General features: G+C 43.9%; 48 protein-coding genes, 1 pseudogene and 1 riboswitch (1 of these 50 only partly in view). Of the genes and pseudogenes, 32 read left to right on the forward strand and 17 right to left on the reverse strand.

Annotation, left to right across the window (positions count from 1 at the left end):
* Nucleotides 1-185 (forward strand): ATP-dependent Clp protease adaptor ClpS (locus IQO02_RS22165; RefSeq protein ID WP_228006041.1); only part of this gene is annotated, 185 nt, incomplete at its 5' end.
* 39 nt (nucleotides 186-224) lie between these two features.
* Nucleotides 225-2,498, forward strand: coding sequence for an ATP-dependent Clp protease ATP-binding subunit ClpA (gene clpA / locus IQO02_RS11135; protein WP_016768421.1), 2,274 nt, complete (start codon nucleotides 225-227; stop codon nucleotides 2,496-2,498).
* A gap of 209 nt (nucleotides 2,499-2,707) precedes the next feature.
* Here the strand turns inward: clpA and infA are convergent, their stop codons facing one another.
* The 3 genes from infA to aat all read right to left on the reverse strand — a co-directional run bounded on the left by infA (nucleotide 2,708) and on the right by aat (nucleotide 4,416).
* On the reverse strand, nucleotides 2,708-2,926 hold the full coding sequence (gene infA, locus IQO02_RS11140) for a translation initiation factor IF-1 (RefSeq protein WP_001040192.1): 219 nt from the start codon (nucleotides 2,924-2,926) through the stop codon (nucleotides 2,708-2,710).
* Between the two features lie 81 nt (nucleotides 2,927-3,007).
* Nucleotides 3,008-3,706, reverse strand: a complete 699-nt coding sequence (locus tag IQO02_RS11145) for an arginyltransferase (protein ID WP_010437756.1) — start codon at nucleotides 3,704-3,706, stop codon at nucleotides 3,008-3,010.
* A complete protein-coding gene (aat, locus tag IQO02_RS11150; RefSeq protein ID WP_016788839.1) occupies nucleotides 3,706-4,416 on the reverse strand; it encodes a leucyl/phenylalanyl-tRNA--protein transferase in 711 nt (236 codons plus the stop codon). Before aat ends, IQO02_RS11145 begins: the two co-directional genes overlap by 1 nt.
* A gap of 53 nt (nucleotides 4,417-4,469) precedes the next feature.
* Between aat and IQO02_RS11155 the strand changes: the two genes are divergently transcribed.
* Together IQO02_RS11155 and aroA are read left to right on the forward strand one after the other, a co-directional pair.
* On the forward strand, nucleotides 4,470-4,925 hold the full coding sequence (locus IQO02_RS11155; protein WP_016768419.1) for a glycine zipper 2TM domain-containing protein: 456 nt from the start codon (nucleotides 4,470-4,472) through the stop codon (nucleotides 4,923-4,925).
* A gap of 162 nt (nucleotides 4,926-5,087) precedes the next feature.
* The gene (gene aroA, locus IQO02_RS11160; RefSeq protein ID WP_016768418.1) at nucleotides 5,088-6,368 is read left to right on the forward strand and encodes a 3-phosphoshikimate 1-carboxyvinyltransferase; all 1,281 of its coding nucleotides are present in this window, start codon (nucleotides 5,088-5,090) and stop codon (nucleotides 6,366-6,368) included.
* A 43-nt stretch (nucleotides 6,369-6,411) separates the two neighbouring features.
* On the opposite strand, the gene IQO02_RS11165 is transcribed toward aroA, so the two are convergent.
* A complete protein-coding gene (locus IQO02_RS11165; protein ID WP_010437770.1) occupies nucleotides 6,412-6,657 on the reverse strand; it encodes a YciN family protein in 246 nt (81 codons plus the stop codon).
* A 440-nt stretch (nucleotides 6,658-7,097) separates the two neighbouring features.
* Between IQO02_RS11165 and topA the strand changes: the two genes are divergently transcribed.
* The 4 genes from topA (at nucleotide 7,098) to IQO02_RS11185 (ending at nucleotide 14,007) form a co-directional block, all read left to right on the forward strand.
* Nucleotides 7,098-9,728, forward strand: a complete 2,631-nt coding sequence (gene topA / locus IQO02_RS11170) for a type I DNA topoisomerase (RefSeq protein WP_010437771.1) — start codon at nucleotides 7,098-7,100, stop codon at nucleotides 9,726-9,728.
* Between the two features lie 523 nt (nucleotides 9,729-10,251).
* On the forward strand, nucleotides 10,252-11,481 hold the full coding sequence (glgC, locus tag IQO02_RS11175) for a glucose-1-phosphate adenylyltransferase (RefSeq protein WP_080572727.1): 1,230 nt from the start codon (nucleotides 10,252-10,254) through the stop codon (nucleotides 11,479-11,481).
* Nucleotides 11,471-12,925, forward strand: coding sequence for a glycogen synthase GlgA (gene glgA / locus IQO02_RS11180; RefSeq protein WP_016783839.1), 1,455 nt, complete (start codon nucleotides 11,471-11,473; stop codon nucleotides 12,923-12,925). Before glgC ends, glgA begins: the two co-directional genes overlap by 11 nt.
* A 284-nt stretch (nucleotides 12,926-13,209) precedes the next feature.
* Nucleotides 13,210-14,007, forward strand: a complete 798-nt coding sequence (locus tag IQO02_RS11185) for an alpha/beta fold hydrolase (protein ID WP_010437777.1) — start codon at nucleotides 13,210-13,212, stop codon at nucleotides 14,005-14,007.
* Between the two features lie 148 nt (nucleotides 14,008-14,155).
* Here the strand turns inward: IQO02_RS11185 and IQO02_RS11190 are convergent, their stop codons facing one another.
* The 5 genes from IQO02_RS11190 to torD all read right to left on the reverse strand — a co-directional run bounded on the left by IQO02_RS11190 (nucleotide 14,156) and on the right by torD (nucleotide 18,276).
* Nucleotides 14,156-14,473 (reverse strand): DUF2007 domain-containing protein, encoded by a 318-nt coding sequence (locus IQO02_RS11190; protein ID WP_193838540.1) that lies wholly within the window; start codon nucleotides 14,471-14,473, stop codon nucleotides 14,156-14,158.
* A 47-nt stretch (nucleotides 14,474-14,520) separates the two neighbouring features.
* Complete coding sequence (locus tag IQO02_RS11195; RefSeq protein ID WP_010437782.1) at nucleotides 14,521-15,201, reverse strand: TVP38/TMEM64 family protein; 681 nt, start codon at nucleotides 15,199-15,201, stop codon at nucleotides 14,521-14,523.
* Nucleotides 15,202-15,333: 132 nt separating this feature from the next.
* The gene (locus IQO02_RS11200; protein ID WP_010437783.1) at nucleotides 15,334-15,924 is read right to left on the reverse strand and encodes a TfoX/Sxy family DNA transformation protein; all 591 of its coding nucleotides are present in this window, start codon (nucleotides 15,922-15,924) and stop codon (nucleotides 15,334-15,336) included.
* A 127-nt stretch (nucleotides 15,925-16,051) separates the two neighbouring features.
* Nucleotides 16,052-16,137: riboswitch (cyclic di-GMP riboswitch) on the reverse strand.
* A 170-nt stretch (nucleotides 16,138-16,307) separates the two neighbouring features.
* The gene (gene purR, locus IQO02_RS11205; RefSeq protein ID WP_010437785.1) at nucleotides 16,308-17,312 is read right to left on the reverse strand and encodes an HTH-type transcriptional repressor PurR; all 1,005 of its coding nucleotides are present in this window, start codon (nucleotides 17,310-17,312) and stop codon (nucleotides 16,308-16,310) included.
* Between the two features lie 316 nt (nucleotides 17,313-17,628).
* A complete protein-coding gene (gene torD / locus IQO02_RS11210) occupies nucleotides 17,629-18,276 on the reverse strand; it encodes a molecular chaperone TorD (RefSeq protein WP_010437787.1) in 648 nt (215 codons plus the stop codon).
* Between the two features lie 287 nt (nucleotides 18,277-18,563).
* On the opposite strand from torD, the gene torR reads away from it, so the two are divergent.
* The gene (gene torR, locus IQO02_RS11215; protein ID WP_010437789.1) at nucleotides 18,564-19,277 is read left to right on the forward strand and encodes a two-component system response regulator TorR; all 714 of its coding nucleotides are present in this window, start codon (nucleotides 18,564-18,566) and stop codon (nucleotides 19,275-19,277) included.
* A gap of 140 nt (nucleotides 19,278-19,417) precedes the next feature.
* Here the strand turns inward: torR and elyC are convergent, their stop codons facing one another.
* Nucleotides 19,418-20,263: an envelope biogenesis factor ElyC gene (elyC, locus tag IQO02_RS11220; RefSeq protein WP_010437790.1), complete on the reverse strand. Its 846-nt coding sequence runs from the start codon at nucleotides 20,261-20,263 to the stop codon at nucleotides 19,418-19,420.
* 115 nt (nucleotides 20,264-20,378) lie between these two features.
* On the opposite strand from elyC, the gene cmoM reads away from it, so the two are divergent.
* From cmoM to fdhF, 5 genes are all read left to right on the forward strand, one after another.
* Nucleotides 20,379-21,164: a tRNA uridine 5-oxyacetic acid(34) methyltransferase CmoM gene (cmoM, locus tag IQO02_RS11225; RefSeq protein WP_016768412.1), complete on the forward strand. Its 786-nt coding sequence runs from the start codon at nucleotides 20,379-20,381 to the stop codon at nucleotides 21,162-21,164.
* Between the two features lie 125 nt (nucleotides 21,165-21,289).
* Entirely contained in the window at nucleotides 21,290-22,627 is a 1,338-nt protein-coding gene (gene mukF, locus IQO02_RS11230; RefSeq protein WP_016783842.1) for a chromosome partition protein MukF, read from the forward strand.
* Nucleotides 22,608-23,414, forward strand: a complete 807-nt coding sequence (gene mukE, locus IQO02_RS11235; RefSeq protein ID WP_016768409.1) for a chromosome partition protein MukE — start codon at nucleotides 22,608-22,610, stop codon at nucleotides 23,412-23,414. The genes mukF and mukE overlap by 20 nt, the downstream gene beginning before the upstream one ends.
* On the forward strand, nucleotides 23,411-27,871 hold the full coding sequence (gene mukB, locus IQO02_RS11240) for a chromosome partition protein MukB (protein ID WP_193838541.1): 4,461 nt from the start codon (nucleotides 23,411-23,413) through the stop codon (nucleotides 27,869-27,871). Before mukE ends, mukB begins: the two co-directional genes overlap by 4 nt.
* Before the next feature lie 374 nt (nucleotides 27,872-28,245).
* Nucleotides 28,246-32,493, forward strand: coding sequence for a formate dehydrogenase subunit alpha (fdhF, locus tag IQO02_RS11245; protein WP_193838542.1), 4,248 nt, complete (start codon nucleotides 28,246-28,248; stop codon nucleotides 32,491-32,493).
* Between the two features lie 108 nt (nucleotides 32,494-32,601).
* Here fdhF and IQO02_RS11250 read toward each other — a convergent pair whose 3' ends face one another.
* The 6 genes from IQO02_RS11250 to IQO02_RS11275 form a co-directional block, all read right to left on the reverse strand.
* Nucleotides 32,602-33,582 carry an alpha-L-glutamate ligase-like protein gene (locus tag IQO02_RS11250; protein ID WP_010437811.1) on the reverse strand — a complete coding sequence of 327 codons (981 nt, stop codon included), beginning with the start codon at nucleotides 33,580-33,582 and terminating at the stop codon, nucleotides 32,602-32,604.
* 3 nt (nucleotides 33,583-33,585) lie between these two features.
* Nucleotides 33,586-35,091: an inactive transglutaminase family protein gene (locus IQO02_RS11255; RefSeq protein ID WP_016786660.1), complete on the reverse strand. Its 1,506-nt coding sequence runs from the start codon at nucleotides 35,089-35,091 to the stop codon at nucleotides 33,586-33,588.
* Between the two features lie 17 nt (nucleotides 35,092-35,108).
* Entirely contained in the window at nucleotides 35,109-35,849 is a 741-nt protein-coding gene (locus tag IQO02_RS11260) for an ATP-dependent zinc protease (RefSeq protein WP_010437828.1), read from the reverse strand.
* A gap of 309 nt (nucleotides 35,850-36,158) precedes the next feature.
* The gene (gene cmoB, locus IQO02_RS11265) at nucleotides 36,159-37,130 is read right to left on the reverse strand and encodes a tRNA 5-methoxyuridine(34)/uridine 5-oxyacetic acid(34) synthase CmoB (RefSeq protein WP_010437830.1); all 972 of its coding nucleotides are present in this window, start codon (nucleotides 37,128-37,130) and stop codon (nucleotides 36,159-36,161) included.
* A 114-nt stretch (nucleotides 37,131-37,244) separates the two neighbouring features.
* Complete coding sequence (gene cmoA / locus IQO02_RS11270) at nucleotides 37,245-37,973, reverse strand: carboxy-S-adenosyl-L-methionine synthase CmoA (protein WP_010437832.1); 729 nt, start codon at nucleotides 37,971-37,973, stop codon at nucleotides 37,245-37,247.
* A 139-nt stretch (nucleotides 37,974-38,112) separates the two neighbouring features.
* The gene (locus tag IQO02_RS11275) at nucleotides 38,113-39,018 is read right to left on the reverse strand and encodes a DUF72 domain-containing protein (protein ID WP_193838543.1); all 906 of its coding nucleotides are present in this window, start codon (nucleotides 39,016-39,018) and stop codon (nucleotides 38,113-38,115) included.
* A 282-nt stretch (nucleotides 39,019-39,300) separates the two neighbouring features.
* Here IQO02_RS11275 and aspS point away from each other — a divergent pair, with 282 nt between their 5' ends.
* From aspS to IQO02_RS11360, 17 genes are all read left to right on the forward strand, one after another.
* Nucleotides 39,301-41,073: an aspartate--tRNA ligase gene (gene aspS / locus IQO02_RS11280; protein ID WP_016788832.1), complete on the forward strand. Its 1,773-nt coding sequence runs from the start codon at nucleotides 39,301-39,303 to the stop codon at nucleotides 41,071-41,073.
* 212 nt (nucleotides 41,074-41,285) lie between these two features.
* The gene (gene ruvC / locus IQO02_RS11285; protein ID WP_008219936.1) at nucleotides 41,286-41,807 is read left to right on the forward strand and encodes a crossover junction endodeoxyribonuclease RuvC; all 522 of its coding nucleotides are present in this window, start codon (nucleotides 41,286-41,288) and stop codon (nucleotides 41,805-41,807) included.
* 152 nt (nucleotides 41,808-41,959) lie between these two features.
* Nucleotides 41,960-42,571 carry a Holliday junction branch migration protein RuvA gene (gene ruvA, locus IQO02_RS11290; protein ID WP_010437841.1) on the forward strand — a complete coding sequence of 204 codons (612 nt, stop codon included), beginning with the start codon at nucleotides 41,960-41,962 and terminating at the stop codon, nucleotides 42,569-42,571.
* 103 nt (nucleotides 42,572-42,674) lie between these two features.
* Entirely contained in the window at nucleotides 42,675-43,691 is a 1,017-nt protein-coding gene (ruvB, locus tag IQO02_RS11295) for a Holliday junction branch migration DNA helicase RuvB (RefSeq protein ID WP_010437843.1), read from the forward strand.
* Between the two features lie 552 nt (nucleotides 43,692-44,243).
* The gene (gene cydA / locus IQO02_RS11300; protein WP_010437845.1) at nucleotides 44,244-45,830 is read left to right on the forward strand and encodes a cytochrome ubiquinol oxidase subunit I; all 1,587 of its coding nucleotides are present in this window, start codon (nucleotides 44,244-44,246) and stop codon (nucleotides 45,828-45,830) included.
* A 13-nt stretch (nucleotides 45,831-45,843) separates the two neighbouring features.
* Entirely contained in the window at nucleotides 45,844-46,980 is a 1,137-nt protein-coding gene (gene cydB / locus IQO02_RS11305) for a cytochrome d ubiquinol oxidase subunit II (RefSeq protein ID WP_010437847.1), read from the forward strand.
* A gap of 31 nt (nucleotides 46,981-47,011) precedes the next feature.
* Nucleotides 47,012-47,119 (forward strand): cytochrome bd-I oxidase subunit CydX, encoded by a 108-nt coding sequence (cydX, locus tag IQO02_RS11310; protein ID WP_000270284.1) that lies wholly within the window; start codon nucleotides 47,012-47,014, stop codon nucleotides 47,117-47,119.
* Complete coding sequence (gene ybgE / locus IQO02_RS11315) at nucleotides 47,112-47,414, forward strand: cyd operon protein YbgE (RefSeq protein WP_010437891.1); 303 nt, start codon at nucleotides 47,112-47,114, stop codon at nucleotides 47,412-47,414. Before cydX ends, ybgE begins: the two co-directional genes overlap by 8 nt.
* A 174-nt stretch (nucleotides 47,415-47,588) precedes the next feature.
* Complete coding sequence (ybgC, locus tag IQO02_RS11320) at nucleotides 47,589-48,026, forward strand: tol-pal system-associated acyl-CoA thioesterase (RefSeq protein WP_016788831.1); 438 nt, start codon at nucleotides 47,589-47,591, stop codon at nucleotides 48,024-48,026.
* Nucleotides 48,016-48,699, forward strand: coding sequence for a protein TolQ (tolQ, locus tag IQO02_RS11325; RefSeq protein WP_010437896.1), 684 nt, complete (start codon nucleotides 48,016-48,018; stop codon nucleotides 48,697-48,699). The genes ybgC and tolQ overlap by 11 nt, the downstream gene beginning before the upstream one ends.
* A 3-nt stretch (nucleotides 48,700-48,702) precedes the next feature.
* The gene (locus tag IQO02_RS11330; protein WP_010437899.1) at nucleotides 48,703-49,146 is read left to right on the forward strand and encodes an ExbD/TolR family protein; all 444 of its coding nucleotides are present in this window, start codon (nucleotides 48,703-48,705) and stop codon (nucleotides 49,144-49,146) included.
* Between the two features lie 13 nt (nucleotides 49,147-49,159).
* Nucleotides 49,160-50,227 (forward strand): cell envelope integrity protein TolA, encoded by a 1,068-nt coding sequence (gene tolA, locus IQO02_RS11335; RefSeq protein ID WP_016768401.1) that lies wholly within the window; start codon nucleotides 49,160-49,162, stop codon nucleotides 50,225-50,227.
* A 12-nt stretch (nucleotides 50,228-50,239) separates the two neighbouring features.
* The gene (tolB, locus tag IQO02_RS11340) at nucleotides 50,240-51,592 is read left to right on the forward strand and encodes a Tol-Pal system beta propeller repeat protein TolB (RefSeq protein WP_010437914.1); all 1,353 of its coding nucleotides are present in this window, start codon (nucleotides 50,240-50,242) and stop codon (nucleotides 51,590-51,592) included.
* A 112-nt stretch (nucleotides 51,593-51,704) separates the two neighbouring features.
* The gene (gene pal, locus IQO02_RS11345; protein WP_010437916.1) at nucleotides 51,705-52,247 is read left to right on the forward strand and encodes a peptidoglycan-associated lipoprotein Pal; all 543 of its coding nucleotides are present in this window, start codon (nucleotides 51,705-51,707) and stop codon (nucleotides 52,245-52,247) included.
* Between the two features lie 33 nt (nucleotides 52,248-52,280).
* The gene (ybgF, locus tag IQO02_RS11350; RefSeq protein ID WP_010437918.1) at nucleotides 52,281-53,063 is read left to right on the forward strand and encodes a tol-pal system protein YbgF; all 783 of its coding nucleotides are present in this window, start codon (nucleotides 52,281-52,283) and stop codon (nucleotides 53,061-53,063) included.
* Between the two features lie 232 nt (nucleotides 53,064-53,295).
* The gene (gene nadA, locus IQO02_RS11355; protein WP_010437921.1) at nucleotides 53,296-54,357 is read left to right on the forward strand and encodes a quinolinate synthase NadA; all 1,062 of its coding nucleotides are present in this window, start codon (nucleotides 53,296-53,298) and stop codon (nucleotides 54,355-54,357) included.
* A gap of 174 nt (nucleotides 54,358-54,531) precedes the next feature.
* Complete coding sequence (locus IQO02_RS11360; protein ID WP_010437923.1) at nucleotides 54,532-55,563, forward strand: potassium channel protein; 1,032 nt, start codon at nucleotides 54,532-54,534, stop codon at nucleotides 55,561-55,563.
* Between the two features lie 74 nt (nucleotides 55,564-55,637).
* On the opposite strand, the gene IQO02_RS11365 is transcribed toward IQO02_RS11360, so the two are convergent.
* Nucleotides 55,638-56,207 carry a UPF0149 family protein gene (locus tag IQO02_RS11365; protein ID WP_010437925.1) on the reverse strand — a complete coding sequence of 190 codons (570 nt, stop codon included), beginning with the start codon at nucleotides 56,205-56,207 and terminating at the stop codon, nucleotides 55,638-55,640.
* 170 nt (nucleotides 56,208-56,377) lie between these two features.
* On the opposite strand from IQO02_RS11365, the pseudogene IQO02_RS11370 reads away from it, so the two are divergent.
* Nucleotides 56,378-57,671, forward strand: a pseudogene (locus tag IQO02_RS11370) (ATP-binding protein) (its annotated part continues 846 nt past the right edge of the window); the annotation flags it as partial.

Raw genomic sequence — 57,671 nt, forward strand, 5'->3', positions numbered from 1 at the left:
TCCTAGAGCGGTTTTTCTCACTAGATATCGAAAAAGCAACGGAAGTGATGCTCAAGGTTCATTATGAAGGTAAAGCTATATGCGGCACATACAGTGCTGAAATAGCCGAAACAAAGGTAGCGCAGGTAACGATGTACTCAAAGGAAAATGAGCATCCGCTACTATGTACAATGGAGCAAGTATAAATTGCTCGAACAACACTGTTGTTCCCTTAGGAGGTACTTATGCTAAATAAAGAATTAGAGACGAGTTTAAATGGCGCATTTGCTCGCGCGCGAGACAAGCGACATGAATTCATGACTGTCGAACACCTCCTACTAGCATTATTAGAAAATGATGCGGCCAAGGAAGCGCTCCAAGCTTGTCAGGCTGATCTCGATGCTCTTCGCAATGAGCTCGATATTTTTATCGATCAAACAACCCCACTTATCCCAGAAAGCGACGAAACTCGTGAAACACAGCCTACGCTGAGCTTCCAACGAGTGCTTCAGCGCGCTGTTTTCCATGTTCAATCTTCAGGTCGCAGTGAAGTGACAGGTGCAAATGTACTTGTGGCTATTTTCAGCGAGCAAGAATCTCACGCGGCATATCTACTTAAGAAGAACGACATTAGCCGTTTAGATATCGTTAACTTCATTTCTCATGGTATTACCAAGGCCAGTAACGAAGGCGATAGTTCATCACCTTCGGATTCATTTGGTGGTGCAGAGAGTGCTGAAGAAGCCAACTCTGAAGATCGCCTAGAAAATTTTGCGACTAATCTGAATGAAGTTGCGAAACAGGGCAACATTGATCCGCTTATCGGGCGAGATAAAGAGCTAGAACGTACTGTTCAAGTTCTGTGCCGTCGTCGTAAAAATAACCCTCTGTTAGTGGGAGAGGCTGGTGTGGGTAAGACCGCAATTGCTGAAGGCCTTGCATGGCGTATTGTTGAAGGACAAGTACCTGAAATCATCCAGAGTAGTGTGATCTATTCTTTAGATATAGGTTCGCTGCTAGCGGGTACTAAATATCGAGGTGACTTTGAGAAACGTTTCAAAGCGATTCTTAAGCAACTAGAGAAAGAAGAAGACGCGATTCTGTTCATCGATGAGATCCATACTATTATTGGTGCGGGTGCAGCATCGGGCGGTCAGGTTGATGCTGCAAACCTAATCAAGCCACTATTAAGTAGCGGTAAGTTACGTTGCATCGGCTCGACGACATACCAAGAGTACAGCAGTATTTTTGAGAAGGAGCGTGCTCTATCTCGTCGTTTCCAGAAAATTGATATTGTTGAACCATCACTAGATGACACAACTAAGATTCTGATTGGCTTGAAGCCAAAATATGAAGCTCACCACGAAGTACGTTATACCAATAAAGCGTTGCGTGCTGCTGTGGAATTGTCGGCCAAGTACATTAACGAACGTCACCTTCCAGATAAGGCGATTGACGTGATTGATGAAGCGGGCGCTCGTAGTCGTTTAGCTCCAGCCAGTCGTCGTAAGAAGACGGTAAGCGTTGCTGATATTGAGTCGATGGTAGCGAAAATGGCACGTATCCCTGAAAAATCAGTTTCATCTTCAGACAAAGATACGTTGCAGAAACTGGACGACCGCATGAAAATGTTGGTATTCGGACAAGATCCAGCTATCGATGTATTGAGTGAAGCGATTAAGCTAACTCGTGCTGGGCTTGGTGCAGACAATAAGCCGGTTGGTTCATTCTTGTTTGCTGGTCCTACTGGTGTGGGTAAAACCGAGGTCACGGTTCAGCTTTCTAAACTAATGGGTATTGAGCTGCTACGTTTTGATATGTCTGAATACGGTGAACGTCACTCAGTCAGCCGTTTGATCGGTGCTCCTCCAGGTTATGTAGGATACGACCAAGGTGGTTTACTCACTGATGCAGTAATTAAGAATCCACACTCTGTTGTGTTACTGGATGAGATCGAAAAAGCTCACCCAGATATCTTTAACTTGTTATTGCAAGTGATGGATAACGGTACGTTAACCGACAACAACGGTCGTAAGGCCGATTTCCGTAACGTGATCTTAGTGATGACGACCAACGCTGGTGTTGCTGAAACTGAGAAGAAATCGATAGGCCTGATCCAACAAGATCACGCACCTGATGCGATGGGCGAAATTAAGAAGGTGTTTACACCTGAGTTCCGTAACCGTCTTGATAATATTATTTGGTTCAACAGTCTAGATCCAAGTGTGATTAGCCAAGTTGTCGATAAGTTCATTGTTGAGCTTCAGGTTCAACTAGACGCTCGTGGCGTATCGTTAGAGGTTTCTGAGGACGCTCGCCATTGGTTAGCTGACAAAGGCTATGACAAGACCATGGGTGCTCGTCCCATGGGGCGCGTTATTCAAGACAAACTTAAGAAGCCACTAGCAAACGAATTATTGTTTGGTAGTTTAGTTGATGGCGGTACTGTGAAGGTATCTTTGAAGAAAGACGACCTAGACTTTGTTTATGTGGGTGCGAAAGAAGAGGTTATGCACTAACGAAGTGACGGATAACTCAAGGACTTAAATATATAGCGCATGACTTCGGTTGTGCGTTTTTTTATGCTTGCGAGATGCGAGATGCGAGATGCGAGATGCGAGATGCGAGATGCGAGATGCGAGATTGACGTTGCTGAATAATAAGAATGTCTAGGCGATAAAAAACGGAGCATTAAGCTCCGCTTCTTATCGTATTCGATAATTAAAAATTAACGAGCACGGAAGACGATGCGGCCTTTAGAAAGGTCGTATGGAGTCATCTCAACAGTTACTTTATCACCAGTAAGAATACGGATGTAGTTTTTACGCATTTTACCAGAGATGTGTGCTGTCACTACGTGACCGTTTTCAAGCTCAACACGGAACATTGTGTTTGGTAGAGTATCAAGGACAGTGCCTTGCATCTCGATTACGTCTTCTTTAGCCATCTAATCCTCTTTCGAAATTTGGCGGTTTTCAACGGCTTGATTGTGCCGTTAAAATCAAAATATGTAAAGTTGTCGCGTATTCTACCCTTGCCATCGCTGATTTACTAGCCTTTGATGACGTTGAAATCGTACTTTATAGTTCATCGCAGGGCATTCATCGATCTGATAACCCAAATATAACCACTGTTTTTGTTCTTTCTGGGCATGCTGAATCTGAAACAGAACACCAAGTGTTCCCATAGAGATGTCGATATCAGGATCGAAGAAGGTATAAAATGCGCTGGTGCAGTTTGACATAACATCAGTGACGGCGATGCCGACCAATTGGCTGTCATCATAGATGTGCATGAACTTTGTAGCAAGCCATTCATTTTTTGAGAATTGTAGGAATTCATCTTTTTTGGGTGGGTACATGGTTCCCGAACGATGACGAGCAGTGATGTAACGGCTATATAAATCAAACCAGTTGTCGTCCATCGCATCTTTTAATTCCCAGCGAAAGGTTTTAGCCTTGTTGATGATTCGACGCTGGCTTTTGGAAAACTTAACCTCGGGGATCGAAAGGCGAATCGCTTGGCACGCAGAGCAACTGTCGCAATGCGGCTTATAAATGGTAGCTCCACTGCGACGAAACCCGTTTGCTAACAGAACTTCATAATTGTCGGAAGTATGCATGTGTTCGTCAAGAGTGACGGCCACTCTTTCTTCAAGGTGTGGTAAATAGCTGCAAGCGTGATTATCTGTTAATCCAATTCTGATTTGTTGTAAATCTGGATTCATTAAGGCGTTTCCTCTAGCCATTGTGTTTTAAAGCAAGCATCGTCAACCTGGTTTGTTTTTAACGATTGTAGAGAACTCAGAAAAGCCTCTCTGTCGACTTCAATAGCGCCCAGAGATTCCAGGTGAGGGTTCATGACTTGGCAATCGATAAGCTTACCTCCGAATCGGGTAAAGTGTTCGCAGAAGTACCACAGGGCGATTTTAGAGGCGTTGGTTTTTAAGCTAAACATGGATTCACCACAAAAGACTTGGCCTCTTTGTAGGCCGTAAAGCCCGCCAATCAATTCATCATTTTGCCAAACCTCTACTGAGTGGCAGAAACCTAGCGAAGCGAGTTCACAGTATGCTGACCGCATGTCGCTGTTTAGCCAAGTTTCTTCTTCGGGCCTCAACGATGAGCAGTATCCAATCACTTTGTTGGTTGCTCTGTTGATACTGATGCGATAGTTGTGTTTTCTTTGAAATTTTTTAAGACTTTTTGATGGTTCGAATGTCTTAGGATTAAATACCGCTCTCGGTGCCGGGCTCCACCAAAGTATAGGTTCACCTGGGCCATACCATGGAAATATACCTTGGCTGTAAGCGTTTAAAATTCGCATTGGTTGCAAATCACCACCAAAGGCGAGTAGGCCGTTTGGCTCATCAAGCGCGTCGAAGGGCGAAGGAAACTCTATACTAGTAGTATCAAGTTCGGTTAGGTATATAGTCATAAGTACCGCGTTACAGATTAATCACTGACCAAGAGGTCTTTAGGAGTTTTACCATGAAGAAGTTGCTTTGGATTTTACTTGTTTTGCCTATGTTGGCAAATGCCGCTTACAACCGCAACCAAGCACGACCTGTTAATGAGGTCGTTTATGGTGAGATTGATACGGTTAGATACATAACGCAACAAGAAATTGTGGAGTCAAAAGCGAATGGTTGGGAAACTTTATTAGGTGCGGCAATCGGTGGTTTAATTGGTAATCAATTTGGCGGAGGGACCGGTAAAGAAGTGGCTACCGCTGTTGGAGCCGTAGCGGGTGCTGGAATCGCACGTAATCGAGGAAATACGCAGTATCGAGTGGAATATAAGTTAGTTGAACTGCTAGTCAAAACGAAAGACAACAAGTTAGTGAACATCATCCAAGACGTAGACAACTCCATGTTGTTTAACCGAGGTGATGATGTACGAATTCTGTATTTTTCTGATGGTGTTCGGGTTGATCTCGCGTACTAGTATATAAATACACTTACTTGGCTAATTAATCACCTTTTTCATGGGTATTAGCTCTGGAGTTCGTTGGAAAAGTTCGTTAGTCTGCAAGTACGAAGAATTATTCATCACCCGAAAATAAATACGCTCCAGTGACTTCGGGTGGTACAAGGACTATAAGATTTAATGGAAAGCCTTACGTTACAACCAATTCAAAAAGTGAGTGGGGAAGTTAACTTACCTGGCTCAAAAAGTGTTTCTAACCGTGCCCTTCTTTTGGCAGCACTTTCAACTGGAACCACTCGTTTAACAAATTTACTCGACAGTGACGACATTCGTCATATGCTGAACGCACTGACTCAGTTAGGCGTTAATTATCAGTTGTCCGCAGATAAGACAGTTTGTGAAGTAACTGGTGTTGGTGGTGCGTTTTCAAGCGATAAAGCCCTAGAACTTTTCTTAGGTAACGCCGGTACGGCTATGCGTCCGCTTGCTGCTGCACTTTGTTTAGGCCGCGGTGAGTATGTATTGACTGGCGAACCCCGCATGAAGGAGCGCCCAATTGGGCACTTGGTGACAGCGTTGCGAGAAGCTGGCGCAGACGTTGAATACTTAGAAAACGAAAACTATCCACCGTTGAAGATCACAGGGACTGGCCTTAAGAGTGGTACAGTTTCAATCGATGGTTCTATTTCTAGTCAATTTTTGACGGCATTTTTGATGTCTGCACCTTTGGCTGAAGGCGAAGTGACAATTAAAATTGATGGCGATTTAGTATCTAAACCTTACATCGACATTACGCTACACATTATGAAACAATTTGGTGTGGATGTGATTAATAACGATTACCAAGAGTTCGTGATTCCTACAGGGCAATCGTACTCAGCGCCAGGTGACTTTTTGGTCGAGGGCGACGCATCATCTGCATCTTACTTCCTTGCTGCTGCTGCAATTAGAGGCGGCGAGATTAAAGTGACGGGTATTGGTAAAAACAGTATCCAAGGTGATATCCAATTCGCTGATGCGCTTGAAAAAATGGGTGCCGAGATCGAATGGGGTGATGACTATGTTATCTCGCGCTGTGGTGAACTTAAAGGCATTGATATGGATTACAATCATATCCCTGACGCAGCAATGACTATCGCGACAACCGCGTTGTTTGCTAAAGGAACAACCGCTATCCGTAATGTCTACAACTGGCGTGTAAAAGAGACTGATCGCCTTGCTGCTATGGCAACAGAACTGCGCAAAGTTGGCGCTGAGGTTGAAGAGGGTGAAGACTATATCATTGTTAACCCTGTTGCTGAACTAACACACGCGGCTATTGATACTTATGATGACCATCGCATGGCGATGTGCTTCTCGCTGGTTGCTTTGAGTGATACCCCGGTAACTATCAATGACCCAGGTTGTACATCAAAGACTTTCCCTGATTACTTTGACAAGCTGAAAATGCTGAGTCAATAGAGTTCAGAAAGTAAAAAGCTTGCCTAAATGGCAAGCTTTTTCGTTATAGCTCAAGCGTAAATTCTTTTGAAAGATGGTGCGCTAAGTATTTAAACATGTTAAATACAGCGGTTGTGTTCTCTGTTGGTAATCCATTGCTGTCTAAGAAGTATTCACCTTTGAAGACGAGTACATCATCTTTTTCTACTACGCTGTTTGCGCGCATGCCTTCAATGTAGTCATCATGTGATTGGATAATTTGGTTTGCGATAAGCAGTAAATCAAATTCTGCTATTACTTTCTTTGTCATGAGTCGATCTCTGATAACTGAATATAACGTTGAGTTTATGGTGTCACACTAGAAATTCAATGATTTCACAACCGATTAAGAGTGTCTTTTCGAATATCTACCGTTTATTTTGTGATTTATGACAAAAATAATTGAATGGGGCTCGCGTTAGATTCGTGGACAAGCTTAGTATGACCGCGTTTATACGTAATGCCTGATGAATAGGCTCTTGCAAGTATTTTTAATGAGTACTTTATAGCTTCTTTATATTGTGACCCTTTTCTCTTCTGAGCCGCTGAATTGTCGAGCAATCAGATCCAATTTTGAAAAAAGCGGTTGATCTTCTAGTAATCTCGCACAATAGTAAAAAAAGAAGCAATGAATTTAGAATATCATGCGTAAAAGCCCACAAGCTAAATTGTTGGTGCTGAAGCATCGTGATTAAGGACGTTAGAGTCAATATGGGTAAATCGCTCGTTATAGTGGAGTCGCCAGCCAAGGCTAAAACTATCAATAAATATCTTGGCAAAGACTTTGTCGTTAAGTCGAGTGTAGGTCACGTACGTGATTTACCAACGGCGGGTCAAAGTACTGGTCAAAAGGCTGCTGCAGTTTCAACCAAGGGTATGAGCCCAGAAGATAAAGCTCGTATCAAGAAAGAAAAAGATCGCAAAGCTCTTATCAAAAAGATGGGTATCAACCCATATAAAGAGTGGGAAGCGAATTATCAAATTCTACCGGGTAAAGAAAAAGTTGTTGCTGAATTGCAAAAACTGGCTGAAAACGCAGACCATGTTTATCTCGCAACCGATTTGGACCGCGAAGGAGAAGCTATCGCATGGCACCTTCGTGAGATCATCGGCGGCGATGAAACGCGATACAAGCGAGTGGTTTTTAACGAAATCACTAAGAATGCTATTCAACAAGCCTTCGAAACTCCGGGTGAGCTAAACATTGACGGTGTAAACGCACAACAAGCACGACGTTTTATGGACCGTGTTGTTGGCTTTATGGTGTCACCTTTGCTTTGGAAAAAAGTAGCACGAGGCCTATCCGCTGGCCGTGTTCAATCAGTCGCTGTAAAACTACTGGTTGAGCGCGAGCGCGAGATCAACGCTTTTATCCCTGAAGAGTTTTGGGATGTGCATGCTGATACCAAAACAGCAGAGAAAACAGATTTCAGACTGCAAGTCGCTCAGAAAGACGGCGTTGCGTTTAAACCTGATAATGAAGCGCAAACACAAGCTGCAGTTAGCGTTTTAGAAAAAGCGCAATACGAAGTCTGTAAACGTGAAGACCGCCCAACTAAGAGTAAGCCGTCTGCACCTTACATCACGTCTACGCTGCAACAAGCGGCGAGCACGCGTCTTGGTTATGGCGTGAAGAAAACCATGATGCTGGCTCAGCGCCTGTATGAAGCGGGTTACATCACTTATATGCGTACTGACTCAACGAACTTGAGTTCAGAAGCTGTAGAAGCCGCTCGTGAATACATTGGTTCTGAGTACGGCGCGCAATATCTTCCGCCTAAAGCACTGGTATACGGTAGCAAAGAGGGCGCTCAAGAGGCCCACGAAGCGATTCGTCCTTCAAGTGTAGATGTTAAGTCGGAAGACCTAAACGGCGTAGATGCAGACGCACACAAGCTGTATTCATTGATTTGGAATCAATTCGTTGCGTGTCAAATGACTCCCGCTCAATACGATTCAACGACGGTAAGTGTTAAAGCTGACGAGTACACGTTAAAAGCGAAAGGTCGTATTCTTAAATTTGATGGTTGGACTCGTGTTCAGCGTCCAATGGGTAAGAACGAAGATACAATTCTTCCTGCAGTTCAGATTGGCGATAAGCTTGATCTCATTGCGTTAGACCCGAAACAGCACTTCACTAAGCCACCAGCTCGTTTCACTGAAGCGGCACTAGTTAAAGAGCTTGAGAAGCGTGGTATTGGTCGTCCTTCAACATACGCATCAATCATCTCGACGATTCAAGACCGTGGTTATGTAAAAGTTGAACAGCGTCGTTTCTACGCTGAGAAGATGGGCGAAATTGTTACTGACCGACTAGATGGCAGCTTCAATGACCTAATGAACTATGACTTCACTGCTCGTATGGAGCAGAAGTTGGATCAAATCGCTGAAGGTGAAGCAAGCTGGAAAGGCGTGTTAGATAACTTCTTTGAAGACTTTACTGGCGATTTGGAAAAAGCAGATTTAGACGAAGACGCGGGTGGCATGAAGCCAAACCATATCGTGGAAACCGATATTGAGTGTCCGACTTGTGGCCGTAAAATGGGTATTCGAACTGCCTCGACAGGCGTATTCCTAGGTTGTTCTGGTTACGCACTCCCACCAAAAGAGCGTTGTAAGACAACAATCAACCTTGGTGATGAAGAAGGCATTATCAACGTGCTTGAAGAAGACGTTGAAACCGCAGCTCTTCGAGCTAAAAAGCGCTGTCCTATTTGTGAAACGGCAATGGATGCTTATCTAATCGATGATAAGCGTAAGATGCACGTATGTGGTAATAACCCGAACTGTGAAGGTTATGTGGTTGAGCACGGCGAATTTAAAGTGAAAGGCTACGATGGTCCACTTGTTGAGTGTGACAAATGTGGTTCTGACATGGTTCTAAAGAACGGTCGTTTTGGTAAATACATGGACTGTACGAGTGAAGACTGTAAGAACACTCGTAAGATCCTGAAAAATGGCGAAGTAGCGCCACCGAAAGAAGACCCTGTACATTTCCCTGAACTTCCGTGTGAAAATTCAGACGCGTACTTTGTTCTTCGTGATGGTGCCTCTGGCCTATTTATGGCTGCGAGCAACTTCCCTAAATCACGTGAAACGCGTGCACCATTGGTGGAAGAGTTGGTTCGTTTTAAAGATCGTATCTCACCTAAGTTCCAGTACCTAACGTCAGCGCCGGTTGCTGACCCTGATGGTAAGCCGACAGTGATTCGTTTTAGTCGTAAGACAAAAGAGAACTACGTTCGTACCGAAGTAGACGGAAAACCTTCTGGTTGGACTGCTTTGTATATCGACGGAAAGTGGGAAGTTACAGATAAACGTAAAAAGCCGAAAGAGAAGTAACAGAACACATTGATTGAGAAGCAGCCATTGGGCTGCTTTTTTTTGTCCAAAACATGACTAAGTATGCAACTAATTGATTTTCTATTTCAATTGAAATAATTTATTAAATTCACGATGGAAAATAAATGAGAGCAATTAATTACATCTTATTATGGAAGCTTAACTAGACTGTAACTTAACTAAAATATTGTAACTGAAAGAACAGTGTTTAGTTGTATACCTGATGTGTGACGGGTGTTAATGTAATGTTTCGTTCGGATGGTGTTATGTGAGCTGCTTTAAGTCTTAAGAAAGCAATCGGTTGCCATGACGCAGAATGGCGTATTAAAAATTGAAATCGGCACAAAAGTCGATAACGTATATCAAACCAAGTGCAAAGAATAGTGCACACATAACAACGTTTGGCTTAGGATACTGTCACTGTATGTGAATGGATATTCGTTAAGTTCCGAAATGAATGTTAGTGCTCATCCCCCTGAGGAAGATACCTCTACGAGCACTGACATCGACAAGCTATAAATATATGGAGAATAAAATGGCTGGTGTATTGGGAATGATTCTTGCTGGTGGTGAAGGTTCTCGCTTGAGACCTTTAACTGAGTCTCGCAGCAAACCCTCGGTTCCTTTCGGTGGTAGCTACCGCTTAATTGATTTCGCTTTGAACAACTTTGTTAATGCTGATCTGATGAAGATCTATGTTTTAACACAATTTAAGTCACAATCACTGTTCCATCATATGAAAAAAGGTTGGAATATCAGTGGTATAACAGACCGATTTATTGACCCTATTCCGGCACAAATGCGCAAAGGAAAGCGTTGGTATGAAGGCACAGCAGATGCAATCTACCAAAACATGGGTTTTATGGAATTGGAAGAACCTGATCAAGTCTGTATTTTCGGTTCTGATCATATCTACAAAATGGATATCAAACAGATGCTTGATTTCCACAAAGAAAAGAACGCGGCTTTAACGGTTTCAGCGTTACGTATGCCACTTTCCGAAGCTTCTGAGTTTGGTGTTATTGAAGTTGATGCTGAAGGTCGTATGATTGGTTTTGAAGAGAAACCTGCAAATCCCAAGTCGATCCCGGGAGATCCTGAATCAGCGCTTGTTTCAATGGGCAACTACGTGTTCGAAGCGAAAGAGCTTTTTGCTGAACTAACGGAAGATGCTGATAGAGAAGGGTCGACACACGACTTCGGCAAAGACATTATTCCCAACATGTTCCCACGTGGTGACGTGTTTGTTTATGATTTCAGCACCAACCGTATTACCGGTGAGAAAGAAGAAGTTTACTGGCGCGATGTAGGTACGATTGACGCGTACTGGCAAGCGCACATGGATCTTCTTAAGAAAGATGCGCCATTCTCGCTATACAACCGCAAATGGCCTTTACACACTTATTACCCGCCACTACCACCAGCTACGTTTACTGATTCGGCAAATGGTCGAATTCAGATCATTGATAGCCTTGTGTGTAGCGGTAGTTATGTACGTGGTTCGCGTATTGAAAAGAGTGTATTGGGCTTTCGCAGCAATATCGCATCAGCATGTGATATTAGCGAGAGTATCTTACTCGGTGATGTAAAAGTGGGTGAGGGTTGTATCCTGCGTCGCGTTATCATCGATAAAGATGCAGACATCGCACCGGGTACACAGATTGGTGTAAACTTGAAAGAAGATAAAAAGCATTACCACGTCTCTGACGATGGTGTAGTAGTGATTTCTAAAGGAGCACGAGTTGGTTACTAAGACTCTCTCGGTACTTTTTGTAGCGTCTGAAGTTGAAGGCTTGATTAAAAGTGGTGGCTTGGCTGATGTAGCTAAGGCACTGCCTAAAGCGTTACAAACACTCGAACAGGATGTTCGAGTGACCATCCCCGCTTATCGAAATATACCTAATATTGACTCCGCAGAAGTTATTTTAGCCACTGAACTCGATCATTGGCCTCATACCGCTTATCAGGTTAAGAAGTTGAGCGTTGAAGGCGTTCAAGTGTTTGGTATTGAATGTGCTAAATATTTCGACCGCCCTGAAATGTATGCCGAGAACAATCAAGCTTATGCTGATAATGGAGAACGTTTCTCCTTCTTTAGTGCCGCTTGTTTAGATATGTTACCAAAGCTTGGTTTCCAGCCTGATATCGTTCATGCGAATGATTGGCATACTGGTTTTGTTCCTTTCTTGCTCAAGTCTCGTTACCAACAACACGATTTCTTTGAAAATACACGCAGTGTCATTTCAATTCACAATGCGGTTTTCAAAGGGGTGTTCTCATATGATGAGCTGCAGTGTCTACCTGAAATGCACAGCTACAATGTACCAGAAGCAGCGGTGAGTGATACTCACGTTACTATGCTAAAAGCAGGCGTGTTGTGTGCAGATAAAGTCAACGCGGTAAGCCCAACTTATGCAGAAGAGCTGAAAACGGAATTAGGAAGCCACGGTATGTCGGCTGAGTTTCAACATCGTTCGGCAGACTTGTTTGGTATTCTTAACGGCTGTGATTACGGTGCTTGGAATCCGGAAACAGATGTGTTCCTGCCTCGTAAGTATAAAGCGACGAAACACAGCATGGTTCGTGGCAAATCAGCTTGTAAGCAAAAACTGCAACAAGATGTTGGCCTGCCCCTGAATGATTGCGCTGTTTATGGCATGGTTTGCCGTTTGACGAATCAAAAAGGTGTCCATTACTTACTGCCGATCATCGAACAGTTCTTGAAAAACGACCTTCAGATTGTGATTGTCGGTACTGGTGATCCGGTTTTGGCGAGTCAACTTAAAGAGTTATCAGCACTTCATTCAGACAAGTTCTCTTTTGTCGAAGCGTACAATAACGAATTGGCACACTTGGTTGAAGCGGGTTCTGATTTCTTTTTGATGCCTTCGGAATTTGAACCGTGTGGTTTAAACCAAATCTACAGCATGGCTTACGGTACTTTGCCGATTGTTCGTTCTGTGGGAGGTTTAAAAGACAGCGTGAATGATTACGATGAGGATTCTGAGGTCGCGACTGGGTTTGCTTTTGAAGAGCCAACCCCACAAGCACTATTGGCAGTGTTACATCGATCGTTGTTACTTTATGCGCAAACGCCGTCTGAAATTAAACGGGTTCAGCTTTATGCTATGCAGCAAGATTTTAGTTGGGAAGACGCTGCTAAAGAGTATCTAGCAATGTACCATACTGCATTTTAACGTTAATTTAATCTCTTGATGTAGCTGATGTACACCATTAGCACTAAACAACGGAAGGCGCTCTTTTCACAGAGTGCCTTTTTATTTGTTGGTCTGTCTACATCACGTTTGAGAAGACAGAGCTTGCAAACTCATGTCAGTCAGGTAGAAAAGAGGGAGTAGGTATTCACATGACTAATGGTAGGTTTGACACTATTATCACTTAAAGTTCTTAATTGCGTGATATCCTTAGTCATTGCCTTGTGATGAGGCACAGCTCCATTTTAATAATTAAAGCGATAGGTATGTCTGAGAGTTTATTATTCCATAAAACATTTACTCACCCTACGAGCGACGAGTGGGTTGTGTTTGTGCATGGCGCAGGAGGAAGTTCCTCTATCTGGTTCAAACAGATCAAAGCGTATAAACAGCATTTCAACTTACTTCTCATCGATCTGAGAGGGCACGGTAAATCAGACAATATACTTAAAGGGCTGATTTCGAATCGTTACACCTTCAAATCGGTAACGCTCGATATTCTCAAAGTTTTAGATCACCTAAAAATTCGTTCTGCCCATTTTGTTGGCATGTCTTTAGGTACTATCATAGTACGTAACGTCGCTGAGTTAGCAGCAGGGCGTGTGCGTTCAATGGTATTAGGCGGCGCTGTTACTAAGCTAAACACTCGCTCTCAAGTTTTAATCAAATTAGGTAACTTAAGTAAACACATTATTCCTTACATGTGGTTATACAGTCTTTTTGCGTATGTAGTAATGCCGCAGAAAAGCCAAAAAGAGTCTCGTCACCTTTTTATCCGTGAAGCTAAAAAACTGTGCCAAAAAGAGTTTAAGCGCTGGTTTATCTTAACGGCAGATGTAAACCCTTTGATGAAGTATTTTAAAGATAGGGAATTACCAATACCGACTCTTTATTTGATGGGCGAACGTGATTACATGTTTATTAAGCCTGTAAAAGAAATGGTGGAAGCACATGAGTCGAGCGAGCTAGTAGAAATTCCGAATTGTGGACACGTATGTAATGTGGAAAATCCTGAAGAGTTTAATCAACGTTCGATTGCGTTTATTCAAAAGCAAATTCAGTGATTATCTCGATTCTTTATCAGAACAGACGCTCGAATAGAATTGAAACAAAAACGGGAAGCTAATTTTAGCTTCCCGTTTTTGTTTGGAGGAGGTATCTGACCGAGTTGTTATATAAGGCCGTTGGAGCCACTTTACCTTTCAAAACCTGCTATTCAGGAGAAGCAGCACCGCACTGCCAACAAGAGCCAAATTGGGCTTCATTGACTTCATGACACTGTCTGCAACGCCACTCTTCATAGATTATAGAATCTTGCTGTTTTTGGTATTCATTGACAATAACACGTGCCTTATTGGCTTGTTCTGGTTCATACAGCCAAACATACGGGTCAGTATCTTCTGTAAAAGGGATTTCCCCTTTCAAACCAAACAAACCCTCACCACGGACCTCACACGCAATATTCTCACTTTCTAGCAATCCACATATGATGTGAGCTTCAGCAGGGTTCGATGCGCTAAAGATTTTCATTGAAATAGAACCTTATTTGGCTATGTGTGTTATCTAATCTATATCCATTATTCAGCTACAGGTGTTGAGCGAAACTTACCCATCAACCATTTAGCAATAATTGGGAATATACCTAGTAATGCAAATGACAGCAGCACTGAAGGAGACACGATACCCGAAAGTGAATCTATTTCTGCGAGTTGAGTACCAGCATTTAAGAAAACAGCTGTACCTGGCAACATCCCAATTTGACTCGTAATGTAGTAACGACTTACCGACATCGGCGTTAGACCCATCAACAGGTTGATAAGGAAAAATGGGAATACAGGGATCAGGCGTAGAGAAAATAAGTAAAATGCCCCGTCTTTTTCGACACCTTTATTCATGGTCGCCAATTTGTCGCCGAATTTGGTTTGAATCCAGTCACGTAACAAATAGCGGCTACTCAAAAAGGCGATAGTTGCACCGATTGCACTGGCGAATGACACCAATAACAAACTATTCCAAAAACCAAAGAGCGCAGCACCCAATAGGGTCACAACAGCAGCTCCTGGAATCGAGAAAGCGGTAATCATGACGTAAGCTGCGAAATAAATAGCAGCCGCGGCGATAAAATTACTGTCAATGTATTCATTCAAAACGGCTTGCTGAGCCTTGGCATTCTCAAGTGTGAGGTATTGGCCAAAGTTGACGCCTAGTAAGACAATCGTTATGACCAACACAATACCCAATATCATTTTCTTACTCATTGATACTTCCTCTAAATTTTCAATGCATACCGATAGTATAGATAGACAGGTAAAGCTTAGATTAACTTTCAACAGATATAAAAAAAAGCCGCATAAATGCGGCTTAGTTATGTGTAGTTTTAACTGACAATGTTAATTTACGCGACTGATAAGCTCTTCGCGACGCTGCTGCGGTATAACAGACCAATGTGTACCATTAATCGCACCTTCTAGCGCCCAAAGTAACTCGATACTGACAGAGGACGCGTGAGATTCCTTGATGGCGTTAAACGCGTTTACAGAGCCAGATTCATATAAACGTTCTACGGAATCTATCCCAGCCTTTTTCAACATGCGCTCGGTAGCAAGTCGAAGGTTAGGAAGGTCTTTTAATCGAGTTGGTTTAGCAGAAGACTGTTCAGCTTTTTCATCTTTAGCAAAACCCAAAGACGTAGTCGCAAGCTGCAAGATTTTTTCTTGATCCTGCCACAGGCCTTCAGGCAAAGCGAAATATTTAGTAACAACAGGGAAGCCACGTTTTTTGTAAACGTAAGGTTGAAACCCTTGTTGTTCAAATTGCTTTGTTGTGCATTTGTCCGCTCGTATATGCAACTGGTCATTTACAACCAGAGCAAACATCGTGTCATCGGCAAAAAGACCGAAGCCACCAAACATTGAACGTGATTTTATTTTTCCTAGGGACTCAAATAACTTCATTGAGTCCTTTAGTATCGGTTTATCCATGTTATTTATCTCGGTGTATTTGAACTACGCCACCAAATAAGCAGGTCCGAGAGATTAGCAAAATGTTGCAACTAAATTGTCAATAAGCCGTAAATTACTAAATTATTAGTAACCACTGCATTTTGCCATCGGTAACCCCGCTACCATACCAACGAGTGGTTTAGGCCGGAAGCTTTGCGTCTCACTCTTTCGAGTGGTTTGCCCTGTGCGTGACTGATTAAATAGAATAAAGTTTTTGTTGAATGAAGCTCACACTTGTTATTTCAAAATGTGATATTGCTTCAATTAATGATCTTGCTGTTATGATACCAGGTTCATTAATGTTGTTGATAAAAAAAGCGCACCTAAAGGTGCGCTTGATTAGAATAAACTGAATTTATCAATTAATTTAACGTTTTAACTGTACTTCGCTCAACAATTTCAGGGTGCATTTCGAAAACGCGTTTTTCATGATCTTTATCTTTGATGCGTTCTAACAAAATTTCGAATGCATTTTTACCAACACGACGCTTCGGTTGGTGAACCGTGGTCAATGGTGGGGAGAAATATTCAGCGAGTTCGATGTTATCGTAACCAATAACTGATATATCTTCAGGAATGCGAATTCCTTTTTCTTGTAATCGACTCATCAAACCTAGTGCCATGGTGTCGTTGAAACAGAACACTGCCGTTGGGCGATCTTTCATCTCAACAATCTTATCTGCTGCTATAACAGCAGTATCACATTCAAAGTTACCTTCAATGATCAAGCGTTCGTCAGTGGCAATATTAGCTTCGTCAAATGCACGTTTGTATCCTGCGATACGTTCAACACAGGCTGCTTTATCTAAGTGGCCACTTAAACAAGCAATCTTAGAGTGACCGCGTTCAATAAGGTACTTGGTCGCTAGGTAGCCACCTTCTTCAGAGTTATCAATGATCTTGTCGGCTTGAGAGCTCTCAGGACCCCAGTCCATCACTACTTTAGGAATGTCAGCGTGACGGTCTAACATTTCTCTTAGTTCTTCAGTTAGGTCTGAACACATAACCAAGATGCCATCTACACGCTTCTCTGCAAGCATTCGAATGTAATCACGTTGCTTCTCATAAATACCGCCTGTGTTACACAAAATCAAAGTGTAGCCTTGACGGTAGCAGTAGCTCTCTACGCCATCGATAACCTCAGAGAAGAATAGGTTGGTTGACTGAGTTACTAGCATGCCGATAGTGCGTGTTGTATTACATTTCAAACTACGAGCAACAGCACTCGGTGCATAGTTTAGTTCGTCTACGGCTTTGTTTACTTTTTCTTGAGTCGCTTCTGCGACAAAACGTGTTTTGTTGATTACGTGAGAAACGGTTGTTGTTGATACGCCTGCTAAGCGAGCGACATCTTTTATAGTGGCCATGGTTTTATCCTATTAGAAGCTACTTTCCCAAAGTACGGAATAAAGTAGCCGTTAAGCTACTTAACTAAGAGCTTAAATTTGTAGGGCTCTTTGGGTACTAAAGTGCTAAAAAACAAAAAACCGCTATTGAGCGGCTTGTCTTAACACCGAAATGCTTTGAACTTAAATAAGCTTAGCATTTCGTGAATGTTTCATATTTTATCGTTTGCGGTCACAATTTTAGACTGACTAGAAATTACTCGCAATATAATTCACCCAGAAATCCGGGTGAATTGTCACATTCTACTGAATTTATTTACCTAGTCGTTGGGCGAACTTATTCACCAGCTAAATATTGAGTGTCTAAATTGCAAAATGCGAGTAGCAAAGACGAGACCGAAGCGTAGAAACCAAACTGGTCAACGTCATGACATTTCACATTAAACTTTGGCAACCAAGTAAGTAGTTGCTGATCGATAAACTGCTGTTGAATGACGAACGATTTCTCTAATTCTTCTTCAAGCTCAGTTTCATTTGAACGGATGATTAGATTGCCAAGGAAGTCGAGTTCGATAGCAATGTGATCTGCAGGTTCTTTTAAGTCTTGGTTCACGATTAAGTTGTGCTTAGCCATGATGTCTTCCATGTCTTTAGCTGGCTTATCGTTTAATAGACCTGTTTCGCCGATGTACATTGAAGCGTAAGGTAAAGCACCATGTTTGTCTGTCTTCAAGAAAAGGTCGCAGAAGTCAGCAGACAGTTCCAGTTGGGCATCTTCACGTGTTTGTAGACGGTTCAATGCGTCTACAAGCTTATCAATCGAAGGCTTTAGAGCTTCATTCGAACCTAAACCAGAAAGGAAAGAACGAATTTCAACAGAGTGGTAGTGATCGAGTTCTTCTTGAGTGAGCTCTTTGGCGAATAAGCTTGATAACCACCAGTAAATTTCTGCTCTTTGCTCGTTGAATGCTTTCGTATCTTTCATTTCATAGATCCTGATTTAGTCTTGTGATGTTTATATACTCAGCGCCGTTAAGTCATTTGGGTACAAGCACACCAAGGCTGAATAACAAGGTTATTTGCTAAGCGCAAAGTGACTCGTTCGTAGTAATGCCTATATTGAATTGCGATGGACGATAAATAGCAAGGTTTAAGATTGTCTTGTATCAAAAAAAATCCATGTTTCTGGCTTTTATCTTCAGTACCACTAGAATTGTTACTAGTTATGAATAGAATAGTCATTGAAACTATTAAATAAGAAAAGTGGTGTAGATGAGCTATCACGTATTGGTCGTAGAAGATGATGTGGTAACCCGCAGTAAACTGGTTGGATATTTCCAGAACGAAGGTTATACAGTGAGTGAAGCTGAGAGCGGCGCTCAGATGAGAAACGTGTTGGAAGAAAACAACGTTGATCTCATTATGCTGGACATCAACTTACCAGGCGAAGATGGATTGATGCTAACTCGCGAATTACGCAGTCAATCAGACATTGGAATTATTTTAGTTACTGGACGCACGGATAGCATCGACAAAATCGTAGGCCTTGAAATGGGCGCAGACGATTATGTTACTAAACCCTTCGAACTTCGCGAATTATTGGTTCGAGTTAAAAACTTACTTTGGCGTATTGCTGCTGCTCGTAGAACAGCGACGGGAGTGGTGGAACAAGCAGAAGATGAGTCTGTTGTTCGTTTTGGTGAGTGGACGTTTGATATTCCTCGCCGAGCGCTAAGCAAAAATGGTGAGCCGGTTAAACTGACTAAGGCTGAGTATGAGTTGCTAGTCGCACTCTCTTCTTACCCTAACCAAGTATTAAGTCGCGAACGTATTTTGAACATGATTAGCCACCGAGTAGATGCGCCTAATGATCGCACTATCGATGTGTTAATTCGTCGTATGCGCGCAAAAATGGAGTTTGATCCCAAGAACCCACAGATTTTTGTGACGGTTCACGGTGAAGGTTACATGTTCGCTGGTGACTAAACCCTTCGCGCGTTTTAATCAGTAAAAAAAGACAACTAGCGTAAAAAAGCCGAGACATCATTGATGTTTCGGCTTTTTATTTCTTGCCATACTATTGGTTATTGCTAACCATCCGAAAATTAATAGATATCTATTTGAGACTAGGCCGCAGAAACGACGCCATTATCTTCTTCTAAAATAGAAGGCTCAGGGACAACGATAGGCTCTTCAACATTATCATTACTCGTGTCTAGCCAATCGCGGAGGCTTTGCCAAACTAACCCCATGGTTTCGTGCCAATAACGTTCGGTCTGCTCAAGGTATAGCGCTTTAGGCATGTACTTATCCCAAGGCTCTACAATGCCTTCTTGTGCAAGGTAGTTGGTTGGTGCCGCTAATGGTTTCATACCCGCAGCATGGAATTCATTCAAGGCGCGAGTCATATGGCTAGCCGATGTAACTAATACCATCTTTTTATTTTTAACAAACGCGGCGGCTTGGCGGGCTTCTTCCCACGTGTCTTTTGCTGTTTCAAGCAAAATGATGTCAGGTTTTGAAACCCCAAGCGCTAAAGCCACTTTAGCCATCATTCTTGCATTACTCACTTCAGTCCCCGCACCATAGCCAGACAAAATGAGTTTGGCACCAGGATAAAGGCGTAAAATACGAATGCCTTCACTTAAACGCATCAATCCTGTGCGACTAAGCTCAGATGTAGGTGGGATTTGGTCGTCTACGACGTGACCACTGCCGAGAACCATAACGTAATCGATGGTGTCATCGACGGGTAAAAAAGCGGTGTGTTGCCTTTCCATTGGCATTAAAAGTTGACTAGAAACTGGCTGGAAAGCGATGAGGAAAATACCACAGAGGGCTGAAAGGGTAATTAGGCAACCAGTCTTCCTTTTGGTAGTAAACATCACTAGGGCTAAACCCAGAAAAGCGAGAATTAACATTGCTGGCAGTGGCATCAATAATGAAGACACTACTTTTTTCAGCTCAAACATATCCGAATAGTCCGAAAAAACATCACTTGGTAGTAAAAAGAGACATCGCCTCTTTATTCCTGAAATTCCTGTGACAGAATAGCAGGCACGATAGGACATAATAACTCAAGTAGCCGTGACTGAAGACCGTAATTTCGACGATATTGCCCACAAATTTGCAAAAAATATTTACGGCTCTGACAAAGGAGAGATCCGTCAGATCATCGTATGGGAAGATTTAGAACAAGCTTTGAGCAAATTTGATGGTTCCATATCTCCGTTGCATATACTCGATGCTGGCGGTGGGCTTGCACAAATGTCGCAAAAAATTGCGTCGCTTGGGCATAATGTTTCTCTGTGTGACCTCTCTTCTGAAATGCTGAAACTAGCAGAAGAAAGTATCAGCGAAGCAGGTTTGCTAGAGCGGTATCGTTTTATCCACTCTCCCATTCAGAATGTGGCAGAACATCTCGATGGGAAAGTCGATGTTGTGATGTTTCATGCTGTGATGGAGTGGTTAGCGAATCCGAGAGAGGCGCTTGATTTATTACTTGAACAAGTAAAGCCGGGTGGTGTTGCTTCGATAATGTTTTACAACCACCACGGATTAGTCCTGAAAAATGTGATTTGTGGCAACATTCCTCATGTATTGAATGGGATGCCACATCGAAAACGGTTTAAGCTGCAACCACAGAAAGGCTTAAAGCCTGAAGAGGTTTATCAATGGATAGAAGACGCTGGTCTAGACATCTGTGGTAAATCAGGCATTCGTTCTTTCAGTGACTACATAGGTAATATGGAATACATGGGCGATTACCAATTTGAAGATGTATTGGAACTAGAAAAACAGCTATGTCGCCAAGAGCCATATCTGTCGCTAGGCCGTTATATTCACGTTTGGGCTCAAAAACCTGCGCAATAACAGCGGTGAATGTGGTAAAAGAAGCCACAACATGCGCTATGCAATCGTAACAAGCCCGCGTCATAAAGAAATAGGCGTCATATCTAACACGTTCGATATGACGAAGAACAGTAACAGGAACCACAATGAGTGAAATGACTCAAACTGCCGAAGAGCAGCCAATTGATGAGTTGGTGGGCTGGGTCAAGCAGCATGATTTTTCATTAAACTTGCCACCAGAGCGCTTAGCATTTTTGATTGCTATCGCAGTACTAAGCAATGAAAGGTTCGATGAAGAGTTGGGCGAGGGTGAATTGCACGATGCATTTACTATCGTCACTCGACTGTTTGAAGATACTGGCGAAGCGTCTGCGTTTCGTGCCAACAACGCCATCAATGAGTTGGTTAAACAGAAGTTGATTAGCCGGTTTACTAGTGAGATCACCGACGGTGCAAGTATTTATCGTCTTTCTCCACTTGCGATCGGAATTTCAGATTATTACTTACGTCACCGTCAATTCTCTAAGTTAAAACTGTCGATTCAACTTTCGATGGTTGCAGATGAGATGGCAAAAGCTATTGAAGCAGCGCAAAAAGGTGGAACTCCAGGACATTGGAGAAAGAACGTTTACGGTGTGCTCAAGTATTCTGTTGGTGAGATTTTCGATCAGATCGATCTTAACCAACGTGTTATGGATGAGCAGCAGCAAACCGTTAAGCAGCAAATTGCCGACCTTTTAAACAAAGATTGGCGAGAGGCGATTAACAACTGTGAAACCTTGCTATCAGAAACCTCGTCCACGCTAAAAGAATTGCAAGACACCTTGCAAGCGGCGGGTGATGAACTGCAAACACAGATCCTCGATATTCAAGAAATTGTTTACGGTGATGATGAACTCGAGTTCGTTGGCGAAACTCTGTTTGGCTTGCAGATGAAGCTCGACCGAATCACAAGTTGGGGCCAACAAGCGATCGACTTATGGATCGGCTACGACCGCCACGTTCACAAGTTTATCCGTACCGCGATTGATATGGATAAAAACCGAGCCTTTAGCCAACGCTTGCGTCAGTCGGTTACCGACTACTTCGATGCGCCTTGGTTATTGACCTACGCCGATGCCGATAAGCTGACTGATCTTCGTGATGAAGCGCTTGTGCTTCGTGATGACGAAGTGATGGGACAAGCGCCGATCGACGTAGAGTACGAAGAATTTGAGCAAGTGAATGATCTGCTTTCAGAACGAATTGCAGAGATGTTAAAAGCTCACAAACAGCAAGGCGCGCCAATTGACCTTGGCCTTGTGTTACGCGATTACCTCGCAGCACACCCTCGCACACACCATTTTGATTTAGCCAGAATTGTTGTCGACCAAGCCGTGCGCTTAGGTTACTCAGAGTCTGACTATCAGGCTATTCAGCCAGATTGGCAGGCAATCAACGATTTCGGTGCAAAGGTACAAGCAAATGTCATTAACAAGTACTGATGATTACATGCCAGAGAAACTGGTAAAAGCGATAGCGAACCCATTGTTCCCTGCGCTAGACAGCATGCTGCGTTCAGGCAAGCATGTTTCAACCGAAGACCTAGATAACCACGCGTTGCTGTCTGACTTTGAAGTTGAGCTTCAGCATTTCTACCAACGCTACAACACCGAGCTTGTGAAAGCGCCAGAAGGCTTCTTTTACCTGCGTCCGCGTTCTACGTCTCTGATTGGTCGTAGTGTATTGTCTGAGCTAGACATGTTGGTTGGTAAAGTGTTGTGTTTCTTATACCTAAGCCCAGAACGCCTTGCTCATGAAGGTATCTTCACCAACCAAGAGCTGTTTGATGAGTTGATGTCGTTAGCGGATGAGAAAAAACTCATGAAGCTAGCAACAAACCGTGCGTCTGGTTCTGACCTAGACAAAGAAAAGCTGTTTGAAAAAGTGCGTACTTCTCTACGTCGCTTACGTCGTATCGGCATGCTGATTGCGATTGGCGAAACGGGAAAATTCCGTATCAGCGAAGCGGTATTCCGCTTTGGTGCTGACGTTCGTGTTGGCGATGACATGAAAGAAGCGCAATTACGTCTTATCCGTGATGGTGAAGCTGTAGTTCATACCCAAGAGCCAAACCAAGGCAGCTTGCTAAATGAAGAACAAGCGGAAACTGTATCAGAAGTAGATTCAGACGTAGACGAAAACGGTCAACAAGACATTTTTAACGATCAAGCCGGCTTTGACCTTGAGTCAAATGATGGCGAACAAACAAAAGTAGAAGGTGAAGCATGATTGAAAGAGGTAAGTATCAATCATTAACCATGGTCAACTGGAACGGTTTCTTCGCACGTACTTTTGATATTGATGGATTGGTTACAACGCTTTCTGGCGGTAACGGTGCAGGTAAGTCGACCACAATGGCGGCATTCATCACAGCACTGATCCCAGACCAAAGCCTTCTGCATTTCCGTAATACAACGGAAGCGGGCAGTTCGCAGTCATCTCGTGATAAAGGCCTTTACGGTAAGCTTCAACCTGGCGCATGTTATGCGGCGCTAGATGTTGTGAACTCTCGTAATCAACGCCTGTTGTTTGCAGTAAAACTGCAGCAAGTTGCGGGTCGTGACAAGAAAGTAGACATCAAGCCGTTCGTTATCCAAGGCCTTCCTAGCCATGTGAAACCAACGGATGTACTGATTCAGAACGTTTCAGACAGCCACGCTCGTGTATGTCAATTGAACGATGTGAAAGCAGCAGTTGCACAATACGAAGGCGCTCACTTTAAAGCATTCTCTTCTATTGTTGATTATCACTCACAGATGTTTGAGTACGGTGTAGTACCGAAGAAACTGCGTAACAGCAGCGACCGTTCTAAGTTCTACCGTCTAATTGAAGCATCACTTTACGGTGGTATCTCAAGTGCGATTACACGTTCTCTGCGTGATTACCTTCTACCGCAAAATGGTGGTGTGAAGAAAGCATTCCAAGATATGGAATCGGCACTGCGCGAGAACCGCATGACGCTAGAAGCGATCAAGACAACTCAGTCGGATCGTGACTTGTTCAAGCACTTGATCACGGAATCGACCAATTACGTGGCAGCAGATTACATGCGCCATGCCAACGATCGTCGCAACAAGCTTGATCAAACCATGAAGTTCCGTGGTGAACTGTTTGGTTCTCGTGAAACCTTGCTTGATCAAAACAACTTGTTGAACCGCGTTCAAGAAGAACTAGAGTTACTTGTCGACCAAGAATCGGCACTAGAGCAAGATTACCAAGCGGCTTCGGATCATCTTCAGTTGGTTCAAACTGCACTTCGCCAGCAAGAGAAAATTGCTCGTTATAGCGAAGATCTAGAAGAGCTTAATGAGCGTCTAGAAGAGCAGATGATGGTGGTTGAAGAAGCTCAAGAGCGAGTACTTCTTGCTGAAGAGCAGGCAACCATTACTGAAGAAGAAGTGGATAGCCTGAAAACTCAGCTTGCTGATTACCAACAAGCGTTGGATGTTCAGCAGACTCGTGCACTTCAATACCAGCAAGCGGTTCAAGCATTAGAGAAAACTAAGCAGCTGCTTGGTGATGAATCTATCACTGCAGAAAGCGCATCAACCTTGGTTTCAGAGCTAAAAGCACAGGAAGAATCAAGTACTCAAACTCTACTGGCGACGAAACATAAGCTCGACATGTCTTCTGCTGCCTCTGCACAGTTCGACAAAGCGCTGTCTCTTGTTAAGAGCATTGTTGGCGATGTTGAGCGTAAAGATGCGTCTCACAGTGCTAAACAAGCCCTAGAAAAAGGCCGCAATGCCAAACACGTTGTTGAAAATGAACAACAGTGGCGTGCTCAGCACCGCGATATAGCTCGTGATGTAGCACAGCAGCGTCAAGCAAAAGAGCTTGCGATCGAATATCAAAAACAACATAACGTTTCGCTGACTGACGAAGCGGTTTTCGATGAAGAACGCGAACGTCATACCATGCAGATCGAGTCTCTAGAGTACGCTCAAGAAGAACTGCGTGAAGCGAAGAGTGAGCAACGTCGTGTACAACTAAACTACGACCAAGAGATTCAGAAGCTTGAATCAATTGCTCCGGCGTGGATTACAGCTAACGATGCACTTGAAGCGCTAAGAGACCAAACAGAAGCTGAGCTAGAAGACAGCCAAGCAGTGATGACTCAAATGCAGCAAGTGCTTGAAGACGAAAAGTCTCAAGCAGTAGCAAAAGATCAGCTAGCCACTCGCCGCGCTGAACTTGAGCAAGAAATTGAGCGTTTAGCATCTCCAGGTGGTTCAAACGATCCTCGCTTGAAGGGCCTAGCAGATACCCTTGGTGGTGTGCTGCTTTCTGAGATCTACGATGATATCACCATTGGCGATGCACCCTACTTCAGTGCGATGTACGGTCCAGCTCGTCATGCGATTGTGGTCTCTGATTTGGATGGCATTAAAGAGAAACTGGTCGATCTTGATGACTGTCCAGAAGACCTTTATATCCTAGAAGGCGATGTAGACGCGTTTGATGATAGTTCATTCAATGCCGATGAGCTTGAAGGTGCGGTGTGTGTTCAACTGAACGATCGCCAAATGCGTTACTCTCGCTTCCCTGAGATCCCGCTATTTGGCCGTGCGGCTCGTGAACAACGCCTAGAAAAATTGCGTGAAGAGCGTAATGTGGTCGTTGAAAACCACGCCAAAGCCGCGTTTGACTCTCAAAAATTGAATCGACTATACCAAGCATTTAATAGCTTTGTTGCGAAGCATCTGCACGTTGCGTTTAACGCAGACCCAGAACAAACACTAGCTGCGATTCGTGATAAGCGTAATCAAATTGTTCGTTCTCTGGCTGAGCTTAACTCTAAAGAGCAGCAGCAACGCAGTCAGCTTCTACAAAGCAAGCAGGCACTTGGTGCATTAGATAAATTAGCGCCAATGGTTCGTATTTTAGAAGACGAAACATTGGCTGATCGCTTAGCTGAATTGGAAGCGCAACTAGAGCGTTTAAGTGAAGCCAAGTCTTACTTGAATACTCACGGTAAAGCGCTTACTTCTCTAGAGCAAATCGTATCTGCACTAGACGTTGACCCGGAGCAGTTCGAAGCTTTGGAAGCCGAATATCGTCAAGCAGACAACGCGCTACAAACGCTAAAAGGTAAAGTGTTCGCGCTGTCTGATTTGATTGAGCGTCGTCACTACTTTGCTTACGCGGACTCTGTTGATTTGCTTAATAAAAGCAGTGAACTGAGCGAGCAATTAAAAGCGAAATTGGTTCAAGCTGAACAAGCAAGAACTAAAGGCCGCGATGGCTTGAAGCAAGCTCGCGAACAGATGAACCAATACAACCAAGTATTGGCGGCACTGAAGAGCTCACATCAAGCGAAACAAGAAACGGTTCAAGAGTTCAAACAAGAGCTACAAGAGTTTGGCGTAAACGCTGATGAAGGCGCTGAAGAGCGTGCTGTACGTCGTCGTGACGAGCTTCAAGAACGTTTGCACACGTCTCGCAGCCGTAAGAGCGAATACGAGCGTACGATTACGTCAACAGAGCTTGAGATGAAAGCACTGGCTAAGCGTCTTAAGAAAGTACAGAAAGAGTACACAGAGCTTCGTGCCTTTGTAGTTGCAGCCAAAGCTGGCTGGTGTTCAGTACTTCGCTTAGCTCGTGAAAATGATGTTGAACGTCGCCTACACAAGCGTGAACTGGCATACCTAACGGCGGGCGAGCTTCGCTCTATGTCGGATAAATCACTGGGTGCGCTACGTCTGGCTGTCGCTGACAATGACGATTTACGTGATTCACTGCGTTTATCTGAAGACAACGCACATCCAGAGCGTAAGGTTCTGTTCTACATTGCGGTTTACCAGCACCTCCGTGAGCGTATTCGCCAAGACATCATTCATACGGATGATCCGGTCGAAGCAATCGAAGAGATGGAAGTAGAGCTAGCTCGACTAACAGAAGAACTGACGCAGCGTGAAAACCGCCTGGCGATTAGCTCTGAGTCAGTAGCTAGTATCATCAAGAAAACGATTCAGCGCGAGCAGAACCGTATTCGAATGCTGAACCAAGGTCTGTCTAACATTTACTTTGGTCAGGTTAAGGGCGTACGTCTGAACGTTAAGATCCGTGAAAGCCACGAGATCTTGCTATCAGGGTTAGCGACTCAACAAGAACAACATAAAGACTTGTTCGAATCAACGCGCTTTACTTTCTCAGAAGCGATGGCGAAGTTGTTCCAACGTGTGAACCCACATATCGACACGGGTCAACGTTCTCCGCAAGTTCTGGGTGAAGAGTTACTCGATTACCGTAACTACCTAGAGCTGAGTGTTGAAGTTAACCGTGGTTCAGATGGTTGGTTACAAGCAGAATCTGGTGCATTGTCTACAGGTGAAGCGATCGGCACTGGTCAATCAATCCTATTGATGGTTATTCAGAGCTGGGAAGAAGAGTCTCGTCGACTTCGTAGTAAAGACATCGTTCCATGTCGTTTGTTGTTCCTTGATGAAGCCGCACGTCTGGATTCTAAGTCGATCTCTACGCTGTTTGAACTGTGTGACCGTTTAGGTATGCAACTTCTGATTGCTGCGCCAGAGAACATTAGCCCAGAGAAAGGCACAACCTACAAACTGGTTCGGAAGGTCTTCAAAGACCACGAACATGTACACGTTGTTGGACTAAGAGGCTTTGCCCAAAACAAACCGGCATCTACGGTGCAAGAGCTTCTCGAAGAAGCTGAGCAATAACCTTGATAGCCGAGTTATTACCTTGATAGCTAAGCTATAAGCTCGATAGCGCCTCGATGATATTTATTCAAAGCCCCTAATCAATAGGGGCTTTTTTGTACCTCAAATCTTACTCCTTACAAGTTATCCAGCCCTCTATCATTCATACGTTTTCCTATATTCATGCAACTGTTGTTTCAGTCTTTCTCATGCACGGATAAGACCGCTCATACCTTGTGGGTATTATCAATGGAACTTGTTTGAGGTCACACGCACAAAACCACAAATAATGTATGGTAATGACATAGATTTAATAATATTAATAATATTGTATTACTTATTTTTCAATTGTTGATAACTCGCAAATTTGCGAAAGGTAAAGGCAGGGCATAGTTATGATTCAAATCGTCATTGATGGGAAATTTCGAATCGTCGAACAAGGACAAACCGTTCTTGAAGCGGCAAAAACATGTGGTTTGGAGATTCCATCTTTATGTGGTTTGAACAAAACAGCGGATAAAGTACCGTGTGATTTGTGTGTTGTTGAGGTAGATGGCGTTGGTGTGACTCGCTCTTGTGAGCTTGAAGTGTCTAATGGGTTGGAGATTACGACTCAGTCAAAGCAACTGACTGTTCATCGACAAGAAGCACTAAATCGTATAATGACAGATCATTACGCTGACTGTGAGGCGCCATGCCAAACGGCTTGTCCTGCTGGGGTCGATATCCAATCTTACCTGCACCATATTGCTCAAAATGATCACATTAAAGCGATTGAAGTGATTAAAAAGACATTACCAATGCCACTTTCAATTGGTCGTGTGTGTCCTGCTTTTTGTGAAACTGAATGTCGTCGTAATTTGGTCGATGAATCGATCGCGATTCGCCAACTCAAGCGACACGCTGCCGATGCTGACTTAGCGGCTCAAGAGAGCTATATGCCAGCTAAGAAACCAAATAAGGGTAAGAGCATCGCAATTGTCGGCAGTGGCCCTGGCGGTCTTACTGCAGGTTATTATCTATCTAACGAAGGCTATGACGTCAGTGTCTATGAATCGATGCCCAAAGCAGGTGGTTGGCTGCGTTATGGTATCCCTGAATATCGTTTACCTAAGTCGATTTTAGATAAAGAAATCGAACTCATGTGTCGTAATGGAATGGTGGTTGAGTGTGACAAAAAACTGGGCGTCGATTTTACACTGTCTGATTTAAGCAACGGTTTCGATGCCGTTTGTTTAGCGGTTGGTGCATCGCAAGCGGTTGAAATGAACTATCTGGGTAGCGAGCTCGGCGGTTGCTATTTGGGTGTCGATTACCTTAAAGATTACGTGACCGATCAGCAGTATGTCACAGGAAAAAAGGTAGCAGTGATCGGTGGCGGTAACACTGCAATTGACTGTGCTCGAACAGCGGTACGTGATGGCGCTGATACCACGCTGATTTACCGTCGCACTCGAGATGAAATGCCAGCAGAAGATTACGAAATAGAAGAAGCTGAACATGAAGGTGTGAAGTTCCACTTTTTGACTAACCCGGCAGAAAACATAGCCGATGAAAATGGCCATGTAACAGAGATAAGATTGGAGCGTATGGCTTTAGGTCCTGCTGATGCTTCAGGTCGTCGTAGCCCTAAACCAACCGGCGAATTCTTTGCTGAAGCATTTGATACCGTTATTGCTGCAGTATCGCAAAAGCCTGATCTAAGCTTTATGGATAACGAAGAGATTGATATTCCACTGACACGTTGGAATACCGCGGACGCTGATCCGCAGACGATGTATACGGGCACTGGTAATATATTTAGTATTGGTGACTTTCGACGTGGTCCTGCGACGGCAGTAGAAGCGATAGGAGATGGGCGTATTGCTGCGCAAGCGATTGACCGATTCTTCAACGGTGATATGGAAAATATTCCCGCTAAACCGTTCAACTCAAGAAAGCACAAGCAGCTAAAAGCAGTCGATCCTGAGCAATACAAATCTATACAGCGCATGGCGCGTAAAACCATGCCAGAGCTCACCCCAGAACAACGCGAGCAAAGCTTCGATGAAGTCGAAACAGGCTTTGATAATGCAGATGCAATAGCGGAAGCAGCGAGATGCCTAGAATGTGGCTGCCAAGTAAATACAGATTGTGATCTGAGAGATTATTCGACTGAATACAAGGCCACGCAAACACATCCAGAGTACAAAATCGATGTGGCTTCGAATGAGAACTGGCAGGTGATTCGTGCAGAGGAATCCAAAGTTGGTTCGACACGGCAGAAGTTCGCTGTCGATGACAGTTCTGAATTCATCATCTTTGACGCCAACCGCTGCATCAGTTGTGGTCAGTGTATCCAAGCTTGTCGCGAACAGAATGTTCATGGTGTTCTAAGCTTCATGAATCAGTCAAATGGCAAGCCAGCATCAAGGCCTGAGTGTCGCCCTAATTTTGGAGCAGACAAGACACTAATGGGTGATTCTAACTGTGTTCAATGTGGCTCTTGTATTCAGGCTTGTCCTACCGGTGCGATGGTGGATGCGCGTGATAGAAAGCAAGGTGACACCGATACTCTTAAGAAAGTCGATACTATCTGCACCTACTGTGGTGTGGGTTGTAAGCTAACCATGCACGTTGATGAAAAGCAAAATAAGATTCGCTACATCGAAGGCGCAAACTCTCCGGTTAATGAAGGCATGTTGTGTGTTAAAGGCCGATTTGGTTTTGATTTTGTTGGTAGTGATGCACGCTTAACTACGCCGCTAATACGCAAAGATGGTTGGTTACAACCTGCTAGTTGGGATGAAGCGATTGCGCTCATTGCAGATAAGTTTACCGCGATTAAACAAGGTTTTGGTAGCAATGCCTTGGCGGGCTTCTCGTCAGCTAAAACGACTAACGAAGATAACTATGCATTCCAAAAATTCATACGTCGAGAACTTGGAACTAACAACGTCGACCACTGTGCTCGTCTTTGTCATGCTTCGACTGTTACAGGTTTAGAGGCTTCGCTGGGCAGCGGTGCAATGACCAATGATATTCCAAGTATCAAGCACTCAGATGTGATTTTTATTATAGGTTCAGACACGACTTCAGCACACCCAATTATAGGCTCACATATCAAGCAAGCGGTGAGACATGGTGGAGCGCGATTGATCGTCGCTGATCCAAAACGAATCGATATTTCGGACCATGCGGAACTCTACTTAGCGCATCGCCCGGGTACTGATGTGATGCTGATTAATGGTGTGATGCAGCAGATCATCAAACACGGTTGGTATGACCAAGATTATATCGAAGATCGTGTGGATGGCTTTGATACCTTGCTCCAAGAGGTCATGTCACCAAGCTACTCTCTCGATAAAGTGGAATTGGTGACTGGCGTTAAAGCGGAAGACATCTTCGCAATGGCACGTTTGATTGGTACTGCAGAGCGCACAGCGGTGTATTACTCGATGGGGATTACACAACACACCACAGGCCACGACAATGTACGCTCAATCGCTAACCTGCAACTTTTGTGTGGCAACATTGGTATTGAAGGTGGTGGTATTAACCCTTTACGCGGACAATCTAACGTGCAAGGTGCTTGTGATATGGGGGCTTTGCCAAACAACTTGCCGGGTTATCAAAAGGTTTATAACCCGATGGTGCGCCAGAAGTTTGCGATGGAGTGGGGTGTTTCCGAACTTCCTGCTGAAACGGGCTTAACGCTTACTGAAATTATTGATGGCGCCTGCCATCGGAATGTCCGCGGTTTGTACGTAATGGGTGAAAACCCTGTGCTCAGTGACCCAAATCAAGCGCATGTAATTGAAGGGCTTGAAGCTTTAGATTTCCTTGTGGTCCAAGACATTTTCTTAACCGAAACGGCGCAGTATGCTGATGTTGTTTTACCATCTTGCTCGTTTGCTGAAAAATCTGGCCACTTCACCAATACAGAGCGTCGTGTTCAGCGTATTAATGCTGCGGTTAATCCACCCGGTAATGCGAAAGAAGATTGGGTGATTATCCAAATGCTGGCCAATGCAATGGGCGGTGGTTGGGACTATAAAACCGTTGCCGATATCACCAATGAGATAGCACGTGTAACACCACAGTATGGTGGTTTACGTTGGGAGAATATTACGGTCAATGGCGTGCAATGGCCGAGTAATAAGAATAACCCTGATGGCACTCGTATCATGCACCAGACCCAATTTACCCGTGGGCGTGGTCAAATGGAGGCGATTCCGTTTAGATACGCTGCGGAGTTACCGGATGAAGAGTATCCGTTAGTTCTAACGACAGGGCGTATCCTAGAGCAATTCCATACAGGTACTATGACGCGTAAAACCAAAGGCCTGGATAACTTAGCGGGGCCACGTGCCATGGTGAGTATTCATGATGCTGAAGCGTTAGGCATTTCGAATGGTCAGATGCTCAAGGTATCAACGCGTCGTGGGGAAATAGAAATCGCGGCTTTTGTAACTAAGCGAATGCAAAAGGGCGTGGTATTTATTCCATTCCATTTTGTCGAATCACCGGTTAACCGTTTAACGACGACAGCGACGGATCCACACGCGAAGATCCCTGAGTTTAAGGTGGCGGCTGTGCGAATTGATCCCATTCGTGAGCCTGAGAGTGAAGTAGCAGAGGCTTCGCTCGGTTCGTTAAGTTAAATTACAGGTATTAAAAAACCGCGTAACTCTCAGAGCTATGCGGTTTTTTATTGAGCTAGATTCAGTATAAATTACTTGCTCAGTCGTTTGGCTTTTTATTAGATGAGCTTAGCTCGGAACTATTTCGTTTCCGTGAACACCAAACTGCTTAGCAGCGTAGGCAACACGCTCTGCAGGTTTAGGATATTCAGCGGGTGTGCCTAGGTTTTCAATATGATGCAAGCGAGGTAATAAACCAGCACCGTTTGCAATTTGTATTGCCAATCCAGGACGAGCATTGAGCTCCAGTACCATTGGGCCTTCTTCTTGGTCTAAAACCATGTCCGTCCCCATGTAGCCTAACCCCGTCATTTCCCAAGCACTTGATGCAAGGGTCAGCAGTTTCTCCCAATGCGGCACCTGAAGTAGCGCCAACTCTTTACCCGTATCTGGGTGGTGTGTCACTGGATGGTCAAACTGAACCGCACGAACGGCCTTGCCGGTTGCGATACAAATACCGACACCCACAGCACCTTGGTGCAAGTTCGCCTTACCATCAGATGCGGAAGTGGATAGACGCATCATTGCCATTACAGGGTAGCCCTTGAATACAATGATTCGAACATCTGGCACACCCTCGTAACTGAAGCCGTCAAAACACTCATCGAACTTAATCAGGTTTTCAACTACAGCGACATCATTCTTACCACCGAGTGAGAAAAGGCCAGCTAGCGCGTTACTGATGTGGCGCTCTACATCTTCTTCATTAATGGTTGAACCGGATGGTTTGGTATAAACGCCGTCCTTATGAGAGGTAACAACAAGAATGCCTTTACCGCCACTACCTTGAGCTGGCTTGATTACAAAACCTGGCCACTCTTTAACCATCTTGTGGATTGTTTTTACTTCAGCTTGATGACCAATCACGCCAATCAACTTTGGTACGGTTGCACCTGCTTGTTCAGCAATGATCTTAGTCTTAAGCTTGTCATCAACCAGTGGATACTTGGAACGATCATTGTAGCGACCAATATAACTATGGTTACGCTTGTTCATCCCCATTATGCCTTTGTCTTTCAACTTAAACGGTGAAGTAAATTGATCAAACATAACTTAGTCCTCCGCTAGCGGTTTAAAGCGACGAAGCTCTGTTAGACGGTAGCCTGTATAGTTACCTAGTAGCAAGATGGTCGCTAGAATAACAAGCTGTAAACCAATAAAGTTAAACGTTAAGTGTTGAATGAATGGGTTAGTCATACCTAGGTAAACAAGAACCGCAGTAAATAGAGAGCCGCCGCCTTGCAGTACGACTTCTTTCGCACCTTCTTCTTCCCATAGGATAGACATACGTTCGATAGTCCAAGATAGGATGATCATTGGGAAGAACGTAATGGATAGCCCTTCAGTTAACCCTACTTTAAACGCGACCACAGTAAACACGGAGATAATCATGATCACCGTAATGATTACGGCGGATATCCTTGCAACCAATAAGAGGTTGAGTTTGGACAAGTAACTGCGTATGACAAGACCTGTACCGACAATTAATAGGAAGCCGACAATACCGGTTACAAGTTGAGTTTGAACAAACGCTACCGCAATCAGTACCGGCATGAACGTACCAGACGTTTTCAAACCGATGATGACGCGTAAGAACACAACAATTAGGGCACCGATAGGGATCAGCATGATGGTTTTAAACATCGCTTGTTCTTCTAACGGTAGGCTGTGGATTGATAAGTTCAATAGCTGATCAGCTGATACTTTGCTGTTGGTTGCTTCAGTTGGCGAAACCTCTTGAGCAATCATAGAGAAGTGAACTTTACTGTTCTGGCCACCTACAACGTCCAATAGAGATACGTTCGACTCATCCCAGATGAGTAGGTTTTGTTGCACTTGTTGTTGGCTTGATTCAGGAGAGAATAAAATCCATTGGTCATTATCCCAAATTTGAATCATGTTCTGGATGGATTGACGACGGCGTCCATCTTCCAGTTCGATAACACCAACCACTTTGTTGTGTATTTTTGCTGCTGAAAGTAGCTTGTGTGTCGCCTCTACTTTCGTCATGTTGTTCAGAATCAGCGCTGAGTTTTGGCTGTCAGGATCGTTAAGCGTTTTGATTAGCTCACGAGTGAACGTTAGATTGTCAGCTGAACGTTTAGTCGCTCTATCGATCAATGCAAGAGATGCCGCTTCCTCTGGACCGTCGAAACTTGGCTGTGTAACTTCCCCCTCTGGTGGGGTATCGTTCACTTTTGCTTGGTTGTCGACTAAGAATTGTGTTTTGTAGTAGATGGTTTGCGGTCCATCTGCATAGCGAATAGACCACTCTGCACGGCGACCTGATTCAGTATTCAAATAAGAAATACCGTAACCTGGTGATGAAGCCGATTCGCCGATAAGCGTATAGTTAGACTGAGTATGAGGAGCGGCTAGTGAAACTTTTGCTTCTTTACCTACTGCGTTGAACTCGATGCGAGCTTCAACATCCCAAACTTGCCTGGTTTCCCCTGGAGTCCAAGGTACGCCGTAGGTGGTATGTCTGAACATACTCAACGTTATACCTGCTACGATGAGCAGGAAAATAGAGATATAAAATGGAATTCTAGACGTCATAGCTTACCCTACTATTGTTATTTAACTTCCGTTTGTACGTACTTTTTACTTACATCTACTAGCGCTATGTCTTTGATAAATTCGCGCCCCAGTAATACAGGGTGACTCATTTGAGAGCGATCCGCCAATGTAAATTGCGCTTTTTCATGGATTTTTCCAACTTTCACCCATAATTCGATCACAGCTCGACGTTCTGCTTGATCATTGGTTGATTGACGGATTTTTACATAACGTACAACAGGTGCTTCAATCCATTTCTGGTCTTCTACGGCTTGTGCTTTATCGTCTAGATGGAACTTAACCCAATTCTTACCATCACGTTCGAATTCTTTGACGTCGACAGCGTTCAAAGAAGAAGTCGTTGCGCCAGTATCAACACGAGCATCAAAGCTCTGCTTGATAGAGTCAATAGATACTTTTTCGATTCCTCCAAGAATGGTTGGCTGCAATGTTGGGGCAATAGGTGCCGCAGCAACCGCAACCGGTTCCTCTTCCGTTAACTCTTCAATAACGCGGTGTTCCATGTTTGTTAGATGAACATCTAATTGATTAGATAGGGTAGTGATTTCATCTTCTAAGCTTTCAATGTAATCACTTTGATTGCTTAGTTGCAGTTCAAGATTTTGAACCTTATTTGCGATGTTTGTCTCTGAGCGGGAAATAGCGTCGAGAGTTTCTTGGTGGTAGGCCGCACCGTTTGTCAGGGTACAGCCAGAGAGCAAACCAACCGCCACAATTGGCGATAATCGCTTAAACATAAAAAAACCTTTGAAAATTAGAGAATAGTTCAGACTATTTAAGAGTTTAGCCCACAAAAAAGGATGCGTGAAGCATCCTATTGTAAGAGTCTGGTCATATTGAATCGCAATGTGAGCGCTGCGCCAATTATTGCTATTTGAAATAGCTCACTTATTAAACATAAGTCAACTTTTGTTCAATTTACGCTCTTTTAAGTAGAGCTCTCAGCGCAGAAAATTATGATTTCTTTGCCACAAGAAATGTTGATTTTGTGGCCTGAAATTTAAAGTTTTGTTGCTGTCGAGTTCGTATTCTTATTGCTATTAAGTTTATGGCTTTGTCGCCACTAGAATCGCACGTCGTGGTGCAGGGTGACCTTCTACTGTTTTACTTGGATCGTTCGGGTCTAAGTAATCAGGTAGAGAGTTGTGCGTCATCCATTCTGTTGTGCGTTGTTCACCAATCGTTGTGACATTTTCGTCAACAATACGTACGCCTTCAAAGCCAACCTGTTCAAGCCAACGTTTTAGAGCGCGAGCTGATGGGAAAAAGTAGACATTTCTCATTTGCGCGTAGCGGTCAACAGGAACAAGAACAGCGTTTTCGTCACCTTCAATCACTAACGTTTCAAGCACCAATTCGCCACCAGATACCAATTGGTCTTTTAATTGGATCAAATGATCAAGCGGTGAACGGCGGTGGTAAAGCACACCCATGCTGAATACCGTGTCATAGGCTTCTAGCTTTGGCAGCTGCTCAATACCTAGAGGCAACAGGTGAGCGCGTTGATCATCGCCCATCAACTTACGAATCGCTTCAAACTGAACCAAAAATAGGTGAGAGGGATCGATACCCACCGTTAAGCGAGCACCTTCGCCAAGCATACGCCACATGTGGTAGCCATTACCGCAACCTACATCGAGTACAGAGCGGTTTTTAAGTGGTGAGATATGCGGAAGTACACGGTCCCATTTCCAGTCGCTGCGCCATTCTGTATCGATATGAATGTCATGAACGGTATAAGGACCTTTACGCCAAGGGTGGAACGTCTTTAATAAGCTCTCTAGCTTTTTAAGCTCACCCGTTTGAAATGGTGTGCTGCTGCCGATAGTTACAGAGTTCTTTAAATCAACTTGATCAGGCACGCCTTGCGGGATCTTGTTCAGTGCACGTAACCAACGGTCAAAGTCACCGTGCTCTGCATTTTGCCAATCCGTCAGCTGTTGAGGAAGAATATTGAGCCACGGCTGTAGGCGAGTGTCTTGGGCAATGAGTTGATAAAAGTTAGCAAAATTAAACATGAATAATATTAACCGTTGTGGAATTCATAATGTGTACAGCCTTATAGCCATAACACAGGGAAATTAAGGGCTAAAGTATGAGAGCTTCAGATTTTAGCCAATTGTGGTTCAGCGCTATTTAATCGCGAACATCGAACCGAAGTTGAAGCATTGGAACCACACTTCGCTACTTGAGAAGCCAATCTTTTCAAAACGCTGCTTATGAACTGGAATTGAATCTGGACGCATCACATTTTCGATAGCGCTGCGTTTCTGGCTGACTTCCAGCTCGCTGTATCCGTTAGCACGTTTAAAGTCGTGGTGCAGGTCGATAAGCAATTCATTTGAACTTTCGTCTTCGAATACGTATTTTTCTGACAGGATTAAGATCCCACCAGGACGCAGGCCCGCATGAATTTTCTCAAGTAATGCGTATCGGTCGTCCGGAGACAGAAATTGCAGCGTGAAGTTCAGCACCACAACAGAGGCGTCTTTAATTTCGATTTCACGAATATCCGCTTCAATCACTTCGACAGGTGTATCGCTGCGGTAAGCATTAACGTGCAATTTACAGCGCTCAACCATCGCTTCTGAATTATCAACAGCGAAAATCGTGCAACCTTCTTGTTGAATGTGTCTGCGCATTGAAAGCGTAGCCGCGCCAAGAGAGCAACCTAGGTCATATATATTTGAATGTGGCTTTACAAAGCGCTCAGCTAACATGCCGATCGCAGAGATGATATTGCTGTAGCCGGGCACCGAGCGTTGAATCATATCCGGAAATACTTCAGCAACCCTTGCATCAAAGGTGAAGTCTCCAATTTTATCAATAGGAGCGGAAAAGATATTGTCTGTGTTGCTCATGGCATTCTCTCTCGACAGTCAGCGTAATTGGCACAGATTTCGTACCAAATAAAAGGGGACGTATTTTACGTAAAAAAAACACTGCTGTCACGAAAACTGAGATTACTCCTAGTGTTTGGCTGTATATAAGGGTGAGGGATTAAAACATCGAGATTTGATGATTGCCTTTCTGTGCCGGAAACTGAGCGAGATCGGGTAATAACAATGACGTATTTTCAGACACTTGCTTTTGTAAGCGCTTATAAATAGCTATCGAAAGCTCAGGTGCGTGATTATTGTCTGGGGTGTGGATCATTAAATAGGGTTGTTTGCCCTCATTAAGCCAGTTTGGAATTTTGGCAAACCAAGGATTAAAAAACTCAATATTAGGTTCTTGGTCTGGGTGGCCAATAAATCGAATCATCGGGTTATTGGCCGTCGCAATCGCATGAACGGGAACACGCGGCTTTTTCTGATGCGCATCGATCACCGCTTCCGTGGTTGGTGGCGCTGAGAACACAGGGCGACTGTCCATAATGATGCGATTGATGCCTTCCTCAACTAGCCACTGATTGAAGCGCTTCTCTGCATCACCCTTATCAAAGAAACCCAAGTGTCGAACTTCAACGCCAAGCTGCATGTCTTTTGGAAATAACGTACAAAACTTTTGTAGGGCAGGCAGCATGCTGGGCTCAAAACTGTGTGGCAGTTGAATTGTCCATTGACCAATGCGATCGTGGAGTGGCGACATAGTCATCAAGAACTCTTTGAGCTCTGCTTGGCAGTGTCTGAGTTGTTGCTGGTGGGTAATAAATTTGGGCAACTTAAAGGTGAACCTGAAATCATCGTGACTGGCGGCTTTCCAATTATGAACTGTCGACATACTTGGCGTAGCGTAAAAGGTCGTGTTGCCCTCAACGGTATGAAAAACTTGCGTGTACTTTTCTAGGCGTTCGGCTGGCTTGGTGCCTCTGCCATAGAACTGACTTTGCCATTCAGAGTGAGACCACATGGTTAATCCAAGTCTTAAAGGTAAAGTTTCTGCTGTTATTTCACGATCATTCATCTATTACACCGTTATCCATCACGCCCTAAAATCTACTGTACGAGAGTTTTGCTGATTAAGGTACTTTCGAGATATAATTATCGCAATTTTCCTGGTTTTGGTGAATCTTTGCGCACTTGGTGGGCTAAAAAGCAGCAAAGCCAGATAAAACACAATAAATTCGAATGTGGAAGGTCGATTTTAGGCGAGTTTCCGCGTATAAATGTTCCTTTGCTCTGTTGTGTGGAATGACCACTGACAGCTTGGAAATTAGTAAATAATTAAGAGATTGGGAAATTCATTATGCGTACCCATTACTGTGGTAACCTGAACAAGTCCCTGGCGGGACAAACTGTAGAATTGTGCGGCTGGGTAAACCGTCGCCGTGATTTAGGCGGTCTTATCTTTATTGATATGCGTGATCGTGAAGGCATCGTTCAGGTTGTTGTCGATCCAGATATGAAAGATATCTTCCCGATCGCTAACCAACTGCGTAATGAATTCTGTATCAAATTTACTGGTGAAGTACGTGTTCGTCCTGACAGCCAAGTAAATAAAGACATGGCTACTGGTGAAGTAGAGCTTTACGCGACAGGCCTAGAGATCATCAACCGTTCAGAAGCGCTTCCACTAGACTTCAACCAAACTAACTCTGAAGAGCAACGTCTTAAGTACCGTTACATCGATCTTCGTCGCCCAGAAATGAGCGACCGTATCAAGCTTCGTGCACGTGCTTCTAGCTTCGTTCGTCGTTTCCTCGATGAGAACCTATTCCTAGACATCGAAACGCCAGTACTAACGAAAGCGACTCCAGAAGGTGCTCGTGACTACCTAGTACCAAGCCGTGTTCACAAAGGTAGCTTCTACGCACTTCCTCAATCTCCTCAGCTATTCAAGCAACTGCTGATGATGTCTGGTTTTGATCGTTACTACCAAATCGTTAAATGTTTCCGTGATGAAGATTTACGTGCTGACCGTCAGCCTGAATTTACTCAGATCGATATCGAAACATCGTTCATGACTTCTCAAGAAGTACGTAACGTGACTGAGAAGCTTGTTCACGATATGTGGAAAGAACTTCTAGATGTTGAACTAGGCCAATTCCCAGTAATGCCTTTCTCTGAAGCGATTCGTCGTTTCGGTTCTGATAAGCCAGATCTACGTAACCCACTAGAGCTAGTTGACGTTGCTGACTTGGTTAAAGACGTTGAGTTCAAAGTATTCTCTGGCCCAGCTAACGACGAAAAAGGTCGCGTAGCGGTTATCCGTGTTCCGGGCGGTGCTAAGCTAACTCGTAAGCAAATCGACGGTTACGCTGAACACGTAAACATCTACGGCGCGAAAGGCTTAGCTTGGATGAAGGTTAACGATCGTGCTGCAGGCATGGAAGGTATCCAATCTCCAGTTGCTAAGTTCCTAAACGAAGATGTGATCAACGGCATTCTTGAGCGTACAGAAGCTGAGTCTGGCGACATCATTCTATTCGGCGCAGACAAAGCAAACATTGTTGCAGAAGCAATGGGCGCACTTCGTATTAAACTAGGCGATGATCTAGAGCTAACTGACAAGAAAGCGTGGGCTCCTCTTTGGGTTATCGATTTCCCAATGTTCGAAGAAGATGGCGAAGGCAACCTGCACGCAATGCACCACCCATTCACATCACCACTTGGTGTGAACGCGGAAGAGCTAAAAGCGAACCCAGCAGCAGCTAATTCTGATGCATACGATATGGTAATCAACGGCTACGAAGTGGGCGGCGGTTCGGTACGTATCCACAACGCAGAAATGCAAACGGCTGTATTCGGTATCCTAGGTATCGAAGCACAAGAGCAACAAGAGAAGTTCGGCTTTCTGCTTGAAGCTCTTAAGTACGGTACGCCACCACATGCTGGTCTAGCATTCGGCCTTGACCGTTTAGCAATGCTTCTTTGTGGTACAGAGAACATCCGTGACGTTATCGCATTCCCGAAAACAACAGCAGCAGCATGTCTATTAACAGACGCGCCAAGCCTAGCAAACCCAGCATCACTGGAAGAGCTAGCAATCGCTGTTAACTTGGCTAAGAAAGAAGACTAATCAAACGATTAAGCTCAGCTTTCTAATCAAGCAGTGAGTTTTCGATAGAGCTTAAGTCTTAGATAGCACTTTAGCTTTCAACAAAACTTAGTTTTTGATAGAACTTTTTCTTTCGCAGAACAACGAAATGCCCGTTAATTTGACGGGCATTTTTTTTTGCGTCCGATATACTAAGCTCATAAAGCATGTATAAATAATCAGTATTTGAAGTTATGTCTATTATCTTAGGGATTGACCCTGGCTCTCGCATTACCGGCTATGGCGTGATTCGTCAAAATGGTCGCCATCTATATTACTTAGGTAGCGGTTGTATTCGCACGTCAGAAAAAGAATTGCCGGGTCGCTTAAAGCAGATCTATGCCGGTGTGAGCGAAATCATCACCCAGTTCCAGCCTGACGTATTCGCGATCGAACAAGTGTTCATGGCGAAGAATGCTGATTCAGCACTTAAACTTGGTCAAGCGCGTGGTAGTGCGATAGTGGCTGCGGTGAATGCAGACTTGCCTGTACATGAATATGCGGCTCGTTTGATTAAACAAGCGGTGACGGGTAACGGTGGTGCTGACAAGTCTATGGTTCAGAATATGGTGATGAGCATGCTTAAGTTACCAGCCAAGCCACAGGCTGATGCTGCTGATGCTTTAGGTGTAGCGATCACTCACGCTAACACCAATAAAACTTTGATAGCGCTTGCGGGTAAAGCAACAGGTGCAAGAAAAGGGCGTTACCGATAACCTAGGCTATGGCGTTTCTGAAGCCAGAATCATTCGGTTTCTCAAGCTAAGCAAGCTTAAATAAATCATCCCAATAAACACAAAGAACTGGATAAGCATCCAGTTCTTTTATATTCTGTCCCTCAAATTATATTCCATCAAGAGAGTGAATTGTGATCGGACGTCTACGCGGTACATTAATAGAAAAACAGCCACCAGAATTACTAATCGAAGTGAGTGGTGTTGGTTATGAAGTTCAAATGCCAATGAGCTGTTTTTATGAATTACCAAACGTTGGCGAAGAGGCAATTATCTACACTCACTTTGTTGTTCGTGAAGATGCGCAACTACTTTATGGTTTCAACACGGTTAAAGAGCGTGCGCTGTTCCGTGAAGTGATTAAAGCAAACGGTGTTGGCCCTAAGCTTGGTCTTGGTATTCTCTCTGGAATGACGGCGAGCCAATTCGTTCAGAGCGTTGAGCGTGAAGACATCTCTACGCTAGTGAAACTGCCGGGTGTGGGTAAGAAAACAGCAGAGCGTCTAGTTGTTGAAATGAAAGACCGCTTGAAAGGGTGGGGTGCAGGTGATCTATTTACTCCTGCAACGGACGCAGCGCCAATGGACTCACTGCCAACGGTTCACGATGCTGAAGAAGAAGCGGTAAGCGCACTACTTGCATTGGGTTATAAACCGACTCAAGCCTCTAAAGTTGTAGCTCAAGTGGCTAAAGATGGCATGACCAGCGAACAATTGATTCGAGAAGCATTGAAGTCGATGGTTTAATCTCCCATATACTTGTTCTATATAATAGACTCATTCACTTTGCCTTTACACAGATTCAAGAAGCGCAAAGTCAGGAAGAGCAGAGTTAGGAATAGCAAAATTTATGATTGAAGCTGATCGCCTGATTGCACCGGATAATCCGGTCTTTAAAGATGAAGATGTTATCGACCGTGCAATACGTCCAAAGGCGTTAGCCGACTATCAAGGTCAGGACCACGTTCGCAACCAGATGGAAATTTTCATTCAAGCAGCACAAATGCGAAATGAAGCTCTGGACCATTTGTTGATATTTGGCCCTCCTGGTTTAGGTAAAACCACATTGGCAAACATTGTCGCGAACGAAATGGATGTTAGCATTCGCACGACTTCAGGCCCGGTATTAGAAAAAGCGGGCGACTTGGCCGCTCTGTTGACTAATCTTGAAGAAAACGACGTGTTATTCATTGATGAGATCCACCGTTTAAGCCCTGTGGTTGAAGAGGTTCTATATCCAGCAATGGAAGACTACCAACTGGATATCATGATTGGTGAAGGCCCTGCGGCGCGTTCTATCAAGATTGATCTTCCTCCCTTCACATTGATTGGTGCTACCACGCGTGCTGGCTCACTGACGTCTCCACTGCGTGATCGTTTTGGTATTACTCAACGCCTTGAGTACTACAAAGTCGAAGATCTGCAAAATATCGTTCAGCGCAGTGCTGATTGCCTTGGACTTTCGATGGAGTCGGAAGGAGCATTAGAAGTTGCTCGCCGCGCTCGAGGTACACCGCGTATAGCAAACCGTTTATTACGCCGTGTGCGCGATTATGCGGAAGTGAAAGGCGATGGGCATATTTGCCCAGACGTGGCGGACAAGGCACTCAATATGTTGGACGTCGATGCCAAAGGTTTTGACTATATGGACAGAAAGCTTCTACTCGCGATTATGGAGAAGTTTGGTGGTGGTCCTGTGGGTATTGACAACATGGCAGCAGCCATTGGCGAAGAGAAAGACACCATTGAAGATGTGCTGGAACCATACTTGATTCAACAAGGCTACTTGCAACGAACCCCGCGAGGCCGAATTGCTACCGACAGAGCGTATTTACACTTCGGAATCGACAAACCTTCCAATCGTTAGATTATTCATTTTTAAAGATCCCAGTTGCATAAGCACTGGGATTTTTTGGTTTTTATTGAATAACAACTCTTTGAGCAAGTCGATAAAAAGGCCGAGTATCGGATCTCAAAAATGGAAACTTTGATTCCGAGTTTGATTTAGGTAACAAAAAATGAAATAACTTGTCATATCTTTTGTTAATACTTTATAGGTAGTTGTGATTTGCATGTTGTAGCGATGTCTAGCTTTTGTCACGGATATTAAGCGCTGTTATTAATGGAAGCTAAATTGGTGTGATTTTAATCATAGTTGTTCAAAAATAACTCTAATTTGCTGGACTAATATTGATACAAATCAAAGCAAGCTTCTCCTATAAACCTTTTGAAACATACTGATTTTACAAGTAATATTAGCGCTAGCTATATTAGCTCATGCTTAACAATAATCTAACTATAACGGTACGTTTTTGCTACAAATTTCAATTTGTAATAACAATTACATAAATTGTTTTAACATGGATTTTTGCGGTGATTAATCACACAAGTGTCATTCAGCCGACACAAAGGAGTTACCATGATTGATGTTGTTGATCTGTCGCGATTGCAGTTTGCATTTACAGCGATGTATCACTTCTTATTTGTTCCACTGACTTTAGGTATGGCATTTCTACTTGCCATTATGGAGTCAGTCTATGTAATGACTGGCAAGCAAATTTACAAGGACATGACTAAGTTCTGGGGTAAATTGTTTGGTATTAACTTTGCCCTTGGTGTAGCGACAGGCTTAACCATGGAGTTCCAGTTTGGTACTAACTGGTCTTACTATTCTCACTACGTTGGCGACATCTTTGGTGCTCCGCTAGCTATCGAAGCGCTTGTTGCATTCTTCCTAGAGTCTACTTTTGTTGGTCTTTTCTTCTTCGGTTGGGACAGGTTGTCAAAGCGTCAACACTTAGCAGTAACGTGGTTAGTCGCTCTTGGTTCTAACTTCTCAGCGCTTTGGATCTTGGTAGCAAACGGCTGGATGCAAAACCCAGTGGGTGCAGAATTTAACTTTGAAACGATGCGTATGGAAATGGTGAGCTTCGCTGAAGTTGTACTAAATCCAGTAGCACAGGTTAAATTCGTGCATACGGTAGCGTCTGGTTACACAACGGGTGCAATGTTCATCCTTGGTATCAGCTCATACTATATTCTTAAAGGTCGTGACGTTGCCTTTGCTCGTCGCTCTTTTGCGATTGCAGCCTCTTTCGGTATGGCGGCAATTTTGTCAGTTATCGTGCTAGGAGATGAATCTGGTTACGAGCTTGGTGAAGTTCAAAAAGTAAAACTAGCTGCTGTTGAAGCAGAGTGGCACACTGAAGAAGCACCAGCCGCGTTTACTGTTTTTGGTATTCCAAACCAAGAAACAATGAATACTGACTACGCAATTAAAATTCCTTACGTAATGGGTATCATCGCAACACGTTCTCTTGATAAAGAAGTAACGGGCCTGCGTGACCTACGTGATGATCACGTTGATCGTATCCGCACTGGTATGTACGCGTATGAGTTGTTAGAAAAGCTACGTGCAGGCGACAAATCTGAAGAAAACATGGCTGCGTTCGACGAAGTGAAAGGTGACCTAGGTTACGGTCTACTTCTTAAGCGCTACACAGACGACGTTGTTGATGCAACAGAAGACCAAATCCAAATGGCTGCGGATGATTCTATCCCAACAGTTTGGCCTCTATTCTGGTCATTCCGTCTGATGGTTGCTTGTGGCTTCATTATGCTGTTTGTATTCGGTGCTGCGTTTGTTCAAACGTGTCGTCAGAAGATTGAACAGAAACCATGGGTACTTAAAGCGGCGCTGTTCTCAATCCCATTGCCTTGGATCGCGATTGAAGCGGGTTGGTTCGTTGCTGAGTTTGGTCGACAACCATGGGCGGTTGGTGAAATCCTACCGGTTAACGTTGCCGCATCAGCACTAACTATCGGTCAGCTTTGGACTTCTCTATTCGCAATTCTTGCACTTTACACAGTGTTCTTGATTGCTGAAGTTTACCTAATGCTGAAATTCGCACGTAAAGGTCCAAGTAGCTTAAAGACAGGCCGTTACCACTTCGAACAAAACGATAGCTCTGTTGAAGACAAAGTTAGCCGTTCAGTTGAAGTATAAGTGAGGGAATATTATGTTTGATTACGAAAGCTTACGACTTATTTGGTGGGTATTGATCGGTGTTCTACTGGTTGGTTTCGCCGTGACTGATGGCTTCGATATGGGGGTTGCAGCCCTATCACCTGTTATCGGTAAGAGCGACACTGAACGTCGTATTATGCTGAATACTATTGCTCCTCACTGGGACGGCAACCAAGTATGGTTAATTACGGCTGGTGGTGCATTGTTTGCTGCATGGCCATTAGTTTACGCGACGTCTTTCTCTGGTTTCTACTTTGCTATGTACGTGACTCTAGCAGCACTTTGGCTACGTCCACTTGCTCTTGATTACCGTTCAAAGATAGAAGAACCAAAATGGCGTAAGGCTTGGGATTATGCACTTTGCTTCAGTGGTACCGTTCCGCCAATCATTTTTGGTGTGGCGTTTGGTAACCTACTACAAGGTGTACCATTCGACTTGAACGACCTAATGATGTCTAAGTACCATGGTACGTTCTTCGCTCTGCTAAACCCATTTGCATTGCTATGTGGCGTGTTGGCTCTGATGTTGTTCGTGATGCAAGGTGCTACATGGCTTCAAATGAAGACAACAGAAGAACTGCACAGCCGTGCACGTAACGTTGCTCAGATCACTGGCCTAATTGCTATTGCTCTATTCGTTATTGGTGGCTTCTGGGTTCAATCTATCGAAGGCTATGTAATTACGAGCACTATTGATACATTTGCTGATTCAAACCCACTAAACAAAGAAGTCTCACTTCAAGTTGGTGCGTGGATGACAAACTTCGAAACGTACCCTGCAATGTGGGCAGCACCGATTCTTGGTGTAGCAATGCCACTACTTGCTGTGATTGCATCTCGCCTTGAACGCGGTGGCTTCGCATTCTTGTTCTCGAGTCTATCTAATGCTGGTGTTATTTTGACTGCTGGTTTTGCAATGTTTCCATTCGTAATGCCATCAAGCCTGAACCCTAACCATAGTTTGACTATGTGGGATTCTACGGCAAGTGAGCTAACTCTTGGCCTAATGACTGCTGTTGCGGCGGTAATGGTTCCTGTGATTCTTGGCTACACAACTTGGACATACTACAAAATGTTCGGTCGTTTGGATAAGAAACACATCGAAGATAACGACGTTTCAGCTTACTAAGCTAGAAGTGAAATAACTTAGGAGAAATTTTATGTGGTATTTCGCATGGATTTTGGGTGTACTTCTAGCATGTGCATTCGGCATCATCAATGCTCTTTGGCTTGAGCATTCAGAAATGATGGACAAAGACAGTGAGTAATCTCGCAGAGCAAGTCGCTAAACTGCATCAACCAATGGATAAGACTCTGTTAAGAGCCTTATCCCTGATATTGGGCTTCATGCATGTTGGTTTAGTGATGTGGGATCCTGAAGCGTATGCGACAAGCATCGGTGGCTTTAACGCGATCATTGGGCCAATGTTTATTTGGGCAGTTTGCTCAAGCATGGTTTACGGTATCGGCTTTAAGCCAAGAGCTTGGATGTGGCAGTTGCTGTTTAGCCCATACGTTTCACTCACAATTTTGCTCTACCTAACGGCGTTACGCCTTATCTAAATAAGGCTGCGGATTGGGTTTGTTACAAAGTAAACCTAGGTCGTTGTTGGGTTTTTAGTCAAAAAGAGGTCATCTTATACAGATGGCCTTTTTTTTCGTCTCTTAACTCAAAAAATTCACAGCCATATACTATTAATGATAATGAGTTAGGTTATAGTGATATCTTTATCGTTTTTGGGTTGTGGTATTAATTTGCAGGGATTATCTAAGCCGTTTACGTGGCCAGTAACCGTATATTACGAAGATACCGATGCGGGTGGGGTCGTGTACCATTCTAACTATCTCAAGTTTTTTGAACGTGCTCGAACTGAGATGCTGCGCTCGATTGGCGTTTCTCAACAAGTATTGTTAGAACAAAATATCGGTTTCGTAGTCCGACATATGGACATTGATTTTATTCGAGGCGCACGTCTTGATGACTCTTTACAAGTCATTACAAATATTTACGAATTGAAGCGAGCTAGCTTGGTCTTCTGTCAAGAGATCGTAAATCCTGATGGCAAAGCATTGTGTAAAGCAATGGTTAAGGTAGCATGTATCGACAATCAAAAAATGAAACCCAAGGCAATGCCAACATTTATTCTTACGGAGCTAACGAATAGTGACTGCTGAAATCTCAATCTTAGGCCTAATTTTAGAAGCCAGTTTACTGGTTAAAATGGTCATGCTAGTTCTTATGGGCATGTCTGTTGTTTCTTGGGCAATGATCATAAAAAGAAGTAAAGTGTTATCTCAAGCTTCTAAACAAACTGAAGTGTTTGAAGATAAGTTCTGGTCTGGTGTTGATCTTGCTAAATTGTATCAAGAGAGCAATAAACGCAAAGATGAGCTTTCTGGTACAGAAGAGATTTTCTACGCAGGCTTTACTGAGTTCGCTCGCCTACGTAAATCAAATGCGACATCTCCAGACTTCATTATGGAAGGTACTGGTCGTGCAATGCGGGTTGCGGTTGCGCGTGAAGTTGATGAGCTAGAAACCAACTTACCTTTCTTAGCGACCGTCGGTTCTATTAGCCCATACATCGGCCTATTTGGTACGGTTTGGGGCATCATGCACTCATTTATCGCACTCGGTGAAGTAAAACAAGCTACGTTAGCGATGGTTGCACCTGGTATTGCGGAAGCACTTATCGCAACAGCAATGGGCTTGTTCGCTGCAATCCCAGCAGTAATGGCGTATAACCGTTTCAGCAGCCGTGTAGGTAAGCTCGAGCACAATTACGCGACTTTTTCTGAAGAGTTCCACAGTATTCTTCACCGTCAAGCGATGGCTGGCAGGGAATAATAGATGGCTGGATACCAACCTAAAAAACGCAAGATGACAGCAGAGATTAACGTTGTACCTTACATCGACGTTATGCTTGTATTGCTGATCATTTTTATGGTGACGTCACCGTTTGTTACCCAAGGTGTTGATGTTGAATTGCCTCAGGCTTCAACAGCTAAGTCAGCACAAGACCTATTGGGTGATGACAACGCGAGCTTTATTATCGTCGAAGTGAACAAAGACGGTGAATTTGGTTTGAGCGTGAATAACGAAGAAGTACAGCGTGGCTTGTCACTGGAGGAGATTATCGTCCGAGTGAAAGCTGAATTGTCTCTGAAGCCAAGCTCTCCAGTAGCGGTTGGCGGTGATGCCGCAACACCTTACGCTGAAGTGGTTTTGTTACTTGATGAATTAAGCCGTGCAGGTGTGCCAAAGGTTGGCCTTTTAACGGATATAAGGGAATAGCTCCGTAGCATTCATGAAAGCGAATAATAAAAAATCCAATAATTTCAGAACACCGCTTCTTATTTCTCTTGGGCTGCACGTCATTTTATTCGTTGCGCTCATTTGGGGAGCGGATTTCACGATGTCAGAACCTAAGCCGACAGGGCAGATGGTTCAAGCTGTGGTGATTGACCCTCAGTTGGTTCGCCAGCAAGCTCAACAGATTCGTCAACAACGAGAAGCCGCGAGCAAGAAAGAGCAAGAACGTCTAGACAAGCTCAGACGTGAAAGTGAACGACTGGAAAAGAATCGTAAAGCTGAAGAAGAAAACATTCGCAAGCTGAAAGAGCAGCAAGCGAAAGAAGCAAAAGCGACTCGTGAAGCTGAAAAACGTCGAGTTGAGAAAGAGAAACAACGTCAAGCTGAAGAAGCGCGTTTACAGCAAGAGCAAAAGAAAGCCGCTAAAGCAGAAGCAGATCGTAAGTTGAAAGAAGCTGCGTTAGTGAAAGCAGAAAACGAGCGTAAGGCCAAAGAAGCGGCAATCGCAAAAGCGGAACAAGAACGCGTGGCAAAAGAAAAAGCCGCGCAAGAAGCAGCAGACAAAGCTCGTAAAGAGAAAGAAGCTGCTGAACGCGCCGAAAAGCAACGCATAGCGAAAGAAAAAGAAGCGGCAGCCGCAGCAGAAAAAGCCCGTAAGGCAAAAGAAGCTGCAGCAAAAGCAGAAAAAGAGCGTAAACAGCAGGAAGCAGCATTGAACGATATCTTTGCTGGGCTTGAAACTGAGTCGACTCAAAACTCTTCGGCGAAACAACAATTTATAAGTGATGAAGCACAACGCTATGGTGCGATTTATACTCAACTTATTCAGCAAAACTTACTGTTAGAAGACAGTTATAGAGGGCGCTCTTGTCGAGTGAACCTTAAGCTTATTCCAACAGGTTCGAATGCGATTTTGGGAAGCTTGAGCATTCTGGATGGTGATAGCCGATTGTGTGCAGCAACCAAGCGTGCCGTGGCTCAAGTGCAATCTTATCCGTTGCCTAAAGACCCAGACATTGTGAAATCACTGAAAGACATTAACTTAACTGTATCACCAGAGTAAAAGGACGAACTTGTGTTAAAAAAACTATTACTGAGTTTTGTTTTCATAATAGCGACAAGCAGCCAGTTTGCACATGCAGCGCTGGAGCTGGTTATTACAGACGGTATAAACTCTGCAAGACCTATCGCTATTGTACCTTTCCGCTGGGAAGGCGAAGAGCCATTACCACACGATGTATCAGCGGTTATCGCTTCTGACTTACAACGCAGTGGTAAATTCAGCCCTGTTGCAACAAGCAAAATGCCTCAAACACCCTACAGTGAAGCTGAGGTGGATTTTGATGCTTGGACGAATCTAGGTGTTGATTCATTGCTTACCGGTAGCATCACTAAGAATGCCGAAGGGCAGTATGTGGTTAATTACCAATTGATCGACATTGTTCGTGGTCAGTTAACCAAAGGGCAAAGCCGCGCGTTGAGTGATGAAGGCCAACTCGTACTTTCTAAAGACCACGTTCTATTTAACAAGAAAGCGACGGTTCCAGGTAAACGCTTGAGAGAGTATGCGCACCGTATAGCTGACTTAGTTTATGAAGAGCTGACTGGTGAAAAAGGGGCGTTTTTAACCCGTATTTCTTATGTGGTCGTAAACGATAAAGACCAATACCCATACCAACTTCGTGTGGCTGACTATGACGGTTTCAACGAGCGCTTAGTGCTTCGTTCTAAGCAGCCTCTGATGTCACCAGCATGGTCACCAGACGGTAAGAAGCTTGCTTATGTGAGTTTCCAAAATGGCCAAGCTGAAATATTCATTATGAATATTTATACCGGTGAACGTGAGAAGGTGACGTCATACCCTCGTCACAATGGTGCGCCAAGATTCTCACCGGATGGTAAAACATTGGCATTGGTATTATCGAAGACAGGCAGCCTTCAGGTATACACACTTGACCTTGCTAGTCGTAAGCTGACTCAGATTACTCGTGGTCGTTCAAATAATACTGAACCGTTCTGGCACCCAGATGGCAAGTCTCTTATTTTTACCTCGGATCGTGGTGGTAAACCTCAGATTTATAATGTAAATTTGTCAAATAACTCGACGTCTCGTATTACTTGGCAAGGTAGCCAAAACCTAGGTGGTCAAATCACCCCTGATGGACGATTCATGATCATGGTCAATCGTAGTAATTCAGGTTTCAACTTGGCGAAACAGGATTTGGAAACGGGTGCGGTTCAGGTACTAACAAAAACTCTGTTAGATGAATCCCCAAGTATTGCACCGAATGGAGGTATGGTTATCTATAGCTCTATTTACAATAAAACAAATGTACTATCGATGGTTTCTATCGATGGCCGTTTTAAAGCTAGATTACCGGCAACCAACGGACGCGTAAGAGCGCCGGCATGGTCACCGTTCCTCTAGGTAAAGTGATACATTCTATTAGCTATTGATAGTGTTAACTATTGTGGCATTTAACTATCTATAGCACTTAGTCGGCTGTAGAAACTAAGTTTGATAACGTAAGGAAAAAAAGATGCAACTTAACAAAGTTCTTAAAGGCTTGATGATTGCACTACCAGTGATGGCAGTAACGGCATGTAGCTCAACTGATGAAGCAACATCTGCAACATCTGGTACTGAAAGCAACCAAACAACTTCAGGTACAGAAGGCAACGTAGATACAACTGTTGTAACGCCAATTGACGCTAACGGTCAACTGTCTGAGCAAGAGCTTAAAGAGCAAGCGCTACGTGAAACTCAAACAATCTACTTCGCATTCGATAACTCTACTATCGCTGGCGACTATGAAGAAATGCTAGCAGCTCACGCAGCTTACCTAGTTAAGAACGTTGACATGAACGTTACTATCGAAGGTCACGCTGATGAGCGCGGTACTCCTGAGTACAACATCGCACTTGGCGAGCGCCGTGCACAAGCTGTAGCGAAATACCTACAAGCTCTAGGTGTTCAAGCTGACCAAATCTCTATCGTAAGCTACGGTGAAGAGAAGCCACTTCTTCTTGGTCAATCTGAAGATGTGTACGCTAAAAACCGTCGCGCAGTACTAGTTTACTAATTTTAGTAGATTATATAATTGAGGAATTGCCTCATGTTCAGTAACACAAAGCGAGTCATTTTGCTTTCGTTACTGGCAAGTGCAGCGAACATTGCGTTCGCTGCACCAGCCCCAGTATCCGATCTCAATAGCACCGCAACTAATTCAACATCTTCCTCTCGATCAGCATCTAACGAATCAGATATTGAGCGTTTAGAGCGCCTGCTTCAAAATCGAAACCTCGTTCAGCTTCAAATGCAACAGCAAATCGACGACATGGCACTGGAGATCAGTGAACTTCGTGGTGAGCTGGAACGAAACAGTTACGATATGAAACAAATGCTAGAGCGCCAACGTGAACTGTTCATTGAACTGGATCGTGTAAGAGGCGAGGTGAAAGCAGCCGGAACAGCAACGGTAGCAGTAGCAGCGAGCGAAGGCTCTAAAGATGCCTCTGGTACGTTCAGTACCGATGTTGATGAGCAAACCGCTTATCAAAATGCTGTAGACATGATTCTAAAGCAACGAGACTACACGGGTGCTATCGCAGCATTCCAAAAGTTTCAAAAAGACTTCCCAGATTCTACTTTCACGCCTAATTCTCATTACTGGTTAGGTCAGCTTTATTTTGCTAAGAAGCAAGATAAAGAAGCCGTGAAAAGTTTTGCCGCTGTTGTATCTTACAAAGACTCAAATAAGCGAGCAGATGCTCTGGTTAAGCTTGGTGATATAGCAACGCGTAACAACAATGCGACGCAAGCTAAAAAATATTACCAACAAGTCGTGACCGAGTATCCAAACAGTGCCTCGGCAAAAGTGGCTAAGACTCACTTATAAATCAAAAATAGAGGTGCTTAGGTACCTCTTTTTTATATCCGCAGTATTTCGATAAATACTGGCTTACTGCTGTTAGGTAACCAGTTACTCCCTTCGTAATAGTTACATAAAGACTTGTTTATGCTTTTTGAGTATTAGCGAGTAGCCGTTTGCAACCAATCCTTTTTGATCCCAATCGCTGTCCTGTGTAGAATACTCGGATTCTCGGAAGAAGTTGCGTAGAGCAAGAGCAATGAGTCATATACTAGATAAAATTGATACAGTTTACCCGTTTCCGCCTAAGCCAGTTCCTTTGAGTGATGCTCAGAAACAGGCACACATCGCGAATATCAAAACACTACTTCAAGAAAAAGATGCAGTTCTAATTGCACACTACTACACAGACCCTGAAATTCAGGCTCTGGCTGAAGATACTGGTGGTTTTGTTGGCGATTCATTGGAAATGGCCAAGTTTGGTAACCGTCATTCAGCAAGTACGCTGATCATCGCTGGTGTTCGTTTCATGGGTGAGTCTGCAAAGATTCTGACTCCCGAGAAGCGCATATTAATGCCAACGCTGGAAGCGGAATGTTCACTTGACCTTGGCTGTCCTGCTGATAAATTTACAGAATTTTGTGATGCTCATCCTGACCATACCGTGGTTGTATACGCGAACACCTCTGCGGCTGTTAAAGCTCGTGCAGACTGGGTGGTTACGTCGAGTATCGCTTTAGAAATCGTTGAAAGCCTAGACGCCGAAGGCAAACCCATTATTTGGGGCCCAGACCGTCACCTAGGTTCTTATATCGCAAATCAAACTGGCGCCGACATGCTGCTTTGGCAAGGTGAGTGTATCGTTCATGATGAGTTCTCAGCTGATGCTTTGAAGAAAATGAAATCGGTATACCCAGAAGCGGCTATTTTGGTTCACCCAGAATCACCAGCAAGTGTGGTTGAACTGGCGGATGCTGTAGGTTCAACAAGCCAGCTTATTAAGAAGGCGAAAGAGCTTCCTCACCCACAGATGATCGTGGCGACAGACAAAGGCATCTTCTTCAAGATGCAGCAATTGGTTCCTGAAAAAGAACTGATTGAAGCGCCAACAGCGGGTGCTGGTGCAACTTGTCGCAGCTGTGCACACTGTCCTTGGATGGCGATGAATGGCCTTGAAGCGATTGAAAATGCGCTTGAGAACGGTGGTGAGCAACACGAGATCTTCGTTTCTGACGAACTGCGTGTGAAGTCTCTTATCCCACTGAACCGCATGCTAGATTTTGCTGAGCAGTTAAATGTGCAGGTAAAAGGTAACGCGTAAGCCGTTCTTTTATCTAACCAACGAAAAACCAGCCAATAGTGCTGGTTTTTTTGTGTCTAAAGATAGCTCGCTAGTATCAATCTTGTGGTCATGTATCTTTTTCTGATGATACATCTTGTTGATATCAGGTATTTTTTCTAGCATGTAAGTAAGATCGAAGGATTTGAGGCTCGAATGATAATCTGGTTACAACTCAAACGTTGGGTCAAAGCAAATATCTTTGTTTTGAATGGAAAAAACTTACTGTTCACCTTCTTAGGCTACGTATTTCTGTCGTGGTCGAGTTTGTATTTAGCGGGTGAAACAGCGCTAACCAGCTCGTTTACCACGTTCGCTTACTACCTAGTCGTGACTGCGTCTACGGTTGGCTACGGTGATTTATCGCCCACAACAGAAGCAGGGCAATGGATCGTTATATTGTTTGTGATTCCGGGTGGACTGAGTCTTTTCGCGGCCTTGCTAGGTAAGGTAGCGACAGAAGGTGTTGAATATTGGCGAGCGGGCTTGCTAGGAAAAAGGAGAGTTAGAGTGGACAACCACATTTTGATGCTTGGGTGGAATGAACAAAGAACGATTCATCTAATTCGTATGTTACAGCATGAAGAAACGGGTAAGCGACCAATAGTGTTGTGTACTCGTTCGGATATTGAAAATCCGTTACCTGGAGAAATCAACTTTGTTAAAGTGAACAGCTACACTGATGGCAAAGAGATGGAGAAAACCGGTATCGAGTCAGCCAGTTGTATCTTGATTGATAACCCAGAAGACGACATTACATTATCCGCGGCACTTTACTGCGCGAATCGAAACCCTAAAGCGCATCTACTCGTTTACTTTAAAGATGAAGCATTGAGTGATCTGCTACATAAACATTGTCCTAATTCTGAGTGTATACCAGCAGTCGGTGCTGAAATGTTGGCAAAGGCTGCGGTTGATCCAGGATCAAGTGCGTTGCATCAAGAGCTATTGAGTTCTACAAGGGGGATGACACAGTATTCAACCTATTACCCTAAAGATGCCGAGCCTGTCACCGTTGCGCCAATCTTCTCGGCGTTTAAAAAGAAGTATCAAGCAACGTTGATTGCAATAGATTCCGGTAGCGGAATTGAACTCAACCCAGAATTGGATCAAGTGGTTAGTAGTGGGACCAAGTTGTTTTATATCGCCGATGAGCGAATTGATGATTTTGATTGGAAAGGCTTTTAGAACGCGTATTTGATTTCTTTTCAAACAAAAAAAGGCCTCATCGAGAGGCCTTCTTTATATCTAGCTAATCATTATTATTGAGCTTCAGCTAATGCGATGCCGCGTTGCGTTAGCCCACAAAGCATCACAGGAACAGCATTAAAGATCTCTTCGAATTGTTCAAGACCTTCAATACCTTGCTCTGCAAGTGTTGCAATTGAGGTTTCAGGATCGTACAGCATACTTAGTGAAAGCAGTACACCGCCAACTAACGCGTTGTCTTCACTGTCTTCAGGCATCAGAGTCTCCCAGTCGTCACGTGCAATCTGCCAGCCTTGAAGTAAGCCTTCACAAAAATCACGAGCTGCTGTGTTTACCACTTCCTCGTCATCTAATTGACAAGCTTCAGGCCAAACCCAAGTGCCTTCGATTAACTCTGGGCGAGTTTTGTTCCAAAGCGCGATGATAACTTCAATGTAGCTTTCAAGCTGTTCACCATCAGTAAAAGGAGCGACTTCTTCACCACCCCAAAGGAATGGTAGCCACTCGTGCGGGGTTAACACATTAGGCGACGCTGCCATTGCAGTGACAAATCCCATAGTTTTGTGTTCTGTGATTAGCTTTCCTTCCAACTCTGGAAGCGCAAGAATATCTTGTAAAGTCAAAGTGAGGTACCGTAAAAGGGAACATATTTGCACTTATAGTACCAATGAACTTACACCAATCAAGCTTCAATCTAAAAAGGCTTGATGTCATTGATGATAAACACTAGGTTTAACAGAAAAGAAAACAATAAAAAATTATGCAGATACGGTCGTCTTTAAAGAAAAAAAGCATGGTAGCGCTTAGCTTATACCTTGCAATGTTTATCGCTATTGTCGGTAGTGTGACGTATTACGTCGTAGAATCCCCTGTGCGAGCCAAATTACAAGAGAACCTAGATCTCCGTACAGAGCTTCTTTCTGCATTGATTACAGAACCTCTCAATAGCTCTGAAGGCTTTGTTGACAGTTTAGTTGGTCTTGCTCAGGCACAACGAAGCGGTGCTGAGGTCCTTCCTTTGTTTAAGTCGATGTTGGCGGCAAGTGACAACACGATCGTCAGTGCAGGTATTTGGCCAGAACCTTATATGTTCAATCCTCAAATGCAACTGAATAGTTATTTTTTCAATAAAGCAGACGATGGCAAGATTGACCAGCTGTTCTCTTATAACAATCCTAAGACTGCACCTTATCATCAAGAGTATTGGTATACCTCCGTCATTAACAGAAGCCAGGGAACCATTTTGTGGAGCGATGTTTATATCGATCCATACACCCATGTTCGAATGATCACCGCTTCATCCCCTTATTATTATGATGGCATCTTTGCTGGCGTGGCAACGGTGGATCTCTCTCTCGAAGAGTTATTGGGTTTTATTAAGAACCATGCGGAAGAGTATGATCTTGGTATTACGCTTAGGGACAAACTTAACCAAGTCTTGGTGTCTCATAATTTCAATCTTGTTGAAGGGATCTACATCAGTAGTAATCAATTTGGTGAATTCGGTTGGCAAGTTGATGTGGTTAACTCTAAGTCACGCGTTGCAGACGAAGTGTTTCGTCAAGTCATGAGTATCGAAGGCGGCATTGTACCTCTATTACTACTGTGTGTGATGGCGGGTTATTACTTGTTAAACCGCTATTTGATTAGCCCAATTACCGCCATTGCAGCAAAGGTCGATGGTTCTAAAGCCGGTGAAATCATTGATGTTGAGTACTCAAGCCAAGATGAAATCGGTCATTTGATCAAAACCTTTAATGAAAAGACCATTTACCTCGAAGCGGAAAAGGTTAAAGCTCAAGCATCAACTAATGCGAAAACTGCTTTTCTGGCAACGTTGTCACATGAAATCCGTACCCCGATGAACGGGGTATTGGGTACCGCACAAATCCTACTTAAAACCCCTTTAAATACAGAGCAAGAAAAGCACCTTAAGAGTTTGTATGAGTCTGGCGATCATATGATGACACTGCTGAATGAGATCCTAGATTTTTCAAAGATCGAGCAGGGTAGGTTGGATCTTGATGAAACGCGTTTTCCTTTAGATTCAATCATTGGCAGTATCAACAGCGTCTACTACACATTGT

The organism is Vibrio sp. OPT24, from assembly GCF_015163545.1.
In the GTDB taxonomy this organism is placed as follows: domain Bacteria; phylum Pseudomonadota; class Gammaproteobacteria; order Enterobacterales; family Vibrionaceae; genus Vibrio; species Vibrio cyclitrophicus.

Coding starts and splice junctions, on each gene's coding strand:
- clpA (WP_016768421.1), top strand. CDS start 225: ATGCTAAATAAAGAATTAGAGACGAGTTTAAATGGCGCATTTGCTCGC.
- infA (WP_001040192.1), bottom strand. CDS start 2,926: ATGGCTAAAGAAGACGTAATCGAGATGCAAGGCACTGTCCTTGATACT.
- IQO02_RS11145 (WP_010437756.1), bottom strand. CDS start 3,706: ATGAATCCAGATTTACAACAAATCAGAATTGGATTAACAGATAATCAC.
- aat (WP_016788839.1), bottom strand. CDS start 4,416: ATGACTATATACCTAACCGAACTTGATACTACTAGTATAGAGTTTCCT.
- IQO02_RS11155 (WP_016768419.1), top strand. CDS start 4,470: ATGAAGAAGTTGCTTTGGATTTTACTTGTTTTGCCTATGTTGGCAAAT.
- aroA (WP_016768418.1), top strand. CDS start 5,088: ATGGAAAGCCTTACGTTACAACCAATTCAAAAAGTGAGTGGGGAAGTT.
- IQO02_RS11165 (WP_010437770.1), bottom strand. CDS start 6,657: ATGACAAAGAAAGTAATAGCAGAATTTGATTTACTGCTTATCGCAAAC.
- topA (WP_010437771.1), top strand. CDS start 7,098: ATGGGTAAATCGCTCGTTATAGTGGAGTCGCCAGCCAAGGCTAAAACT.
- glgC (WP_080572727.1), top strand. CDS start 10,252: ATGGAGAATAAAATGGCTGGTGTATTGGGAATGATTCTTGCTGGTGGT.
- IQO02_RS11185 (WP_010437777.1), top strand. CDS start 13,210: ATGTCTGAGAGTTTATTATTCCATAAAACATTTACTCACCCTACGAGC.
- IQO02_RS11190 (WP_193838540.1), bottom strand. CDS start 14,473: ATGAAAATCTTTAGCGCATCGAACCCTGCTGAAGCTCACATCATATGT.
- IQO02_RS11195 (WP_010437782.1), bottom strand. CDS start 15,201: ATGAGTAAGAAAATGATATTGGGTATTGTGTTGGTCATAACGATTGTC.
- IQO02_RS11200 (WP_010437783.1), bottom strand. CDS start 15,924: ATGGATAAACCGATACTAAAGGACTCAATGAAGTTATTTGAGTCCCTA.
- purR (WP_010437785.1), bottom strand. CDS start 17,312: ATGGCCACTATAAAAGATGTCGCTCGCTTAGCAGGCGTATCAACAACA.
- torD (WP_010437787.1), bottom strand. CDS start 18,276: ATGAAAGATACGAAAGCATTCAACGAGCAAAGAGCAGAAATTTACTGG.
- torR (WP_010437789.1), top strand. CDS start 18,564: ATGAGCTATCACGTATTGGTCGTAGAAGATGATGTGGTAACCCGCAGT.
- elyC (WP_010437790.1), bottom strand. CDS start 20,263: ATGTTTGAGCTGAAAAAAGTAGTGTCTTCATTATTGATGCCACTGCCA.
- mukF (WP_016783842.1), top strand. CDS start 21,290: ATGAGTGAAATGACTCAAACTGCCGAAGAGCAGCCAATTGATGAGTTG.
- mukE (WP_016768409.1), top strand. CDS start 22,608: ATGTCATTAACAAGTACTGATGATTACATGCCAGAGAAACTGGTAAAA.
- mukB (WP_193838541.1), top strand. CDS start 23,411: ATGATTGAAAGAGGTAAGTATCAATCATTAACCATGGTCAACTGGAAC.
- fdhF (WP_193838542.1), top strand. CDS start 28,246: ATGATTCAAATCGTCATTGATGGGAAATTTCGAATCGTCGAACAAGGA.
- IQO02_RS11250 (WP_010437811.1), bottom strand. CDS start 33,582: ATGTTTGATCAATTTACTTCACCGTTTAAGTTGAAAGACAAAGGCATA.
- IQO02_RS11255 (WP_016786660.1), bottom strand. CDS start 35,091: ATGACGTCTAGAATTCCATTTTATATCTCTATTTTCCTGCTCATCGTA.
- IQO02_RS11260 (WP_010437828.1), bottom strand. CDS start 35,849: ATGTTTAAGCGATTATCGCCAATTGTGGCGGTTGGTTTGCTCTCTGGC.
- cmoB (WP_010437830.1), bottom strand. CDS start 37,130: ATGTTTAATTTTGCTAACTTTTATCAACTCATTGCCCAAGACACTCGC.
- cmoA (WP_010437832.1), bottom strand. CDS start 37,973: ATGAGCAACACAGACAATATCTTTTCCGCTCCTATTGATAAAATTGGA.
- IQO02_RS11275 (WP_193838543.1), bottom strand. CDS start 39,018: ATGAATGATCGTGAAATAACAGCAGAAACTTTACCTTTAAGACTTGGA.
- aspS (WP_016788832.1), top strand. CDS start 39,301: ATGCGTACCCATTACTGTGGTAACCTGAACAAGTCCCTGGCGGGACAA.
- ruvC (WP_008219936.1), top strand. CDS start 41,286: ATGTCTATTATCTTAGGGATTGACCCTGGCTCTCGCATTACCGGCTAT.
- ruvB (WP_010437843.1), top strand. CDS start 42,675: ATGATTGAAGCTGATCGCCTGATTGCACCGGATAATCCGGTCTTTAAA.
- cydA (WP_010437845.1), top strand. CDS start 44,244: ATGATTGATGTTGTTGATCTGTCGCGATTGCAGTTTGCATTTACAGCG.
- cydB (WP_010437847.1), top strand. CDS start 45,844: ATGTTTGATTACGAAAGCTTACGACTTATTTGGTGGGTATTGATCGGT.
- cydX (WP_000270284.1), top strand. CDS start 47,012: ATGTGGTATTTCGCATGGATTTTGGGTGTACTTCTAGCATGTGCATTC.
- IQO02_RS11330 (WP_010437899.1), top strand. CDS start 48,703: ATGGCTGGATACCAACCTAAAAAACGCAAGATGACAGCAGAGATTAAC.
- tolA (WP_016768401.1), top strand. CDS start 49,160: ATGAAAGCGAATAATAAAAAATCCAATAATTTCAGAACACCGCTTCTT.
- pal (WP_010437916.1), top strand. CDS start 51,705: ATGCAACTTAACAAAGTTCTTAAAGGCTTGATGATTGCACTACCAGTG.
- ybgF (WP_010437918.1), top strand. CDS start 52,281: ATGTTCAGTAACACAAAGCGAGTCATTTTGCTTTCGTTACTGGCAAGT.
- nadA (WP_010437921.1), top strand. CDS start 53,296: ATGAGTCATATACTAGATAAAATTGATACAGTTTACCCGTTTCCGCCT.
- IQO02_RS11360 (WP_010437923.1), top strand. CDS start 54,532: ATGATAATCTGGTTACAACTCAAACGTTGGGTCAAAGCAAATATCTTT.